51 protein-coding genes (2 of these 51 only partly in view) are annotated in these 56,016 nt (G+C 68.4%); 35 read left to right on the top strand and 16 right to left on the bottom strand.

Annotated elements, in window-relative coordinates; translation table 11 throughout:
- The 7 genes from AC3IS2_RS10425 to AC3IS2_RS10395 all read left to right on the top strand — a co-directional run.
- Positions 1 to 518, top strand: partial view of a UDP-N-acetylmuramoyl-L-alanyl-D-glutamate--2,6-diaminopimelate ligase gene (locus AC3IS2_RS10425; RefSeq protein ID WP_489197674.1) — the final stretch only. The gene continues 943 nt to the left of window position 1, outside the view; only the last 518 of its 1,461 coding nucleotides appear in the window; the start codon falls outside the window, past its left edge; its stop codon occupies positions 516 to 518.
- The gene (locus AC3IS2_RS10420) at positions 511 to 1,938 is read left to right on the top strand and encodes a UDP-N-acetylmuramoyl-tripeptide--D-alanyl-D-alanine ligase (protein ID WP_489197673.1); all 1,428 of its coding nucleotides are present in this window, start codon (positions 511 to 513) and stop codon (positions 1,936 to 1,938) included. Before AC3IS2_RS10425 ends, AC3IS2_RS10420 begins: the two co-directional genes overlap by 8 nt.
- Before the next feature lie 17 nt (positions 1,939 to 1,955).
- Complete coding sequence (gene mraY, locus AC3IS2_RS10415; RefSeq protein ID WP_489197671.1) at positions 1,956 to 3,065, top strand: phospho-N-acetylmuramoyl-pentapeptide-transferase; 1,110 nt, start codon at positions 1,956 to 1,958, stop codon at positions 3,063 to 3,065.
- Positions 3,066 to 3,069: 4 nt separating this feature from the next.
- Positions 3,070 to 4,554: a UDP-N-acetylmuramoyl-L-alanine--D-glutamate ligase gene (gene murD / locus AC3IS2_RS10410; protein WP_489197670.1), complete on the top strand. Its 1,485-nt coding sequence runs from the start codon at positions 3,070 to 3,072 to the stop codon at positions 4,552 to 4,554.
- Positions 4,551 to 5,732, top strand: a complete 1,182-nt coding sequence (locus tag AC3IS2_RS10405) for an FtsW/RodA/SpoVE family cell cycle protein (RefSeq protein WP_489197668.1) — start codon at positions 4,551 to 4,553, stop codon at positions 5,730 to 5,732. Before murD ends, AC3IS2_RS10405 begins: the two co-directional genes overlap by 4 nt.
- Positions 5,733 to 5,742: 10 nt before the next feature.
- A complete protein-coding gene (murG, locus tag AC3IS2_RS10400; RefSeq protein WP_489197666.1) occupies positions 5,743 to 6,825 on the top strand; it encodes an undecaprenyldiphospho-muramoylpentapeptide beta-N-acetylglucosaminyltransferase in 1,083 nt (360 codons plus the stop codon).
- 241 nt (positions 6,826 to 7,066) lie between these two features.
- Complete coding sequence (locus tag AC3IS2_RS10395; protein WP_489197664.1) at positions 7,067 to 8,182, top strand: mechanosensitive ion channel family protein; 1,116 nt, start codon at positions 7,067 to 7,069, stop codon at positions 8,180 to 8,182.
- A gap of 148 nt (positions 8,183 to 8,330) precedes the next feature.
- Here the strand turns inward: AC3IS2_RS10395 and AC3IS2_RS10390 are convergent, their stop codons facing one another.
- Complete coding sequence (locus AC3IS2_RS10390; protein WP_489197663.1) at positions 8,331 to 8,786, bottom strand: surface-adhesin E family protein; 456 nt, start codon at positions 8,784 to 8,786, stop codon at positions 8,331 to 8,333.
- Between the two features lie 69 nt (positions 8,787 to 8,855).
- On the opposite strand from AC3IS2_RS10390, the gene AC3IS2_RS10385 reads away from it, so the two are divergent.
- Positions 8,856 to 9,722: a WecB/TagA/CpsF family glycosyltransferase gene (locus AC3IS2_RS10385; protein ID WP_489197662.1), complete on the top strand. Its 867-nt coding sequence runs from the start codon at positions 8,856 to 8,858 to the stop codon at positions 9,720 to 9,722.
- Here the strand turns inward: AC3IS2_RS10385 and smc are convergent.
- The 5 genes from smc to AC3IS2_RS10360 form a co-directional block, all read right to left on the bottom strand.
- On the bottom strand, positions 9,719 to 13,159 hold the full coding sequence (gene smc, locus AC3IS2_RS10380) for a chromosome segregation protein SMC (protein ID WP_489197661.1): 3,441 nt from the start codon (positions 13,157 to 13,159) through the stop codon (positions 9,719 to 9,721). The genes AC3IS2_RS10385 and smc overlap by 4 nt on opposite strands.
- Positions 13,160 to 13,169: 10 nt before the next feature.
- Positions 13,170 to 13,811 carry a DsbA family protein gene (locus AC3IS2_RS10375; RefSeq protein ID WP_489197660.1) on the bottom strand — a complete coding sequence of 214 codons (642 nt, stop codon included), beginning with the start codon at positions 13,809 to 13,811 and terminating at the stop codon, positions 13,170 to 13,172.
- A gap of 5 nt (positions 13,812 to 13,816) precedes the next feature.
- Positions 13,817 to 14,437: a thioredoxin domain-containing protein gene (locus tag AC3IS2_RS10370; protein ID WP_489197659.1), complete on the bottom strand. Its 621-nt coding sequence runs from the start codon at positions 14,435 to 14,437 to the stop codon at positions 13,817 to 13,819.
- A 25-nt stretch (positions 14,438 to 14,462) separates the two neighbouring features.
- Positions 14,463 to 15,095, bottom strand: coding sequence for a DsbA family protein (locus AC3IS2_RS10365; protein WP_489197658.1), 633 nt, complete (start codon positions 15,093 to 15,095; stop codon positions 14,463 to 14,465).
- Between the two features lie 100 nt (positions 15,096 to 15,195).
- Positions 15,196 to 15,759: a DUF721 domain-containing protein gene (locus tag AC3IS2_RS10360; protein ID WP_489197656.1), complete on the bottom strand. Its 564-nt coding sequence runs from the start codon at positions 15,757 to 15,759 to the stop codon at positions 15,196 to 15,198.
- Positions 15,760 to 15,780: 21 nt separating this feature from the next.
- Here AC3IS2_RS10360 and mutY point away from each other — a divergent pair, with 21 nt between their 5' ends.
- The gene (mutY, locus tag AC3IS2_RS10355) at positions 15,781 to 16,800 is read left to right on the top strand and encodes an A/G-specific adenine glycosylase (protein WP_489197655.1); all 1,020 of its coding nucleotides are present in this window, start codon (positions 15,781 to 15,783) and stop codon (positions 16,798 to 16,800) included.
- Here the strand turns inward: mutY and AC3IS2_RS10350 are convergent.
- The 3 genes from AC3IS2_RS10350 to AC3IS2_RS10340 all read right to left on the bottom strand — a co-directional run bounded on the left by AC3IS2_RS10350 (position 16,797) and on the right by AC3IS2_RS10340 (position 21,386).
- Positions 16,797 to 18,944 (bottom strand): amylo-alpha-1,6-glucosidase, encoded by a 2,148-nt coding sequence (locus AC3IS2_RS10350; protein ID WP_489197653.1) that lies wholly within the window; start codon positions 18,942 to 18,944, stop codon positions 16,797 to 16,799. The genes mutY and AC3IS2_RS10350 overlap by 4 nt on opposite strands.
- 31 nt (positions 18,945 to 18,975) lie before the next feature.
- Entirely contained in the window at positions 18,976 to 20,085 is a 1,110-nt protein-coding gene (locus tag AC3IS2_RS10345; protein ID WP_489197651.1) for a glycosyltransferase family 4 protein, read from the bottom strand.
- 221 nt (positions 20,086 to 20,306) lie between these two features.
- Complete coding sequence (locus AC3IS2_RS10340; protein ID WP_489197649.1) at positions 20,307 to 21,386, bottom strand: site-specific DNA-methyltransferase; 1,080 nt, start codon at positions 21,384 to 21,386, stop codon at positions 20,307 to 20,309.
- A gap of 327 nt (positions 21,387 to 21,713) precedes the next feature.
- On the opposite strand from AC3IS2_RS10340, the gene murC reads away from it, so the two are divergent.
- The 8 genes from murC to lpxC all read left to right on the top strand — a co-directional run bounded on the left by murC (position 21,714) and on the right by lpxC (position 34,113).
- Positions 21,714 to 23,159 (top strand): UDP-N-acetylmuramate--L-alanine ligase, encoded by a 1,446-nt coding sequence (murC, locus tag AC3IS2_RS10335; protein WP_489197648.1) that lies wholly within the window; start codon positions 21,714 to 21,716, stop codon positions 23,157 to 23,159.
- A gap of 152 nt (positions 23,160 to 23,311) precedes the next feature.
- The gene (gene murB / locus AC3IS2_RS10330) at positions 23,312 to 24,220 is read left to right on the top strand and encodes a UDP-N-acetylmuramate dehydrogenase (RefSeq protein ID WP_489197646.1); all 909 of its coding nucleotides are present in this window, start codon (positions 23,312 to 23,314) and stop codon (positions 24,218 to 24,220) included.
- Positions 24,221 to 24,342: 122 nt separating this feature from the next.
- A complete protein-coding gene (locus AC3IS2_RS10325) occupies positions 24,343 to 25,281 on the top strand; it encodes a D-alanine--D-alanine ligase (protein WP_489197645.1) in 939 nt (312 codons plus the stop codon).
- Positions 25,269 to 26,129, top strand: a complete 861-nt coding sequence (locus AC3IS2_RS10320) for a cell division protein FtsQ/DivIB (RefSeq protein WP_489197644.1) — start codon at positions 25,269 to 25,271, stop codon at positions 26,127 to 26,129. The genes AC3IS2_RS10325 and AC3IS2_RS10320 overlap by 13 nt, the downstream gene beginning before the upstream one ends.
- Before the next feature lie 25 nt (positions 26,130 to 26,154).
- Positions 26,155 to 27,480, top strand: a complete 1,326-nt coding sequence (gene ftsA, locus AC3IS2_RS10315) for a cell division protein FtsA (RefSeq protein ID WP_489197643.1) — start codon at positions 26,155 to 26,157, stop codon at positions 27,478 to 27,480.
- Positions 27,481 to 27,827: 347 nt separating this feature from the next.
- Positions 27,828 to 31,172, top strand: coding sequence for a TonB-dependent receptor domain-containing protein (locus AC3IS2_RS10310; protein WP_489197641.1), 3,345 nt, complete (start codon positions 27,828 to 27,830; stop codon positions 31,170 to 31,172).
- A gap of 259 nt (positions 31,173 to 31,431) precedes the next feature.
- Positions 31,432 to 33,012: a cell division protein FtsZ gene (ftsZ, locus tag AC3IS2_RS10305; protein WP_489197639.1), complete on the top strand. Its 1,581-nt coding sequence runs from the start codon at positions 31,432 to 31,434 to the stop codon at positions 33,010 to 33,012.
- 201 nt (positions 33,013 to 33,213) lie between these two features.
- Positions 33,214 to 34,113, top strand: coding sequence for a UDP-3-O-acyl-N-acetylglucosamine deacetylase (gene lpxC / locus AC3IS2_RS10300; RefSeq protein ID WP_489197637.1), 900 nt, complete (start codon positions 33,214 to 33,216; stop codon positions 34,111 to 34,113).
- Between the two features lie 185 nt (positions 34,114 to 34,298).
- Here lpxC and pgeF read toward each other — a convergent pair whose 3' ends face one another.
- From pgeF to lgt, 3 genes are read right to left on the bottom strand one after another with little or no spacing between them, the layout of a single operon-like run.
- Positions 34,299 to 35,081, bottom strand: a complete 783-nt coding sequence (gene pgeF / locus AC3IS2_RS10295; protein WP_489197635.1) for a peptidoglycan editing factor PgeF — start codon at positions 35,079 to 35,081, stop codon at positions 34,299 to 34,301.
- Complete coding sequence (locus AC3IS2_RS10290) at positions 35,078 to 36,157, bottom strand: class I SAM-dependent methyltransferase (RefSeq protein WP_489197633.1); 1,080 nt, start codon at positions 36,155 to 36,157, stop codon at positions 35,078 to 35,080. The genes pgeF and AC3IS2_RS10290 overlap by 4 nt, the downstream gene beginning before the upstream one ends.
- Positions 36,158 to 36,163: 6 nt before the next feature.
- A complete protein-coding gene (gene lgt / locus AC3IS2_RS10285; RefSeq protein WP_489197631.1) occupies positions 36,164 to 37,036 on the bottom strand; it encodes a prolipoprotein diacylglyceryl transferase in 873 nt (290 codons plus the stop codon).
- Between the two features lie 174 nt (positions 37,037 to 37,210).
- Here lgt and AC3IS2_RS10280 point away from each other — a divergent pair, with 174 nt between their 5' ends.
- The 3 genes from AC3IS2_RS10280 to AC3IS2_RS10270 all read left to right on the top strand — a co-directional run bounded on the left by AC3IS2_RS10280 (position 37,211) and on the right by AC3IS2_RS10270 (position 38,872).
- Complete coding sequence (locus AC3IS2_RS10280) at positions 37,211 to 37,498, top strand: accessory factor UbiK family protein (protein ID WP_489197630.1); 288 nt, start codon at positions 37,211 to 37,213, stop codon at positions 37,496 to 37,498.
- 76 nt (positions 37,499 to 37,574) lie between these two features.
- On the top strand, positions 37,575 to 38,078 hold the full coding sequence (locus tag AC3IS2_RS10275) for a type III secretion system chaperone family protein (RefSeq protein WP_207822535.1): 504 nt from the start codon (positions 37,575 to 37,577) through the stop codon (positions 38,076 to 38,078).
- Positions 38,078 to 38,872 (top strand): pyrroline-5-carboxylate reductase family protein, encoded by a 795-nt coding sequence (locus tag AC3IS2_RS10270; protein ID WP_489197629.1) that lies wholly within the window; start codon positions 38,078 to 38,080, stop codon positions 38,870 to 38,872. The genes AC3IS2_RS10275 and AC3IS2_RS10270 overlap by 1 nt, the downstream gene beginning before the upstream one ends.
- 18 nt (positions 38,873 to 38,890) lie before the next feature.
- Here the strand turns inward: AC3IS2_RS10270 and AC3IS2_RS10265 are convergent, their stop codons facing one another.
- The 3 genes from AC3IS2_RS10265 to AC3IS2_RS10255 form a co-directional block, all read right to left on the bottom strand.
- Entirely contained in the window at positions 38,891 to 39,382 is a 492-nt protein-coding gene (locus AC3IS2_RS10265; protein WP_489197627.1) for a hypothetical protein, read from the bottom strand.
- 82 nt (positions 39,383 to 39,464) lie between these two features.
- Entirely contained in the window at positions 39,465 to 40,808 is a 1,344-nt protein-coding gene (locus AC3IS2_RS10260) for an ATP-binding protein (RefSeq protein WP_489197626.1), read from the bottom strand.
- Positions 40,809 to 40,815: 7 nt separating this feature from the next.
- The gene (locus AC3IS2_RS10255; protein ID WP_489197625.1) at positions 40,816 to 41,547 is read right to left on the bottom strand and encodes a response regulator; all 732 of its coding nucleotides are present in this window, start codon (positions 41,545 to 41,547) and stop codon (positions 40,816 to 40,818) included.
- 88 nt (positions 41,548 to 41,635) lie between these two features.
- Here AC3IS2_RS10255 and AC3IS2_RS10250 point away from each other — a divergent pair, with 88 nt between their 5' ends.
- The 4 genes from AC3IS2_RS10250 (at position 41,636) to AC3IS2_RS10235 (ending at position 44,895) form a co-directional block, all read left to right on the top strand.
- Complete coding sequence (locus AC3IS2_RS10250; protein WP_489197624.1) at positions 41,636 to 42,514, top strand: branched-chain amino acid aminotransferase; 879 nt, start codon at positions 41,636 to 41,638, stop codon at positions 42,512 to 42,514.
- Positions 42,515 to 42,654: 140 nt separating this feature from the next.
- Complete coding sequence (locus tag AC3IS2_RS10245; protein WP_489197622.1) at positions 42,655 to 43,926, top strand: NupC/NupG family nucleoside CNT transporter; 1,272 nt, start codon at positions 42,655 to 42,657, stop codon at positions 43,924 to 43,926.
- A 36-nt stretch (positions 43,927 to 43,962) separates the two neighbouring features.
- Positions 43,963 to 44,580, top strand: a complete 618-nt coding sequence (locus AC3IS2_RS10240) for a glutathione S-transferase family protein (protein ID WP_489197621.1) — start codon at positions 43,963 to 43,965, stop codon at positions 44,578 to 44,580.
- Positions 44,581 to 44,622: 42 nt separating this feature from the next.
- Positions 44,623 to 44,895: a hypothetical protein gene (locus AC3IS2_RS10235; protein ID WP_489197620.1), complete on the top strand. Its 273-nt coding sequence runs from the start codon at positions 44,623 to 44,625 to the stop codon at positions 44,893 to 44,895.
- A 5-nt stretch (positions 44,896 to 44,900) separates the two neighbouring features.
- On the opposite strand, the gene AC3IS2_RS10230 is transcribed toward AC3IS2_RS10235, so the two are convergent.
- A complete protein-coding gene (locus AC3IS2_RS10230) occupies positions 44,901 to 45,335 on the bottom strand; it encodes a PaaI family thioesterase (protein ID WP_489197619.1) in 435 nt (144 codons plus the stop codon).
- A 47-nt stretch (positions 45,336 to 45,382) separates the two neighbouring features.
- On the opposite strand from AC3IS2_RS10230, the gene AC3IS2_RS10225 reads away from it, so the two are divergent.
- The 11 genes from AC3IS2_RS10225 to flhA form a co-directional block, all read left to right on the top strand.
- Positions 45,383 to 45,703, top strand: coding sequence for a DUF3253 domain-containing protein (locus tag AC3IS2_RS10225; protein WP_105563909.1), 321 nt, complete (start codon positions 45,383 to 45,385; stop codon positions 45,701 to 45,703).
- Entirely contained in the window at positions 45,687 to 46,292 is a 606-nt protein-coding gene (locus tag AC3IS2_RS10220; RefSeq protein ID WP_489197617.1) for a uracil-DNA glycosylase family protein, read from the top strand. The genes AC3IS2_RS10225 and AC3IS2_RS10220 overlap by 17 nt, the downstream gene beginning before the upstream one ends.
- On the top strand, positions 46,289 to 47,332 hold the full coding sequence (locus tag AC3IS2_RS10215; RefSeq protein ID WP_489197616.1) for an alpha/beta fold hydrolase: 1,044 nt from the start codon (positions 46,289 to 46,291) through the stop codon (positions 47,330 to 47,332). Before AC3IS2_RS10220 ends, AC3IS2_RS10215 begins: the two co-directional genes overlap by 4 nt.
- A 104-nt stretch (positions 47,333 to 47,436) precedes the next feature.
- Complete coding sequence (locus AC3IS2_RS10210) at positions 47,437 to 48,534, top strand: Glu/Leu/Phe/Val family dehydrogenase (RefSeq protein ID WP_489197615.1); 1,098 nt, start codon at positions 47,437 to 47,439, stop codon at positions 48,532 to 48,534.
- A 308-nt stretch (positions 48,535 to 48,842) separates the two neighbouring features.
- The gene (gene fliF, locus AC3IS2_RS10205; RefSeq protein ID WP_489197613.1) at positions 48,843 to 50,480 is read left to right on the top strand and encodes a flagellar basal-body MS-ring/collar protein FliF; all 1,638 of its coding nucleotides are present in this window, start codon (positions 48,843 to 48,845) and stop codon (positions 50,478 to 50,480) included.
- Entirely contained in the window at positions 50,480 to 51,514 is a 1,035-nt protein-coding gene (fliG, locus tag AC3IS2_RS10200) for a flagellar motor switch protein FliG (protein WP_489197612.1), read from the top strand. The genes fliF and fliG overlap by 1 nt, the downstream gene beginning before the upstream one ends.
- A gap of 1 nt (position 51,515) precedes the next feature.
- A complete protein-coding gene (locus tag AC3IS2_RS10195) occupies positions 51,516 to 52,172 on the top strand; it encodes a FliH/SctL family protein (RefSeq protein WP_489197611.1) in 657 nt (218 codons plus the stop codon).
- Positions 52,172 to 52,504 carry a flagellar motor switch protein FliN gene (gene fliN, locus AC3IS2_RS10190; protein ID WP_489197610.1) on the top strand — a complete coding sequence of 111 codons (333 nt, stop codon included), beginning with the start codon at positions 52,172 to 52,174 and terminating at the stop codon, positions 52,502 to 52,504. The genes AC3IS2_RS10195 and fliN overlap by 1 nt, the downstream gene beginning before the upstream one ends.
- Before the next feature lie 43 nt (positions 52,505 to 52,547).
- Positions 52,548 to 53,960: a sigma-54-dependent transcriptional regulator FlbD gene (flbD, locus tag AC3IS2_RS10185; RefSeq protein ID WP_489197608.1), complete on the top strand. Its 1,413-nt coding sequence runs from the start codon at positions 52,548 to 52,550 to the stop codon at positions 53,958 to 53,960.
- Positions 53,961 to 53,962: 2 nt separating this feature from the next.
- Positions 53,963 to 54,859 carry a class A beta-lactamase gene (gene bla / locus AC3IS2_RS10180; RefSeq protein ID WP_489197606.1) on the top strand — a complete coding sequence of 299 codons (897 nt, stop codon included), beginning with the start codon at positions 53,963 to 53,965 and terminating at the stop codon, positions 54,857 to 54,859.
- Positions 54,860 to 54,939: 80 nt separating this feature from the next.
- A protein-coding gene (gene flhA, locus AC3IS2_RS10175; protein ID WP_489200141.1) for a flagellar biosynthesis protein FlhA crosses the window boundary here: on the top strand, positions 54,940 to 56,016 show its 5' portion. It continues 1,002 nt past the right edge of the window; the window shows 1,077 of its 2,079 coding nt (coding positions 1-1,077); it begins with the start codon at positions 54,940 to 54,942; its stop codon lies off the right edge, out of view.

Raw genomic sequence — 56,016 nt, 5'->3', positions numbered from 1 at the left:
GCGAGGACGCCGACCGTGTCATCCCGGCGATGGCGTTCATCCAGGGCGCTCAAGGTCGTCTGCAACGCATTCCCGGCGAGGGCGCGCGCGGCGGCGAGGTCTATGTCGATTACGCCCATACGCCGGACGGTCTGGAGACGGTGCTGAACGCGCTGCGTCCCCATGCGACCGGCCGCCTGATCGTCGTCTTCGGAGCCGGCGGCGATCGCGACCGCGCCAAGCGGCCGATGATGGGCGAGATCGCCGGCCGTCTGGCCGATGTGGCCATCGTCACCGACGACAACCCGCGCTCGGAAGACCCCGCCGCCATCCGCGCCCAGGTCCGTGTCGGTTGCCCTGATGCGCTCGAGATCGGCGACCGCCGCGAGGCCATCCGCCACGCCGTATCGCTGATGCGCGAAGGAGATGTGGTGGTGATCGCCGGAAAAGGGCATGAACAGGGACAGATCGTCGCTGGGGTGATCCATCCCTTCGACGACGCCACCGAAGCGACCGAAGCCCTGCGCGATCATGCCTGACACCCAAACGCCGCTCTGGACCGCCGAAGCCATCGCCTCGGCGACCGGGGGCAAACTTCACGGACCCGATGCTGATGTGTCGGGCCTGACCTACAACAGCCGCGAGATCGCGCCCGGGGACCTGTTCCTGGCCCTGCACGGCGCGCGCGACGGGCATGAGTTCGCCGCCGCCGCCTTCGCCGCCGGGGCCGCCGTCGCCCTGGTCGACCGTCCGGTCGAGGGCGGGCCCTACGTCCTAGTCCCCGATACGCAGAAGGGGCTGGAGGCTCTGGGCGTCGCCGCCCGCGAGCGCGCGCCCCTGCGCGGCGCCGTCACCGGCAGCGTCGGCAAGACCAGCGTGACCCAGGCGATCAAGGCGGGCCTCGATCTGGCCGGTCCGGCCCACGCCTCGATCAAGAGCTACAACAACCACATCGGCGTGCCGCTGACCCTGGCGCGGATGCCGCACGGCACTGAGCGCGCGGTGTTCGAGATCGGCATGAATGCGCCCGGCGAGATCGGGCCGCTGTCCAAGTTCGTTCGTCCGCACGCCGCCTGCGTCACCACGGTCGGCCCGGTCCATATCGAAGCCTTCGCCGACGGCGAGGCGGGCGTGGCGCGCGAGAAAGCCACCATCTTCGAGGGCCTGGTCCCCGGCGGCGTGGCTGTGGTCAACGCCGACAACGCCTATTCCGATCTGGTGCGTCAGGCGGCGGTCGCGGCGGGCGCCAAGGTGCAGACCTTCGGCTCGGGCGCGGGCGCCGACGCCCGCCTGCTGGGCTTCAAGGCCGACGCCGAGGGCGCGCGCGTCACCGCCGAGATCGACGGTCATCGCCTCGAATACCATCTGGCCCAGTCGGGCGTGCACTGGGGCCTGAACAGCCTGTGCGTCATCCTGATGCTGCGGGCGCTGGACGTGTCGCTGGATACGGCCTTGCAGGCCCTGGCCGGGTTCCAGCCTTTGGCGGGACGCGGCCAGATGAAGACGGTCGCCATCCCTGGCGGCGCCTTCACTCTGATCGACGAGAGCTACAACGCCAATCCGCTGTCGATGAAGGCGGGCTTCCTCAGCCTGGGAGCCAAGCCGGTTCCCGAGGGCGGGCGCCGCATCGTCGTCCTGACCGACATGCTGGAACTGGGCGAGCATTCGCGCGCGCTGCACGAAGGCCTGATCCAGCCCATCGCCGCCGCCGGTCTGGACCTGGTTCACGCCGCAGGGATGGAGATGCGCCGTCTGCATGACGCCCTGCCGCCGTCGCGGCGCGGCCTGTGGCGCGCCACCGCCGCCGAACTGGCCGCCGAGGCGGGCAAGCTGGTCGGCCCGGGCGACATCGTCATGGTCAAGGGCTCGAACGGGTCCAAGGCGTCGCTGGTCGCGGCGGCTCTGGCCAATCTGAATGTTGAACAGGACCCCTCAACCGCGCCGGGCGCGGGCCGATAGGGGACTAAGAGAAGCCGATGTTCTACCTGCTCTATCTTTACTACGCGGATATCGCTCAGGAATATCCGCTGCTGCACCTGATCCAGTATCAGACGGTGCGCGTGGCCCTGGCCATGGCCACGGCCATGATCGTCGCGGTCGCCATGGGCAGCCGCTTCATCAACTGGATTCGCGCCAAGCAGGGCCGAGGCCAGCCGATCCGCGACGACGGTCCGGTCAGCCACCTGTCCAAGGTCGGCACCCCCACCATGGGCGGCCTGATGATCCTGGCGGGCATCGGCGTCGCGGTCTTCCTTTGGGGCGACCTGACCAATCCCTATATCTGGATCGTTTCGGGCGTGACGGCGGCCTTTGGGGTGCTGGGCTTCATCGACGACTACGCCAAGGTGACGAAGCAGACCTCGGCGGGCCTGACCTCGAAGCAGAAGCTGGCGGCCCAGGCGGTCGTCGCGGTGATCGCGGGCGTTCTGACCGTCGTGTGGATGACCTATTCCCCGACCTCGCCGGGGCTTGAGACCTCGATCGCCTTCCCCTTCCTGAAGGCGGTGTTGCTGAACATCGGCTGGTTCTATGTGGCCTTTGCGGCCTTCACCATCATCGGCTTCTCCAACGCCGTGAACCTGACCGACGGTCTGGACGGCCTGGCCATTGTGCCGGTCATGATGGCGGCGGGCGCCTTTGGCATCATCAGCTATCTGGTCGGCAACTTTGTCTTCGCCGAATATCTGCAGGTCCACCACGTGCCCGGATCGGGCGAGCTGGCCATCTTCTGCGCCGCCATGATCGGCGGCGGCATGGGCTTCCTCTGGTACAACGCCCCCCCGGCCAAGATCTTCATGGGCGACACCGGCTCGCTGGCTCTGGGCGGCGCGCTGGGCTCCATCGCCGTGGCCACCAAGCACGAGCTGGTGCTGGGCATCGTCGGCGGCCTGTTCGTGGTCGAGGCCGCCTCGGTCATGATCCAGGTCGGCTATTTCAAAATGACCGGCAAGCGCATCTTCCTGATGGCCCCGATCCACCACCATTTCGAGAAGATGGGCTGGCCGGAATCGACCGTCGTCATCCGCTTCTGGATCGTCGCCGCCATGCTGGCGCTGCTCGGTCTGGCCACGCTGAAGCTGCGCTGATCCCATGATCCCGGTTCCCGGTTTCGAGGGCAGGCGGGTCGCGGTCTTCGGCCTCGGTCGGTCCGGGATCACGGCGGCGCGCGCGCTTCAGGCCGGCGGCGCCGTTCCGATCCTGTGGGACGACGGCGTCTCGGGCCGGATGCAGGCCGAGGCCGAGGGCTTTCTCGTCGAGGACCTGACCCGCGCCGACTGGTCGGGCTTCGCCGCCCTGGTCCTGTCGCCCGGCGCGCCCCTGACCCACCCCAAGCCGCACTGGACCGTCGAGCGGGCCCATCAGGCGGGCGTGCCGGTCATCGGCGACGTCGAGCTGTTCGCCCGCGCTCTGGACGCCCTGCCCAAGGATCAGCGCCCCCGCGTGGTCGCCATCACCGGCACCAACGGCAAGTCCACGACCACGGCCCTGATCGGCTGGGTGCTGAAGTCGGCGGGCCTGACCGTCCATATCGGCGGCAACATCGGCATCGGGGTTCTGGCCCTGCCGGCGCCCACGCCAGAGGCCGTCTATGTCATCGAGGTCTCGTCCTACCAACTGGACCTGACCACACGCTTCGCGCCCGACGTGGCCATCCTGACCAACATCAGCCCCGACCATCTGGACCGTCACGGCGGCATGGAAGGCTATGTCGCCGCCAAGCAACGCATCTTCCAGGCGCAGGGCGATGAAGCGCTGGCTCTGGTCGGGGTGGACGAAGCCTGGGGGCAGGGGATTGCGGCGGACCTGCGCAAACTCGGACACCGCGTTTGCGCCGTTTCCACCCTCTCCGTCATCCCGGGGCCGGACGCGCAGCGGCCGGAACCCGGGACCCAGGCGGTTGAGCTTGTCGCCGAGCCCTGGGTTCCGGGTTCGGCTGCGCCGCCCCGGAATGACGGAATTGAAGCGGCGCCCGGCCTGCTGACCATTAGCGATCAGCCCGTCGCCGACCTCTCCGCCGCCCGCTCGCTGCCCGGCCGCCACAACGCCCAGAACGCCGCCTTCGCCTATGCCGCCGCCCGCGCTCTGGGCGTGTCGCACGATGCGGCGGTCGAGGGGCTGATGACCTTCCCCGGCCTAGCGCACCGGATGGAGGCCGTGGGCCGTCTGGGCGGTGTGCGCTTCATCAACGACTCCAAAGGCACCAACGCCGACGCCGCGCGTCAGGCCCTGGCCTCCTACCCCTCTGTCTTCTGGATCGCGGGCGGCAAGGCCAAGGAGGGGGGCATCGACAGCCTGCGCGACCTCTTCCCCCACGTCGCCAAGGCCTATCTGATCGGCGAGGCCGCCGACGCCTTCGCCGTCACCCTGGCCGACACCCCCCACGTCGTGGCCCACACCATGGAGCGCGCCGTCGAATTGGCCGCCGCCGACGCCGCCAAGGCTGGGGGCGAGCAGGTCGTCCTGCTGTCCCCCGCCTGCGCCAGCTTCGATCAGTTCCTCGATTTCGAGGTGCGGGGCGAAGCTTTCCGCGCCGCCGTGCTGGCGCTGGGCGCCCAGCCTGAGCCCGCCGCATGAGCCAGAGCTACAGCCATCCGTTTTCGCGCAATGATCAGAGCCTGATCGCGCGCTGGTTCTGGACCGTGGATCGCGGCCTGCTGGGCGCGGCCCTGACGCTGGTGGCGCTGGGCGTGTCGCTCAGCTTCGCCTCCAGCCCCGCCGCCATTCTGGCCGACGAGTCGATCACCGATCCCTTCCACTATTCCTGGCGGATGATCGTCTGGGCGAGCATGGGCACGACGGTCATGCTGAGCGCGTCGCTGCTGTCGCCGCGCGGGGTGCGGCGGATCGCGGTCCTGGCCCTGTTCGGCGCCATCGTGGTCATGGCGGCTCTGCCCTTCATCGGCGACACGGTGAAGGGCGCCGCCCGCTGGGTGAACCTCGGCCCGTTCAGCCTGCAGCCGTCCGAGTTCGCCAAACCCGGCTTGATCGTCTTCGCCGCCTGGATGTTCGCCGAAGCCCAGAAAGGGCAGGGGGTTCCGGGCGTCAGCATCGCCTTTGGCCTGTGGGCCCTGACCGTCGGCCTGCTGCTGATCCAGCCTGACATCGGCCAGACGCTTCTGATCACCACCACCTTCATGGCCGTCTTCTTCATGGCCGGGGTGCCGCTGAAATGGGTGGCCGTCATCGCCGCCATGGGCGCGGGCGGGGTGGTGTCGTTGTATTTCACCTTCAGCCACATGCGCGACCGCCTCAGCCGCTTCCTGTCGCCCGAGACGACCGACACCCACCAGATCGACCGCGCCTCCGAGGCCATCCGCGCCGGGGGCCTTGTCGGACGCGGCATCGGCGAGGGCGTCATGAAGCGCCACGTTCCTGACCTGCACACCGACTTCATCTATTCGGTCGGCGCCGAGGAGTTCGGCCTGGTTCTCAGCCTGATCCTGATCGGCCTCTACGCCTTCATCGTCATCCGCGGGATGAAGAAGGCGATGAAGCTGAACGACCCGTTCGAGCAGACGGCTGCGGCTGGCCTGTTCATGCTGATCGGGCTGCAGGCCTGCATCAATGTGGCGGTGAACCTGAACCTGATCCCGACCAAGGGCATGACGCTGCCCTTCATCAGCTATGGCGGGTCGTCAATGATGGCCATGGGGCTGACCATGGGGTTTGCGCTGGCCCTGACGCGGCGCCGTCCGGGCGCCTATGAGCCGGGCTCCAACATTTCCCCGCCGCGCCGTCGCCTGCTGCCGTAAGAGAGTATCCATGACCAAGGTCTGCGTCGTCGCCGCCGGGGGCACCGGGGGCCACATGTTCCCCGCCGAGGCCCTGGCCCGCGAACTGGCCTCGCGCGGCTGGCGCGTGGTGCTGGCGACCGATGCGCGCGGCGAGCAGTACGCCCACGCCTTTCCCGCCGAGGAGCGGCTGGCGCTGGACGCCGCCACCGGCAGCGGCCCCATCGGCCTGCTGAAAGCCGGTCTGGCCATCATGCGCGGCGTGGGGCAGGCCAAGTCGGCCTTTGACCGCACCGGCGCGGACGTGGTGGTCGGCTTCGGCGGCTATCCGTCGGCCCCGGCTCTGGTCGCCGCCATCCTGCAGAAGCGACCGACCCTGATCCACGAACAGAACGCCGTCCTGGGCCGCACCAACCGGATGCTGGCCCCGCGCGTCGGCGGCGTGGCCTCGGCCTTCCCGACCCTGGGCCGCGCGCCCGAGGCGGTGAAGACGCGGGCGCAGGTGGTGGGCAACCCCGTCCGCCCCGACATCCGCGCCCTGTTCGACCGCGCCTACGTCGCCCCCGCCGCCGACGGCCCGATCCACGTCCTCGTGACCGGTGGCAGCCAGGGCGCCCGCATCCTGTCCGAGACCGCGCCCCGCGCTCTGGCGGCCCTGCCCGAGGCGATCCGCAGCCGCCTGAAGGTGCAGCAGCAGTCGCGGCCCGAGACGTTGGAGAGCGCACGCGAGATCTATCTGGAGGCCGGCATCGCCGCCGAGGTCGCCCCCTTCTTCCGCGACATGGCCGACCGTCTGTCCAAGGCGCATCTGGTCATCGGCCGCGCCGGGGCCTCGACCTGTTCGGAACTGGCCGTCGCGGCTCTGCCGTCGGTGCTGATCCCATTGAAGATCGCCATGGACGACCACCAGACCCTGAACGCCCGCGCCCTGTCCGACGCCGGCGCCGCCCGCGTCATCGCCGAGGACGACGTGACGGTGGCTGGGCTGACCGCTGTGCTGGGGGACATCCTGTCGGACACGGCCAAGCTGGCGGCCATGTCCGCCGCCGCGCGGTCGGTGGCCATTCCGGACGCGGCGGCGCGTCTGGCCGATCTGGTGGAAGCCGCGGTCTAGCGACCCTCTCCTGCTGGGAGAGGGCTTGAGCGCACGAGAGCGAAGCGAGCGTCCTTGCGCGAAAGGGTGAGGGTCCGACGGGCATTCGGCTCTAGCCGTCGCGCTGCGGCTTGCGCCGACTTTAGCCGCGAACCCTCACCCTTTCGCCTTGCCAATCGCTTCGCTCTTGGAGGCTCAAGCCCTCTCCCATCGGGAGAGGGAAGCGGGTGACGAGCTCATGCGCCCCGGCTAACCTTCACCCATGCCCCAGTTCGTGACCAATCTGACCAACACCATCTTCACCCTGTGGGCCCAGTTCCACTGGCTGCCCGAATGGGCCGTGGTGTCGATCATCACGGCGGTCTTCGTCTTCATCGGCTGGGCGGCCAATCAGGTGGTCTTCGCCCTGCTGAAGCTGCTGGTGCGCAACCGCGACGTCTTCTGGAGGGGCATGGTCGATCGCGCCCGGCTGAAGGTCCGCATCGCGGTGATGATCATCGCCCTGGCCCTGGCGGTGACGGTGTCGCCGCTGGACCCCGAGCCGTCGCTGTTCATCCGGCGCACCCTGCTGTTCGGCTTCATCCTGGTGTGCGGATGGATGCTGGCGGGGGCGGTGGACATGGGGGCCATCGTCCATCTGAAGAAGTTCAACATGGACACGGAGGACAACCTCCTGGCCCGCAAGCACGTCACTCAGACGCGCATCCTGCAGCGGGTGGCCGCCATCCTGATTGGCCTGATCACCCTGGGTCTGGCCCTGCTGACCATCCCCGGCGTGCGGCAATGGGGGCTGTCGCTGCTGGCCTCCGCGGGGGTGGTGGGCATCGTCGCCGGTCTGGCGCTGCAACCCTTCCTGACCAATCTGCTGGCCGGCATCCAGATCGCCACGGCCCAGCCGATCCGCCTGGACGACGCCGTCGTCGTGGAGGGCGAGTGGGGTCGGGTCGAGGAGATCACCTCCACCTACGTCGTGGTCAAGCTGTGGGACTGGCGGCGGATGATCCTGCCCCTGACCTATTTCATCCAGAAGCCGTTCCAGAACTGGACCCGCGACGACGCCAGCCTGATCGGCGTGGCCTTCCTCTATGTGGACTATGAGGCGCCGATCGACCGGCTGCGGATCAAGCTGGAAGCCATCGCCCACGCCTCGCCCCTGTGGGACGGCGACGTGGTGGTCTTGCAGGTGACGGACGTCACCGAGCGCGTGGCCCAGGTCCGCTGTCTGACCAGCGCCAAGAACGCCTCGCTCGCCTTCGACCTGCGCTGCGAGGTGCGCGAGAAGATGCTGGCCTTCATGCGCGATGAATGCCCGCAGGCCCTGCCGAGGGACCGGGTGGACCTGGATCGGAATGGTCGGCCGACGGGCGAGCTTCGCTAGCCCGTCTTATTTCCAGCCGTCATCCTCGGGCTTGACCCGAGGATCGAGCGGGGGCGCACGCTCGACCTTGCTGATGTCGCGCAGGCAGACAACCCGATCCTCGGGTCAAGCCCGAGGATGACGGCGTTGGGGGCAGGGAGGGAGAAGCTCAGTCCTTCATCCGTTCGCGCCCGATCCGCACGGCGTCGGCCGTGCTGACCGCATCGGTCGGCCGCGCCTGCGTCCCGCAAGCCACGTCCGCCAGTTCCGCCGCGTCGCCGCCGGGCGCGATGGCATAGGGTGGGGCGGTCTCGGGCGTGATCGGCCCCTCGGTTCCGTCAGCCTTCAGCGAGGCGAAGTCCAGCCGGTCCGCCGTCCGGGCCGCGCAGTCGAACCGCCACCAGGACCAGCCGCCGGAATAGGCGACGTCGCCGATGACCATGTCCTCTTCGCTGACCTGCAGCGACCGCATCCGCACGCCGTCACCGTCCGGCTTGATTGAGGCCGTGTCGGCGAAGATAGCGAAGCGCCCGACGCCGGTCAGGGTCAGGGCGCGGTCCTGAGCCGCCGCCGTCGTCGCCAGCAAGGCGGCGCCAATCGTCATCGCCGGCAGGGCTCGCTTCATCGCCTGATCCCGTGTTCATTAACCGCATCCGCAAACCGCCCGTTGAGGGGCCGCGTCTAGAAACAAGCCATGTATCAGGAGCCGCTCGGAGTCGATCTTGCTGCCGCCCCGCCCGACCGGCGGCGGCGCGAACGTCGTCCGTTCCGTCAGGTCCGCCGCCCCGAAGAACGCGTCCGCATCCTGGGCGAGACCGTCGATCTGATGCGGCCCGAGGAAGTGCTGCTGCACGTCGAACGCTGCGTCGAGGCGGGCCAGCGCAGCATCATCGCCAACCACAATCTGCACAGCCTCTATCTGCTGCCGCGCACGCCGGGGATGCGGCGCCTGTACGATCTGGCGGACGTGGTGGAGCTGGATTCCACGCCGCTGATCCATTTCACGCGGCTGCTGGGCCTGCACAGCCGGCCCTTCCATCGCTGCACCTATCTGGACTGGCGCGACCAGTTCTGGAGCATGGCCGACCGTAAGGGCTGGCGCGTCCTCTATGTCGGCGGGGCCGACGGCGTGGCGACGACGGCGGCGGAACGGCTGACCGCGCGCTATCCAGGGGCGGTGATCAGCGGCCTGTCGGGCTATTTCGACGCCACGCCGGGGTCGGCTGGCGCCGCCGCCGTCCTGGCCGCTATCGCCGAGTTCAAGCCTAATGTCCTGTTCGTCGGCATGGGCATGCCGCGTCAGGAGCTGTGGATCGCCGACAACATCGAGGCCCTGCCGGATGCCGTCATCCTGCCGGTTGGCGCAGCCTTCGACTATGAGGCCGGCGTGCAGAAAGCGGCGCCTCGCTGGATGGGGCGGCTGGGCGTCGAGTGGCTGTTCCGCCTGTTCGCCGATCCGAAACGGCTGTTCGCCCGCTACTGCGTCGAGCCCTGGTTCCTGATCAGGCCTGCCTTGGGCGACGTGCGCGAGGCGATGCGTCGCCGCAAGGCCAAGCCTTAAGCCGCCACGATCTGCTCGGCCTGGTTCAGGTTGACGCTGACCAGCTGGCTCATGCCGCGTTCGGGCATGGTGACGCCGTACAGGCGGTCCATGCGGCTCATAGTCACCGGGTTGTGGGTGATGACGATGAAGCGGGTGTCGGTGCGGCTACGCATTTCGTGCAGCATCCGGCAGAAGCGGTCGACGTTGGCGTCGTCCAGCGGCGCGTCCACCTCGTCCAGCACGCAGACGGGGGCCGGATTGGCCAGGAAGACGCCAAAGATCAGCGCCGCCGCCGTCAGGGCCTGCTCGCCGCCGCTCATCAGGCTCATGACCGACAGACGCTTGCCGGGCGGGCAGGCGTAGATCTCAAGTCCCGCTTCCAGCGGATCGTCGCTCTCGACCAGTTTCAGTTCAGCCTGACCGCCGCCGAACAGGGCCTCGAACAGGGCCTTGAAGTTGGCGTTGATGACGTCGAAGGCCGCCACAAGCCGCTCGCGGCCCTCGGCGTTCAGTTCGTCGATGCCGTCGCGCAGCTTGGCGATCGCCTGGGTCAGGTCGATGCGTTCCGACTTCATGGCGCCCAGACGTTCGCCGTATTCGTTGGCCTCGTCCTCGGCGCGCAGGTTGACGGCGCCCAGGGCCTCGCGCTCGCGCTCCAGCCCGGACAGCAGGCTCTCGGCGCCGGCGGTGTCCGGCGGGCGGGCGATGGCGTCGTCGACCAGCTTCTGGCCCAGTTCGTCCGGCGACATCTGCGCCGTCTCGCGGACGTTGGCCTCGGCCTCCGCCAGGCGTTCGGTCGCGGCCTCGGCGCGGGCGGCCAGACCGGCGCGGGCCTCGCGCGCGGCGCCGGCGGCGGCCTCGGCGGCGCGGCTGGCGCGGTCGCTATCGCCCGCCGTGGTCTCGGCCAGGCTGAGGGCCTCAGCCGATGCGGCCTTGCGCGTTTCGGCGGCGATCAGGGCGTCCATCAGGGCGCCGCGCTGTTCGGCGAAGCCCTGGGGCGCGATCTCGGCCTGTTTGAGCAGGGCGGCGGTCTTGTCGGCGTCCTTGCCCAGGGCGGTGACGCGGGCGGCGCTTTCCTTGGATCGACCGGCCCAGCCCTCGTGGGCGTGGCTCAGGCTGCCGAGGCGCTGTTCGCGCCCTGCGCGGTCGCGCGCTTCCTCGTCGCGGGTCGAGCGGGCGGTCTGCGCCGCTTGCCGCGCCGCATCGGCCGCCACGCGGGCGGCGGTCAGTTCGTCGCGCAGGCCGGCGATGGTTTCAGACGGGGCCTCGACCGACTGCGCGGCCTCCAAGGCGGCCTGGGCCTCGGCCACCTCGCCGTCCAGACGGGCCACGGTCTCGTCCAGGCCCTGGGCGCGGGCCTCGCGCCGGGTCTGGTCGCGCATCAGGCTCTCGGCCCGGTCGCGCGCGGCGACGACGGCCTTGTCGGCGGCGAAGGGCTTGAGGCGGGCGGTCTTCACCGCTTCCTCGGCGGCGCGGAAGGCTTCGGTCGCGGCCTTCTGGGCTGTCTGAGCAGCCTCCAGCGCGGGCTTGCCGGTGTCGATCTCGGCTTCCAGCTCGGCCAGCCGGGTGCGCTGGGCCAGTCGCACGGCGGCGGGGCGCGGGGCCTCGGCGCGGCTGACGAAGCCGTCCCAGCGATAGAGGTCGCCCTCCACCGTCACCAGACGCGCGCCTGGAGGCAACAGCTTGGCCAGGCGCGGCGCTTCGGACTGGCTGGCGACGACGCACAGGGCCAGACGGGCGGCCAGTTCGGCGGGGGCGGTCACATGGGCGGCCAGCGGGGCCACGCCCTGCGGCCAGACCGGCGAGGGGGCGTCAGCGCCGGCCCAGTGGGCGGCGGCGCGGGCGTCCAGCGCGGCGTCCAGATCGTCGCCGAGGGCAGCGGCCAGAGCGGCCTCATAGCCCTTGGCCGCCGACACCTTGTCCAGCGCGGGCGGGTGGTCGCGCTTGCCGCTGACCAGCAGTTGCGCCAGGCCGCGCGCCTCGGTCTGAAGGCGGCCCAGACGGTCCTCGGCGGCGCGAGCAATGGTGCGGGCCTCGGCCTCGACGCGGGCCAGATCGCCGCGCGCGGTCTCGGCGGCTTCGACGGCTTCGCGGGCGGCGGTCAGGTCGGCCTGGGCCGTCTCCAGCGCCGTGCGGGCGAGGGCCAGCTCCGGCGTCTCGATGGGGCCTAGGGCCTCGCGTTCGCGTTTGGCCTGCTCGAACTGGCCGACGACGCGGGCCAGACGGGCCTCAGCGTCGCGCTTCCTCGCGCTTTCGGCGTTGGCGCGGGCCTCGACGGCGGCCAAGGTTCCGGCCAGTCGTTCGACCTCGCCGTCGGCGGCCTTGCGGGCGTCCTCAGTCGCCAACAGGGCCTTTTCCAGCTCAGGTCCGCGCTCGGGGGCGGCGGCGATCTCGGCCTTCAGCTTCGTCAGTTCCTGGTCCAGCCGGTCCAGTTCGCGCTGGGCGTCGGCGGCCATGCGCTCCTCGCGCTCGACGTCAGCGGCGATGCGGGCCGCCTCGGCCTTCAGCCGGTCGACCTCGGCGCGGGCGGCCTGTTCGGCCATGTCGAGGCGGTCGCGTTCCAGCGTGGCGCGGTGCAGCAGGGCGCCGGCGACGGCGTCCTCTTCGCGTGCGGGCTTCATGGCCTCTTGCGCCTTCAGGGCGTCGGCCTCGGCCTTAACGGCGGCGGCGGTGGCCTCGGCCACGGCGCGGTCGGCGTCACGCAGTTCCTGGGCCGCGACCTCGGCCGCCGCCTTGGCGTCGTTCCAGCGCACGTAGAGCAGGGCGGCCTGCAGGGCGCGGATCTCGGCCGAGATCTTCTTGTACTTCTCGGCCTGACGCGCCTCGCGCTTCAGTCGGTTCAGCGCCGTTTCCAGCTCGCGGCCGATGTCGTCCAGCCGGTCGAGGTTGGTCTCGGCCGCCTTCAGCCGCAGCTCGGCCTCATGCCTGCGGGTGTGCAGACCGGCCACGCCGCCGGCCTCTTCCAGAATCCGCCGACGGTTCTGCGGCTTGGCGGCGATCAGTTCGGAGATCTGGCCCTGACGCACCAGGGCCGGGCTGTTGGCCCCGGTCGAGGCGTCGGCGAACAGCAGTTGGACGTCGCGGGCGCGGACCTCCTTGCCGTTGATGCGATAGGTCGAGCCCTGACCCCGGTCGATGCGGCGCGACACCTCCAGCACCGGGGCGTCGGTGAAGGGCTGGGGCGCGCGCTTCTGGGCGTTGTCGATGGTCAGGACGACTTCGGCGTGGCTGCGCGGCGGACGGCCCGCAGCCCCGGCGAAGATGACGTCGTCCATGCCCTGGCCGCGCATGGCCTTGGCCGAGTTGGCGCCCATGACCCAGCGCAGGCTTTCCAGCACGTTGGACTTGCCGCAGCCGTTCGGCCCGACCACGCCGGTCAGGCCGGATTCAATCTGAACTTCCGCCGCGTCGACGAAGGATTTGAAGCCGACGAGCTTCAGTCGCTGGAACTGCATGGGCGGGGGATTAGCGTCCCTTGATCAGCGGGTCGATGGCCGCCGACAGGGTTTCGAGCGAATGGTCCATGGCGCGGCGGCCATTGACGAAGAAAGTCGGGGTGCCGTTCACCCCGGCGGCGACGGCGGCCTCGACCTCCTGCTGCAGGGACGCTTGCGTCGCCGGGTCGGCCAGGCAGGTCTCGATCTGCGGCAGGGTGCGGCCGCTGACGGCGATGGCGCCCATGTACCAGTCGCGGGCGTCGCCGCTGGCGAAGGCGGCGGCCTGGCCGGCCATGAAGTGATGGGCCACGTCGAAGAACTTGCCGGGCGCGGCGCAGCGGCCGATGGCGGCGGCGGTGGCGGCGACCTGGGCCGGTTGGGTCGGCAGGTCGCGGAAGACCAGCTTCACCTTGCCGGTGTCGATATAGCGGGCCTTGAACGTCGGCAGGACCTCATTGGTCCAGGCGGCGCAATGGCTGCAGGTGAAGGAGGCGTATTCGATCACCGTCACCGGGGCGTCGGCGCGGCCCAGGACGCGGTCGGCGGCGGTCACGGTCGGCACGGCGGCCGGCGCAGGGGCCGGTGCGGATTCCGCAGCCAGGGCGGGCGCGGCGGCCGTCAACACGGCGGCGGCGGTTGCAATGCTCAGGATGCGGGTGATGGAGGCCATGCTGTTCATTTCGCTAGGGCAGCGTCAATCGCCGTCGACAGGTCGGCGAGGCTGGCGCCGGCGCTGCCGGGCGTCTGCACGACCTGATCGTTGACGAAGAAGGCGGGGGTGCCGGTCACGCCGGCCTTGGAGGCCGACTGGATGCGTGTCTCGAACGCCGCGATGGCGGCCTTGTCACTGACGCAGGCCTGGAACTGCGAAGCGTTGAGGCCTGCGGCATTGGCGGTCCGCAGCAGCCAGTCGCGAGGGGGCGTGGCGCCGCTGATCAGGCTCTCCTGATCGGCCATGTATTGGTGCACCACGTCGAAATACTTGTCCGGCCCGGCGCAGCGCGCCACCAGGAAACCGGCGACGGAGACATCCTGCGGCGGCGTAGGCAGTTCGCGGAAGACGAAACGGACCTTCTTGGTGTCCACGTACTTGGCCTTGAACGCGGGCCAGGTTTCCTTTTGCCAAGCCGCGCAGACCCCGCAGGTGACAGAGGCGTATTCGACCACCGTCACCTTGGCCCCTTCGGGGGCGCCCAGAGCCATGTCGCCCTCGGCGGGGGCCGCGTTCTTGCCGCTACAGCCAGCCAGCGTCAGCACGACGCTCAGGGCCGCAGCCCCCGCCAGTTTCCTCAACATGTCCACGCCCCCCGCTTGATTGAAATTATTTCTTGGCCAGTTCCGCGTCGATGGCTTGCGACAGGCCCGACAGGCTGCTGTCGACGACCTTGGCGCCGTTGACGATGAAGGTCGGCGTGCCGGTCACGCCCGCGTCGATGCCGGCCTTGATGCGGTTGCTCATCTCTTCGATGGCGGCCTTGTCGCGGATGCAGGCTTCGGTCTGTTCCTGGCTCAGGCCGGCGGCGGCGGCGGCGCGGAACAGGGTGGTGCGCGGCGCGACGCCCGCCGCCCATTCCTTCTGGCTGGCCATGATGTCGTGGACAACGTCGAAATACTTGTCCTCGCCGGCGCAGCGGGCGATCAGGAAGCCGGCCACGGCGATGTCCTGCGGCGGGGTCGGGAACTCGCGGAAGACGAAGCGGACCTTCTTGGTGTCGACGTACTTGGTCTTGAATTCCGGCCAGACTTCCTCGTTCCAGACCGCGCAGTGGCCGCAGGTGACGGAGGCGTATTCCACGACCGTGACCTTGGCGTCTTCGGCTGCGCCCAGGCCCATGTCGCCCTGAGCGGCGCCGCCGGTCTTGGCGGTGCAGCCGGCGACGGTGGCCATGGCGGCCAGGGCGGCGGCGGTCAGGGCCGCGCGGCGGCTCATCGAAGCGTAACGGAACGTAGCCATGGGTCGTCCTTGGGCGAGAATGTGACTCTGAAGGATGGCGCGATTCCCGAAAGCGCGCGCAATCCGATCCTTTGTCGAGAACAGGTGCGGCGAAGGTTTGTCAACGGCGCTCGTTTTCGGGGGGCTGCGACAGGACGGCTCGGCCCAGCTTGCGCAGGGCGGCTTTCAGCGCGTCCGGCGCGTCCTCGACGGCGGCGGCCAGGTCGGCCTCGACCGAGGCGGGCAGGGGCGGCAGGACCACCTTGCCGCGGGCGCGCGGCTTGGCGCCGGCGACGGGCAGGGGCTTCACCGGCCCCTGGGCGATGCGCAGTTTTTCCACCGCTCCGGCGCCGAGAAACAGGTTCACCCGCTGGATGATGTCCTCGGACTGATGCTGCACCAGCAGGGCGGCGGGGCCGGCCACGCGCAGTTCCAGGGTCCCGCCGGCGCCGCCGCGGCCCTTGGTCAGCTTCTGCGGGCGGGTGACGCGGGCCAGCCGCTCGCCGACGATCTCGACCCAGCGCGGCTCCAGCGCGCCGGCGCCGCGCCCGAACTGGGCGTCCAGCTTCTTGATCAGCGGGGCCAGCGAGCGACCGGCCGGGGGCGGCGGGCGCAACTGCGGGCGCGTCCGGCGTCGAGCCAGGATTTCGCGGGCTTCGCTTTCGGTGGGCAGAGGACGACGCATTCGTCCTATATAGCCCGACCCATGCCCGACGTCCCCTCTCTCCGCGCCGCCCTGCTTGATTGGTACGACGCCCATGCGCGGACCCTGCCGTGGCGCGCGCCGCCGGGGTCGGGGAGCCGCACCGACCCCTACCAGGTCTGGCTGTCCGAGGTCATGCTGCAGCAGACCACGGTGCCGCACGCCGCCCCCTATTTCGAGCGCTTCACCACGCGATGGCCGACGGTCAGCGACCTGGCCGCCGCCCCGGACGCCGACCTGATGGCCGCCTGGGCGGGGCTGGGCTACTACGCCCGCGCCCGCAACCTGCTGGCCTGCGCCCGCGCCGTGGCCAGCGATCACGGCGGCGTCTTTCCTGACAGCGAAGCCGCCTTGCTGGCCCTGCCGGGGGTGGGCGCCTATACCGCCGCCGCCGTGGCCGCCATCGCCTTCGACCGCCCCGCCAATGTCGTGGACGGCAATGTCGAGCGGGTGATGAGCCGGCTGTTTGCCGTGGAGACGCCTCTGCCCGCCGCCCGGCCCGAGCTGAAGCGTCTGGCCGCCCTGTTCGTCAGCGACGACCGCCCCGGCGACTGGCCCCAGGCCCTGATGGACCTCGGCTCCGGCGTCTGTCGGCCCAAGTCGCCGTCGTGCGACCTCTGCCCCCTGGCCTTCGGCTGCGAAGGGCTGAAGACCGGCGAGCCGGCACGCTATCCGCTGAAGACCAGGAAGGCCGAGCGGCCGCACCGGCTGGGCCACGCCTTCGTCCTGCGTGACGGCGACGGCCGGATCGGTCTGGTGCGCCGTCCGGACAAGGGGCTGCTGGGCGGGATGGTCGGCCTGCCGACTTCGGATTGGAGCGCGACGCCCGTGTTTCAGGCCCCCACTGCCGCCGACTGGACCGAGGCGGGCGCGGTCGAACACGTCTTCACCCACTTCAGCCTGACCCTGACCGTGCATGTCGGCGCAGGCGAAGGCGACTTCCTGTGGACCCACGCGGACGACGCGCTGGCCTCCCTGCCCACGGTGTTCAGGAAGGCGCTGGAGCGGGGGTTGGCGACCTAACCCGTCACCCGCACGCTGACCACGCCGCTGCGTTCGCGCGGCATGACGACGACGCGGCCGTCCAGCCGCTGGAAATTCAGGTCGATGACGCCGTCGCCGACCTCCAGATCGGTCACGGTCAGCCGGTCCAGACCGATCGGCAGGGCGGGTTTTGTGACCTCGACCAGACTTTCGGCGGCGTTGATCGACACGCCGAGCACGGCTTGCAGCATCAGGAAGACCGACCCCGCCGCCCAGGCCTGCGGCAGGCAGGCGACCGGATAGGCGATGGGCGGCTCGCCTGTCTCGCGGATGAAGCCGCAGAACAGTTCGGGCAGGCGAAGCTGGAAATGCGCCGCCGCGCCGAAGACTTCGCCCAGCAGCATGGCCACCGCCCGTCGCTCGCCGTAGCGGGCCATGCCGGCCGCCGCCATCGCCGTGTCATGCGGCCAGACCGAGCCGTTATGATAGCTCATCGGATTGAAGCGGGTCTGGCCCTTGCCCAGGGTGCGCAGGCCCCAGCCCGAGCGGAACTCGGCCGTCAGCATCCGCCGCGTCACCAGATGCGCCCGCTCATGCGAGGGCAGGCCGCTGAACAGCAGGTGGCCGGCGTTCGAGCCGATGGCGCGACATTGTACGCCGTCGCCGTCCAGGGCGATGGCGTAGAAGCCCTCGTCCTCTATCCAGAACTTTTCCTCGACCAAGGCCCGCACCGTCTCGGCCCGCGCCCGCCACAGTTCGACGCGATCATCGCCCAGATGGACGCCCATTTCGGCCAGAGCCATCCAGGCTGCATAGGCGTAGCCCTGGACCTCCAGCAGGGCGATCGGCCCCTTGGGGAAGCGGCCGTCGCTGTAGAAGATCGAGTCCTCGGAGTCCTTCCAGCCCTGGTTCGACAGGCCGGTGTCGGCCGCCCGCGCGTAGTCGATCAGGTCGTCGCCGTTCGAGTCGCCATAGTCGGTCATCCAGCCCGCCGCCGCGATCAGGTGGGGCCACAGGGCGCGAATGGTCTCCAGATCGCCGGTCCGCTTGGCGTAGGCGCCGGCCAGGGCGATGAACAGGCAGGTGGTGTCGACCCCGCCGTAGTAGAGGCCGAACGGCACCTCGCCGAGGGCGCTCATCTCGCCGCCGCGCGTCTCGTGCATGATCTTGCCGGGGGCGGAGTCCATGAAGGCGTTGACCTCGGTCGCCTGACGCGAGGCCAGATAGGTCAGCACCCCCTTGGCCAGGCTGGGGTCGATCCACAGCATCTGCCAGGCGGTGATGATGCCGTCGCGCCCGAACGGGGTCGAGAACCACGGCACCCCGGCGTAAGGGTAGGGGCCGGTCGGCAGGTCGGTGGTCAGCAGCGCAACATCGGTCCGGGACTGGGTCAGCCAGTCGTTGACGCGCGGATTGCGCGGCGCCTGCACGCTGCCCCCCCGCCGCAGCCGTCGACGCATGGCCAGACGGGCCTGGATCGAGTTCCAGCGCCACCGTTCCTTGTCCGGCGCGTCGCAGGCGTCCAGCCCGCACTCGACATAGAGGTCCAGCCGCTTGCCCTTGGGCAGGCTGAACATGAACTCGGCCCGGTTGGGGCTCAGGCGCGCCGGCGGCTCAGAAAAGGCCAGGCAACTGGTCCGCACCACGCTGTCCAGGCCGGTGTAGGCGAAGCTCACCCTGCGGCCGTCCATGACCGGGGCGTGGATCTCGCCGGCGGCCGCCCGCTGGGTGCCCCGGACCTGAAAGATGTCGGCGAAGTCGGCCCCGAATTCGAAGGCCAGCGGCAGCAGGATGTCCTCGATGCCGTGGTTGGCCATCCGCACCCGTTCGAACAGCCGCTTGTCCCAGAGGAAGCGCCGCCGCTCCAGATGCAGCACCCCCGCCGGGGCCGAGCGCCCGCCCATCGGCGGCAGGGGGCGGTTGGTCGAATGGCAGGTGAAGAAGACGTTGTCCTCGGTCACGCCGGAACTGAGGCGCGAGGGCCGCGCGCGCCCGACCGTCAGGACGAAATGCGACAGCAGCCGCGTGTCCCGGTCGAACAGGCCGTCGGCGCCGCTCTTCACATCGCCCCAGTGATCCGCGACCAGGAAGGTGTCGCAGTCCTTCAGCGCCATCAGGGTTTCCAACCCGTTCTGATCGCTGTTGTCGGCGGCGGTGGTCTGGACCGAATAGGCGTCGTCCATGCTCTACCTAATGGTCGAGGGGGCTAAGGGTTCAGGCGCGGATGGCGAAACTGCGCGCCTCGTGCAGCGGACGGATCGGGGCGTCGTCCAGGACCTGGGCCGCGAACGGCCGTCGGGCCAGCAGGTCGCCGTAGACGTCGAGATAGCGCCGGGCCATGGCCGTGGCCGAGAAGCGCAGGTCGAACCGCGCCCGGATCGCCTCGCGGTCCAGCCGATGCGCCTGACCGGCGGCGACGACCGCCTGTTCCAGCGTGTCCACCAGGAAGCCGGTGGCCCCGTCCTCGATGATCTCGGGCGTCGAGCCGCAGGCGAAGGCCACGACCGGCGTGCCGCAGGCCATGGCCTCGATCATCACCAGGCCGAACGGCTCGGGCCAGTCGATGGGGAACAGCAGGGCCTCGGCCCCGCCAAGGAAGGCCGACTTCTGATCGTCGCCGATCTCGCCGACGAATTCGATCAGGGGGTTGCCCTCGACCAGGGGCTTGATGACCGTCTCCCAATAGGCCTTGTCCGCCGCATCCACCTTGGCGGCGATCTTCAGCGGCTTGCCGAGGCGCGCAGCGATCTCGATGGCGCGGTCGGGGCGCTTCTCGGGCGAGATGCGGCCGAGGAAGGCCAGATAGCCCTGCGACTTCGGGGAGAAGCGATAGAGGTCGCCCGGCATGCCGTGATGCACCGTCGCCTTCCAATTGGCCTGGGGCAGGGGGCGGCGCTGGTCGTCGGAGATGGACACCAGGCCGAACTCGGGCCAGCGGTCATAGACCTCGGGCAGGTCCTTCAGATCCAGCCGCCCGTGCAGGGTGGTGACGGTCTTGTCCGCCAGACCCCGGAAGAAGGGGAAATGCACCATGTCGGTATGGAAATGGATCACGTCGAAATCGTCGGCGCGATCCATCACCTCGGCCAGCATGGTTATGTGGGCGGCCAGGTCGGACTTCAGCGGTTCCGGGTCCAGCCGGATGGCCTGATCCCGCACCGGGATCAGCCGCGCCCGCGTCTCGGCGTCGGCGCTGGCGAACAGGGTGACGTCGTGGCCCAGATCGACCAGGGCGTCGGTCAGGTGGGCCACGACCCGTTCCGTGCCGCCGTAGAGACGCGGCGGCACTGCCTCATAAAGGGGCGTGACCTGCGCAATCTTCATCATCCGACTCCCGCGCCCCCGCTGGCGTACTGGAGTCGTCAACACGGGTCGGTGAGCGGGGTTCCAGCTTGGCTGGACTTCTTTCCTCCCCACTGGTGGGGAGGGGGACCACGAAGTGGTGGAGGGGGCGACGCAGACGTCTGCGGGGGAGTCGCCCCCTCCGTCACGCCGGCTGCGCCGCCGCGCCACCTCCCCATGAAATGGGGAGGAAAGCGTTTGCCCTACTGCATCCCGGCGCGGATTTCGGCGCGCAGGGCGTCGATGGGGCGCAGGCCCGTGTCGGTCTTGAAGCGCCAATAGGTCCAGCCGTTGCAGGCCGGGGCGTTTTCCAGCAGGGCGCCCAGCTTGTGGATCGAGCCGCTCATGGAGCCGGACACCAGCGAACCGTCGGCGCGGACGCGGGCTTCATGGTCGCCCTTGGGGCAGTAGAGCTTGTCGCCGGGGGCCAGCAGGCCCGCCTCGACCAGGGCGCCGAACGGCACCTTGACCTCGGCCCGCTTCGAGCCGGTGACGACCAGATCCTCGGGCGCGGTCGGGATGACGGCCTTGATCCGCTTCTCGGCGACCTTGGCGTAGCCCTCGTCGCGTTCGATGCCGATGAAATGACGGCCTAGGCGCTTGGCTGCGGCCCCGGTGGTGCCTGTGCCGAAGAAGGGGTCCAGGATGACGTCGCCGACGCGGCTGGCCGACAGGATGACCCGGTGCAGCAGGGCCTCGGGCTTCTGGGTCGGGTGGGCCTTGTCGCCGTTCTCGTCTTTCAGGCGCTCGGCGCCGGTGCACAGGGCCAGGGTCCAGTCCGAGCGCATCTGGGTGTCTTCGTTGAAGACCTTCAGCGCGTCGTAGTTGAAGGTGTAGCGCTTCTGCTCGCGCGACTTGGCGGCCCAGATCAGGGTCTCATGGGCATTGGTGAAGCGGGTGCCCTTGAAGTTCGGCATCGGGTTGGACTTGCGCCAGATGATGTCGTTCAGCACCCAGAAGCCCAGGTCCTGCATCGCCGAGCCCAGGCGGAAGATGTTGTGATAGCTGCCGATGACCCAGAGGCTGCCCTCGTCCTTCAGCACCCGGCGGCACTCGCTCAGCCAGGCGCGGGTGAAGGCGTCATAGGCGGCGAAGCTGTCGAACTTGTCCCAGTCGTCGTCGACCGCATCGACCTTGGAGTTGTCGGGACGCAGCAGATCGCCGCCCAGCTGCAGATTATAGGGCGGGTCGGCGAAGACCATGTCCACCGACTTGTCCGGCAGGCCCTTCAGCACCTCGATGCAGTCGCCACGCAGGATGACGTCAGTCTTCAACTCGGACATGGAAAAGCGGCCCCGGACAGATGAGAGGCTTATGGTGAATCCTTACGGTTAAGGCGGAGTAACCAAACTTAAGATCCCGACAGATCGAGAGAATCCCTGGAGGCGCGTCGCCCCCAAAATCCGCTCATCCCGGCGAAGGCCGTGATCCAGATCATATGACGGAGCGCTCGCCTCATCTGGCTTTGCGCGTCCTGTCTGGACATCTGAGCGCCTTACAATCTGGATCCCGGCCTTCGCCGGGATGAGCGACGAGAGCCGCCTTCTCCCGCTAGGGGAGAAGGAAAGAAGGGTATGCAAATCGCATCCCGTCTGAGCTATGAGGCGAGGATGATCGCACGCCTTCGCCCCGTCCCGTTCGCCCTTGGGCCTGTCCACTTCGTCGGCATCGGCGGCATCGGCATGAGCGGCATCGCCGAGATCATGCTGAAGATTGGCTACCAGGTGTCGGGCTCGGACGCCAAGGCCAGCGCCAACACCGAGCGGCTGGAGCGTCTGGGCGCCCGCATCTACATCGGCCACGACGCCGCCCATGTGACCGAGGGCGTCTCGGCGGTGGTCTATTCCACGGCGGTCAAGGCCGCGAACCCCGAACTGGTCGTCGCGCGCGAGCGCCGCATTCCCCTGGTCCGCCGGGCCGAGATGCTGGCCGAGCTGATGCGCCTGCAATTCTCGATCGGCGTCGGCGGCACCCACGGCAAGACCACCACGACCTCGATGGTCGCCTGCCTGCTGGACGCGGCGGGCCTGGACCCAACCGTGGTCAACGGCGGCATCATCAACGCCTACGGCACCAACGCCAAGGTGGGCGAGGGCGACTGGATCGTGGTCGAGGCCGACGAGAGCGACGGCAGCTTCCTGCGCCTGAAATGCACCGTGGCGATCATCACCAACATCGACCCGGAACACCTGGACCACTACGGCGACTTCGACGCGGTCAAGAAGGCGTTTTGCGACTTCATCGAGGACATTCCCTTCTACGGCTTCGGCGTCGTCTGCCTGGACCACCCGGAAGTGCAGAAGCTGGCGGCCCAGATCGATAACCGCCGCCTGGTCACCTACGGCCTGAACCCGCAGGCCATGGTCCGCGCCGAGAACGTGCAGATGTCGCCCGACGGCGCCCGCTTCGACGTGGTGGTGCAGGGCCAGGGTCTGGCCGCGCTGGAAGAGCCGACCCGCATCGAGGGCCTCTATCTGCCCATGGCCGGCTGGCACAATGTCTCCAACTCGCTGGCCGCCATCGCCGTGGCGCGCGAATTGGGCGTGGACGACGACGCCCTGCGCGCCGGTCTGGCCGGCTTTGGCGGGGTCAAGCGTCGCTTCACCACCACGGGCGTGGTCGGCGGCGTGCGCGTCATCGACGACTACGGCCACCACCCGGTCGAGATCGCCGCCGTGCTGAAGGCCGCCCGTCAGGTGGTCCAGTCGGCCGAGAACCCGGGCCGCGTCATCGCCGTGGTCCAACCGCACCGCTACACCCGCCTGCGCGACCTGATGGAGGACTTCTCCACCTGCTTCGCCGACGCCGACAGCGTTCTGGTCGCCGACGTCTATCCGGCGGGCGAACAGCCCATCGAGGGCGTCGACAAGCACGCCCTGGCCGACGGCATCCGCCGCTATGGCCACCGCAATGTCGCGGCGCTGGAAAACGCCGCCGTCCTGCCGCGCGTCATCAAGGATGAAGCCAAGCCGGGCGATCTGGTCGTCCTGCTGGGCGCCGGCGACATCACCAGTTGGGCCTACGCCCTGCCGGCGCAACTCGAAGCCCTCGCTTAAGGTTTTCCTTTATCCGCTCATCCCCGCGGAGGCGGGGACCCAGGGCTTTGGCTGCTGAGCGCGACGCTATGGGTCTTGCGTGGATTTTCCCAACCGGGCATCGCATGGCTCTTACTGGGTCCCCGCCTCCGCGGGGATGAGCGGAAATTTGCATGTCCTGGTCCGATAATCTCCCCACCGTGCGCGGCAAGCTGCTGCTGAACGAGCCGCTGGGGCCCTACACCTGGTTCCGCGTGGGCGGGGCGGCGGATGCCCTGTTCATTCCGGCGGACGCTGACGATCTGGCCGACTTCCTGAAGGCTCTGCCCGCAGCCGTGCCTGTCACCATCATCGGCGTCGGCTCCAACCTGATCGTGCGCGACGGCGGGGTCGAGGGCGTGGTGATCCGTCTGGCGGGCCGGGCCTTCGCCGCCATCACGACCGAGGGCGACACCGTCACCACGGGCGCGGGCGCGCTGGACTCGATGGTGGCCAAGGCTTCGGCCAAGGCGGGAATCGCCGGGCTGGAGTTCTATGCCGGCATTCCCGGCACCATCGGCGGCGCCCTGACCATGAACGCGGGCTGCTACGGCGCCGAGACCAAGGACGTTCTGGTCTCCGCCTGGGGCCTGACCCGCCAGGGCGAGCGGGTCGAGCTGGGCCTGGCCGACTTCGGCTACACCTACCGCCATTCCAACGCCCCGGCCGACATCATCTGGATGGAGGCGACCTATCGCGGCACGCCCGACGCGCCCGAGGCTGTCGCCGCCCGCATCAACGAGATCACCAGCCGCCGCGAAACGACCCAGCCGATCCGCGAAAAGACCGGTGGCTCGACCTTCAAGAACCCCGAAGGCCATTCCTCGTGGAAGCTGGTCGATGAAGCAGGCTGGCGCGGCAAGCTGCGCGCCGAGACCGGGGGAGGGGCCAAGTTCAGCGAACTGCACTCCAACTTCATGATCAACCCGGGCGAGGCCACGGCCGCCGACATCGAAGGTCTGGGCGAGGCGGTTCGCGCCGACGTTCTGAAAAAGACCGGCGTTCAGCTGGACTGGGAAATCAAGCGGATCGGCCGGAAGTAGCGTCCTTCTCCTTCAAGGTGGAGAAGGAAAAGACGCGACGAATTCCGCTTCGGCCCCGCTATCGTTTCCAACCGGTTAACCGTATTCAGGGCATAGGGGCGGGCTAGTAGTCGGATCGTCCCATGCGCGCGCCCCTGAACACCCTCCACGTCGCTGTCCTGATGGGCGGCCTGTCGTCGGAACGCGAGGTTTCGCTGTCGTCCGGCCGCGGCTGCGCCGACGCCCTGGAAGGGCAGGTCGCCAAGGTCACGCGCGTCGACGCCGGCCGCGATCTGGCCCAGGTGCTGACGGCGCTGAAGCCCGACGTCGTCTTCAACGCCCTGCACGGAAAATGGGGCGAGGACGGCTGCGTCCAGGGCATCCTCGAGACGCTGAACATTCCCTACACCCACTCCGGCGTCCTGGCCTCGGCCCTGGCGATGGACAAGGACAAGTCCAAGGCCGTGCTGAGCGCGGCGGGCGTGATCGTGCCTGGCGGCGGCCTGTTCGACCGGCATGAGGTCGCGCGCGGCCACGTCATCCCGCCGCCCTACGTCATCAAGCCGAACGCCGAAGGGTCCTCGGTCGGCGTCTATGTGGTGCATGAGAGCGCGGAGTCTCCTCCGGTCGAGGTGGGCGCTCCGGAATGGAAGTACGGCGACTTGGTCATGGTCGAGCCCTTCATTCGCGGCAAGGAACTGGCCGTCACCGTCGTGGGCGAGGCCTCTGGCCCGCGCGCCCTGACCATCACCGACATCACCCCGGCCAAGGGCTTCTACGACTACGAGGCCAAGTACGCCGAGGGCGGGTCCAAGCACGTCCTGCCCGCCGAACTGCCCGCCCACGTCTTCGAGGCGGCTCTGCGCCAGTCCGAGCTGGCTCACACCGCCATGGGCTGCCGCGGCGTGTCGCGATCCGACTTCCGTTATGACGATGTTAACGACGTTCTCGTTCTTCTGGAGGTCAACACCCAACCCGGCATGACGCCGACCTCGCTCAGTCCCGAGCAGGCGGCCTATGTCGGGATGGCGTATCGTGATCTGGTTCGGTGGATGGTGGAGGACGCCTCATGCCCGCGGTAGTGCGCGGCGGTCGGCGACAGGGCGCGACGAAGGGCAGAGGGCCGCAAAAAGGGTCCCGCAACGCACCGGCTGTGCCGGGCAAGGTCGCCGCCATCGGTCGGCTGGACCTGTCGCCGCGCGCCGTCCTGATCTCCATCGTGGCGGGCGTCGTGGTGCTGGGCGGGGTCCTGGCCACCGGGGCGCGGGCCGAGCGCATCTCCAACTCGGTCTCCAATCGTTTCGACAGCGTCACCTCCGGCATGGGCCTGAAGGTGAAGAAGGTCCACGTCACCGGCGCCTCGCCCGAGGCCAGGGCGGCCATCCAGCAGGCCGTCGGCGTCAGCGCCGACCAGCCCATCGTCAGTCTGGACCTGAACGCCGTGCGCGACCGGGTGCAGGCCGTGGGCTGGGTCAAGGAGGCGCGCGTGGTGCGCCTGCTGCCCGACACCCTGATCGTGGACGTCAAGGAACATGACCGTCTGGCCGTCTGGCAGACCGCCGGCCACGCCTATGTCATCGATAGCCGGGGTCAGGTGATCCAGGGCGCCGACGCCGGCCGCTATCCCAAGCTGCCGCTGGTCGTCGGCAAGGGCGCCGATCAGACCGCCGCCGAGATCCTGCCGTTGCTGGCCCAGCGGCCGCGCCTGATGGCGCGCATCGACGCCCTGGTCCGGGTGGACGAGCGCCGCTGGGACCTGCGCCTCAAGGACGGCGCCCTGATCCAACTGCCCGCCGTCGATCAGGACTCCGCCCTGATCCGCCTCGACGCGCTGGACCAGCGCGAACGCCTTCTCGACCTGGGCTTCGCCCGGGTTGATCTCCGCACGCCCGAGGAGGTCGCCGTCCGGCCCTCCGAAGGCGCTGTCTGAACCGAATACCCAGGACACGAGCATCATGGCCGGACGCAGCCGAGACACGAACACGGATCAAGCCAAGGGCACCCCGCGCGCTCCGGCCGTGGCCGCGCTCGACCTGGGCCAGTCCAAGGTCGCCTGCTTCATCATGAAGCCCGAGGGCGTGCGTCACGCCGACCGCACCATCCGCGTCGCGGGGGCCAGCCACGTCCAGTCGCGCGGCGTGCGCGGCGGGGCCATCGTCAACATGGACGAGGCCGCCCAGGCCATCGGTCACGCCGTCGAGCGGGCCGAGCGCGCCGCCGGCTCGCCCGTCTCCGGCGTCATCGTCACCACGGCCATCGGCCAGATGGCCAGCCACCGGGTCCAGGCCCGCGTCTCGCTGGGCGCTCATCCGATCAGCGACGGCGACCTGGCCCGCGCCATCGGCATGGCCCTGGCCCAGATCCGTCTGCCCAACCGTCGCCCGATCCACGTCCTGCCCATCGCCTGGTCGGTGGACGGGGCGCGCGGCGTCCACGATCCGCGTTCGATGCGCGGCGGCTCGCTGGGGCTGGACCTGCTGGTCGTCTCCATGGCCGAAGGCGCCTTCGGCGCCCTCAGCCACTGCCTCGAACTGGCCCATCTGGACCTGCAGGGCGTCGCCGCCGCTCCCGTCGTCTCCTCGCTCGCCGCGCTGGAAGAGGACGAGATGGAGCTGGGCAGCGTCTGCATCGACATGGGCGGCGGCTCGACCTCGGCGGCCGTCTGGGGCGGACGCAGCCTGCTGCATATCGAAAGCCTGAACGTCGGCGGCGATCACGTCACCGCCGACATCGCGCGCGGCCTGTCGACCTCCAAGGTCGGCGCCGAACGCCTGAAGACCCTGCATGGCTCGGCCATGGCTTCGGCGAATGAGGACCGCGAGATGCTGGAGGCCCCGCCGCGCGGCGAGGACGCCGCCGCCGGTCCCGTCATCGTCCCGCGCGCCATGCTGAAGACCGTCATCGCCCCGCGCGTCGAGGAGACGCTCGAACTGCTGCGCGACCGGCTGAAGCACGCCGGCGTCGGCATGGACCCGGGCGCGGGCATCGTCCTGACCGGCGGCGCCAGCCAGCTGAACGGCGTGCGCGAACTGGCCGTGCGCGTGTTCGACCGCCCGGTCCGACTGGGCAAGCCGCAACGCGCCCCCCACCTGGCCGACGCCGCCTCGGGCCCCGCCTTCTGCTCGGCCTCCGGAGTCCTGCTGCGCGCCGCCTACGGCCCGCGTGAGGCCGTCTCGGCCCGCAAGCTGATGTCCCGTCAGATCACCGCCGCCGACGCCCCCAAGGTGCACCGCGGCGGCATGGTGGCCCGCGCCGCCGGCTGGCTGCGCGACAACCTGTAGGTTGTACGGGCGCGCGATCGCGCGCCGAATTAAGCCTCACTCTGGCCGCCTTTGGACGCACGTCGTGTGATGACGGGCGTGCTTCGGCGTACGAAATCGGATGAAAACGGGTAGTTTTTTCCGGCAAGGTGCCGCGCGTCGGAATGATTTTCGTTCACGGAGCGACAGTCTGTCATCTATGACCGGACTGTGTCCTGATTGTTACATGTTTGACGCTGGATGGCCCGATTTGGGTCACAAAGCTTGTCCGTGCGTCATTTTCGATTAGACGGGACCATCTGACAGGTGGAGCGCCTTGCGCGATTCCGCCCGTGCTGCAGTTCACTCAAGGTTGGGGCCAAATCCAAATGCATCTGAAGCGCAAGTATCTATTCGGGACGACCGTCCTGGCCGGCGTCATCGCCGTTTCGGCTCCGGCCTTCGCTCAAGAGCGTCCGACGCCGGTCGCTCCGGTTCCCGTGGACGGTCAGGCGACCGATGTGGGCGAGATCGTCGTCACGGGTTCGCGTATTCGCCGCGACCCGGTGAACGCGCCGACGCCGCTGATCCAGGTCAACCGTGAACAGCTGATGGACACGGGTCTGACCAGCGTCATCGACTATCTGGCGACCATTCCGGCCCTGTCCAACTCGCTGGTTCCCTCGGACACCACGGGTTCGCTGAACATCGCCGGCGTTTCGGCCGCCAACCTGCGCACCCTCGGCACCGACCGCGTTCTGACCCTGATCGACGGCCGTCGTCAGGTCGGCGCCCAGGTCGGCCGCCTGCTGGTCGACGTCGACACCATTCCGCGCCTGCTGATCGAGAACATCGAGATCATCACCGGCGGCGCCTCGTCGGTCTATGGTGCTGACGCCGTCTCGGGCGTTCTGAACTACAACCTGCGCAAGGACTTCGAAGGCCTCGAGATCGACGCCAACATGGGTCAGATCGCAGGCGACGACCTGGACGGCCCGATGACGCGCCGTATCTCGGGCCTGATCGGTAAGAACCTCTTCGACGACCGCCTGAACGTCTACGCCTTCGCCGAGTACGAGAAGGTCGACCACGTCCAGGGTGAAGACCTCGCCTGGCTGCGCGACGGCCGCACGGTCGTCTCCGTGGATGCCGATCCGTCCAACCCGCTGATCGGCCCGGCCACTGACGGCAACTACGACAGCGCCCTGTTCTACGACGTTCGCTATGTCGGCCGTCCGCGCTGGGGCGTCACCAACGTCGCCAACAGCCAGCAGCCTTCGGCGACCACCAATCCGCTGATCCCGCTGGCCAACTGCACCGGCCTGACGACCGCCGCCTGCTACGCCATCGATCCGGCCAAGTCCTTCTGGTACGAAAACGGTCAGGCGCGCCTGATCAACATGGGCACGCGCATTGGCGCGGTCGGCACCAACCGTCCGTTCAACATCGGCGGCGACGGCGTCAACTCCAACACCACCTTCGGCGGCTTCTCGCGGACGCCCCAGTCGGAATCGTCCCGCTTCCAGGTCGGCGCCAACTTCAAGGTGACCGACAGCATCACCGCCTACGTCGAAGCCAAGTACGTCGACGAGGAAAGCTATATCCTCACCCAGCCCAGCTTCTTCGACGTCTATATCTCGAACAGCTTCGCTGCCACGGCGGTTCAGCCGCTGCTGGGTTCGTCGGCCTTCACGACGCGCATCGACGACAACGCCTTCCTGCCGGCCATCGTGCGTGCGGCCCTGCAGAACAACGTCGTGAACAACTATGGGGCGCCGACGACCACCACGCCGGGCGCTGTCACCAGCTCCGCGGTGCGCAACTTCGCGCGTCACCAACTGTTCGGCGTCGACCGCAGCCAGGAAAACTCGCGTCAGGTCCAGCGCTACGTCGCGGCCCTGAACGGCAACTACGAGCAAGTCGGCTTCATCCGTAACTTCGGATGGGACCTGTCCTACACCTTCGGGCAGATGGACAATTACAACAAAGAAACCGGCATGGACATTCTGCGGACGTCGCTCGCGCTCGACGCCGTGGTCGACACCGCCGGCATCGTCGCCGGCAAGCCGGGCCAGATCGTCTGCCGCGCCCAACTGCTGGCCGCCCAAGGCCGTCCGGTTGACAACTACAGCGGCAACCTGGACGACAAACGTGACTTCCTGTCCAAGACCGACCCGGAAGTCGCCCAGTGCGCCCCGCTGAACGTCTTCGGCGCCGGCAACCAGTCCGCGGAAGCCATCGCCTACACCACCGGGTCGATCTTCCTGGACGAGCGTAACCGTCAGCAGAACTTCATCGCTTCGCAGTCGGGTCAGCTGTGGGACTTCTGGGGCGCCGGTCCGCTGGGCTACGCCGTGGGCGTCGAATGGCGCAAGGAAGAGGCTCAAGGCCTCGGCCGCACCAACTCGACCGCTGGTCGCTACCTGCAGCTGAACACGGGCGGCGACTTCCTGCCGGCCTCGTACGACAGCAACGAAGCCTTTGCTGAAATCGCGATCCCGCTGCTGCGCGACAGCTGGCTGGGCGAGTTCGCCGAACTCAGCGGTTCGTACCGTGCCTTCGACTACTCGCAGTCCGGTTCGGGCGACGTCTACGGCGTGAACCTGATCTATCGTCCGATCCAGGACATCACGTTCAAGACCAGCTTCAACACCTCGTTCCGCTCGCCGAACCTGGCTGAAACCAATGCGCCGCTGACCCAGACGTTCGCCAACGGCTTCGTCGATCCCTGCGACACGCGCCAGATCACCTCGTCCGCTCGTACGGCCGAAGAGCGCACCAACCGCATCGCCAACTGCCAGGCGCTGGCGGCGGCCAAGGGTCTGACCTTCAACTGGACCGACGTGACGGCGGCCAACGCCTACCTGCCGGTCTACTCGTCGGGCATCGCCGGCGTGAACGGCGGCAACCCCGAACTGCAGCCGGAAACCTCGGAATCCTTCACCTTCTCGACGGTTCTGCAGCCGCGCTTCATCCCGAACTTCTCGATGGTTCTCGACTACTACGAGATCAAGATCGACAGCGTGATCCAGTCGGTTTCGGCTCAGATCCTCGCAAACCAGTGCGTGGACGGTCCGGCTCTCGACACCTTCTCGTGCGCTCGCATCTTCCGTGAAACGGGCGCCGCGGATTCGATCGGCAGCTTCCAGGTCGGTCGCCCGAGCGGTCACCCGGTCGGCGGCTTCGTCCAGGTTCCGCTGAACTACGCCCGTCGTGAAGTCCGCGGTCTGGACTTCAAGGCGCGCTACGGCTTCGAAACGGCTGACATGATCGGCCGGGACTGGGGTTCGATCACCTGGGATCTGGGTGGTTCGTGGCTCATCACGCAGAAGAACTACAACAGCTTCACCTCGCCTGACTTCTTCACGGAATCGGCGTCGACGCCCTTCTATCCGCGCGTTCGTCTGACGAACCGGATCACCTGGCAGCCGAACCCGGACCTGTCGATGACCTGGACCACGGACTGGCAGACGGCCCAGAACATCACCTTCATGCGTGATTTCGTCGCTGGCGGTAACACGGACTCGCGTCCGGTCAGCAAGCTGCACACCGGCAACTTCGCGCGCAACGACTTCTCGGTTCGCTACTCCGTGAACGAAGAAGTCACGGTGCGCGCCGGTGTGACCAACGTCTTCAACAAGTCGCAAAACCCCTGGTTGGGCGACACGCTCTACTCGAACTTCGACCCCTACGGTCGTCGCTTCTACATCGGCCTGAACTTCCGTCCCTGGTAAGTTCGGTTCGATCCGAAACGGAAAGGGCGGCTCGCAAGAGCCGCCCTTTTTGCATCCGCCGTCGATCATCGGAGGAAAAATGAAGGAAATCTGCGGTCAAGCTGCGGGTTCCCGCTTTCAAACCGTCCGACTCATATTACCGAGGTAACTCTCCGTTAACGTAAAAGGGGTTTTCCTTAACGCGCTCATAACCAATGCGATTCGGCGGGGATTTCGCACTGGGGTTAACGGGCAGGGTCGGAAAGTCGGAACAACAATCATGTCTCTCTCGCTGGTGAAGCCGCAACACACGGAACTGAAGCCCCGGATCGTCGTCTTCGGCGTCGGCGGCGCGGGCGGAAACGCCGTGAACAACATGATCGACGCCGGCCTTGAAGGGGTCGAGTTCGTCGTCGCCAACACCGACGCCCAGCACCTGAGCTTCGCCAAGACCGACCGCCGCATCCAACTGGGCGAGACCATCACCCAGGGCCTCGGCGCCGGCGCCCACCCCGAAGTCGGCATGAACGCCGCCGAGGAGAGCGCTGACGAGATCCACGCGCACCTGGACGGCGCGCACATGGTCTTCATCACCTGCGGCATGGGCGGCGGCACCGGCACCGGCGCGGCCCCCGTCATCGCCAAATGCGCGCGCGATCGCGGCATCCTGACCGTCGGCGTCGTGACCAAGCCCTTCACCTTCGAAGGCCGTCACCGCATGCGTCTGGCCGACTCGGGCGTCGCCGAGCTGCAGCGGTACGTCGACACCCTGATCGTCATCCCGAACCAGAACCTGTTCCGCGTCGCCAACGAGCGCACGACCTTCGCCGACGCCTTCGGCATGGCCGACCAGGTGCTGCACTCGGGCGTGCGCTCGATCACCGACCTGATGATCCTGCCGGGTCTGATCAACCTCGACTTCGCCGACGTCCGCGCCGTCATGTCCGAAATGGGCAAGGCGATGATGGGCACGGGCGAGGCCACGGGCGACGACCGCGCCCTGCTGGCGGCTCAGAACGCCATCGCCAACCCGCTGCTGGACGAAACCAGCCTCAAGGGCGCCAAGGCCGTGCTGGTCAACATCACCGGCGGTCTGGACATGACCCTGCTGGAAGTCGACGAGGCCGCCAACGCCATCGCCGCCGAAGTGGACGGCGACGCCAACATCATCTTCGGCGCCGCCTTCGACCCGGCCCTGGACGGCAAGATCCGCGTCTCGGTCGTCGCCACCGGCATGGACGAGGCCGTCATCCAGAAGATCGAACCGCAGGGTTCGGCCTTCTCGGATCGTCGCCCGACCACGATGGCGCCGCGTCAGCCGGAAGTCCGCATCGACCCGGTTCGTGAACCGGTCCGCGCGCCCGAGCCCGCCCCGGTCTATGAGGCCCCTGCCGCCCGCGCCGCGCCCGAGCCGCGTCCGGAACCCGTCATCCATGACGCGCCGCGCAACCTGGAGCCGATCGTCGATCCCTGGGTCGAGGAATACGAATCCGGCGCCGTCCGCGCCGAACCGGCCGCCGCCTCGCAGGGCGATCTCTATTTCGACCGCGGCCAGCCGCAACAGCAACAGCAACAGCAACAGCCGCAGGCCCGTCCGGCCCCGCGCCGCGAAGAGCCGGTCGCTGAAGAGGAATACTACGACGACCGCGATCACCGTCGCAGCGGTTGGAGCCTGTTCGGCAAGAAGCGCCAGCAGCCGCAACAGCAGCAGCCGTCCTATGCGCCGCAGCCGTCGTCGAACCGCACGACCCAGCAACTGCGTCAGTCCCAGTCGGTCCAGCCGACCCAGGACTTCCAGGCTGGACACGCCGAAGACGACGACCTGGAGATCCCGTCCTTTCTTCGCCGCCTCGCGAACTGATCGGACCAGACCCTGATTGAAACGCCCCGGAGCCAGGCTCCGGGGCGTTTTGCTTTGCTACGGCCATGGTCGTCTGTGGGCGTCAGACCGAAACAATCCGAAACCCATCTTTCATTTCTTGCTTGAGCGGTCGTGGCTAAACGACAGGCGAGGCGAACTCCGCACCCCTGGCGCGGAGCCGCGCAACAGAGAGTTTTGAGCTTGCCGGTCCGTCACGACCATCACGAACAGACCATCGTCGCCCCGGCCATCTGCGCCGGCGTGGGCGTCCACACCGGCCAGCGCGTCAAGCTGGTCGTGCGTCCGGCCGCGCCGGGCGCGGGCATCGTCTTCGTGCGCACCGACGTGACCGACCGCGACAACCGCATCCCCGTCTCGGGCGAGGCCGTCGTCGACGCCCGCCTGAACACCATGATCGAGAATGCGGCGGGCGTGCGCCTGTCGACCATCGAGCACCTGATGGCCGCCCTGTGCGCGCTCGGCGTCTCCAACGCCGTGATCGAGGTCGATGGCCCGGAACTGCCGATCCTGGACGGCTCGGCGCTGCAGTTCGTGCAACTGCTGGACCGCGCCGGCTTCCGCCGTCAGGAAGCCCCGGTCCGCTATATCGAGATCCTGAAACCGATCCGGGTGGAGGAGGGCGACAAGTCCGCCGTCCTGCTGCCCTGCGACCGTTACGAGATGCGCTTCGAGATCGACTTCCCGACGCCGGTCATCGGCAATCAGGTGGTGGACTTCGTCGTGGACGAGGCGACCTTCCGCTCGGACATCATGGCCGCCCGCACCTTCGGCTTCGCCCATGAGGTCGAGGCCCTGCGCCAGGCCGGTCTGGCCCGCGGCGGTTCGCTGGAAAACGCCGTGGTGATCGACGGCGACGAGATCCTGAACCCCGGCGGCCTGCGCATGGAACGCGAGTTCGTGCGCCACAAGGCCCTGGACGCCATCGGCGACCTCTATGTCCTCGGCGCGCCCCTGCTGGGCCGCTACGAAGGCGTCAAGGCGGGCCACGCCCTGAACAACAAGCTGGTCCGCGCCCTGCTGGCCCAGCCCGACGCCTGGCGCGAAACGACCCGCGTCCCCGACATGGCGATGGCGGGCTGATTTGCTGACCCTTCTCCCGATGGGAGAAGGTGGCAGGCGTAGCCTGACGGATGAGGGGCGGCGGCTGCCGTCGGCGTAAGCCGTCGCGCTACGGCTAGCGCCGACGGCCTCCTAGAACCCTCACCCTTTCGCCTTGCCGATCGCTTCGCTCTCGGAGGCTCAAGCCCTCTCCCATCGGGAGGGGGTTAATCGAGCGCGATCGTCGAGATCAACCGCCCGAAGTCCGGCTCTCCCGCCAGAAACGCCCGCCGGTTCGAATAGAACCGCGTCGCGTCCGCGCGCGTGTCGTCGCCGGTCCAGGCGGCGTCGCCGACGCCGGACTGCTCCAGTCGCCACAGGACAAAGCCGGGCAGGTCGAACAGGCGTTTGTCCTCGGCCGCGCCGGGGGCGAAGAAGCGTTCGCTGCCGGGATCGTGGTGGGCGAACCGCTCCTGATAGTCGGCGTCGACCTCATAGGAGCCTTGCGCGATGCAGGGGCCGATCACGGCGACCATGCGTTCCGGGCGGGCGCCCAGGGCCTCCATCGCTGCGACGGTCGAGTGGAGGATTCCGCCGAGCGCGCCCTTCCAGCCCGCATGGGCCGCGCCGACCACGCCGGCCTCGGCGTCGGCGAACAGGACCGGCGCGCAGTCGGCGGTCAGGACGGCGCAGATGGGGCCGCGCACGGCGCTGACCACGGCGTCGCCCTCGGGCCGTTCGCCCTTCCAGCCGCTGTCGGCCACGCGGGCCACGGCGGAATGGACCTGATAGCAGCCGCACAGGTCGTCAGCTCCGCCGCCCATCCATTCGGCCACGCGCCGACGGTTCTCGGCCACCAGCGCGGGATCATCGCTGGATCCCACGCCCGTGTTCAGTCCGGCGTAGATGCCCTCGGACACGCCGCCCTCGCGGGTGAAGAAGCCGTGGCGCACCCCGGCCTTGTCCAGCAGGGGGTGGGTGATGGGCCCAAGATGCAGGTTGAGGCTCATGCTTCAAATCCCGGCAGGGCCAGCGAGCGGGGCGAGAAGATCGCCGCCGCCTTGAACAGGTCGCCCATCTGGTCCGGCGCGGTCAGGCGGTCCAGCTGACGCTGGATGACCGGGGCGGCGTCGGGGCGGGCCTGCATCAACCGCTGGGCGCGGGCTTCGATCCCCAGGGCCTTGAGGAAGGCGCCCTGACCGACGCAGCCGGTCACGTCGGCGCCGGTCCGCACGGCGGCCTCCAGCACCAGGGGATAGTCGGCCCATTGCGTCAGGTCGGCCTCGCCCGGCGTCGCCAGCGGATCGACCTTCTGATGGCGTCGCAGGCCCTGCAGGGTGTCGCCCGCGCCGGGCTTGGCGCGGCCGTAGTCGATCAGCAGGGCCGCGCCCGAAGCCGCCTTGACCAGGGTCGCCAGATCGCGCGCGAAGGCGGCCTGCTGCTCTGAAATCTCGACCACCTGACCCGGTTCGACATCATACTCGGGCCGGTCGAAGCCGCCTGAGATGGCGACCAGGCCGAAGGTCAGTTCATTGTCGTCGGTGACGCCGATGCGGCGCTCGGCCCAGCCGCCTTCGGTCTTCATGAACTGGCGCGCGGGCAGGCAGTCCAGCACCTCGTTGGCGATCAGGATGACGGGGGCGTCGGTCTCGATCTGATGCAGGGCGCTGAGCCAGCGGGGGTGGACGTCGGCGTCGGCCAGTCGTCGCGCCTGTTCGGCCCGCAGCGGCGCGCTGGGTTCGATCAGGATCAGGTCCACGGCCTCCAGGAAGCCCGGGACCAGCCGCGCGGCGCGCAGGGCGTCCGAGATCAGGGTGCCGTCGCCCGGCCCGACCTCGACCAGCCGCACCCGCTCGGGCGCGCCCAGGCGGCTCCAGACCTCGATGGCCCACAGGCCGATCAGTTCGCCGAACATCTGGCTGACCAAAGGCGCGGTTATGAAGTCGCCGCCTTCACCCAGCGCCGGACGCGTCGAATAATAGCCGTCCTTGGGGTCGTGCAGGCAGCGGGTGACATAGTCCGCCACCGTCATCGGCCCGGTCAGCACGATCTCGCGGACCAGCCGGTCCTTGAGGGTCTCGGTCATGGCTTCTTACGCCTCCGCGACGACCGGCGTCTTCAGCGCCCGCCAGATCAGCCAGGCGCCGGCCAGCATCATCGGGATCGACAGGATCATGCCCATGGTCAGGCCCAGCGGCAGGTTCTCCAGTCCGGCGTCAGGCTGACGCACGTTTTCCAGGGCGGCGCGGCAGACGCCGTAGCCCATCAGGAACAGGCCGGTGACGAAGCCCGGACGCTTCAGCATCCGCCACTTCCAGATGGCCAGCGACAGGATGACGAGCAGCAGCAGACCCTCGAGGCCCGCCTCATACAGCTGGCTGGGGTGGCGCGGTTCGTTGCCGGCGGGGCAGAAGCCGTACATCTGTTCGATGCGGGCGTTGCAGAAGCGGATGGCCCAGGGAACCGTCGTCTCGCGGCCCCACAACTCGCCGTTGATGAAGTTGGCGATACGGCCGAATAGCAGGCCGATGGGCGCGACCGGCGCGATCAGGTCGCCCAGGCTGAGCGGATTGATCTTCTGGCGGTTGGCGTAAAGCATGATGGCGACGACGACGCCCAGGAAACCGCCGTGGAAGGACATGCCGCCGGTCCACAGTTGCAGCAGCTCCAGCCGCTCGCCCCAGTTCTGACCCGTGAACACCTGGGCGAACATCGACGGCTGGTAGAAGAGGGCGTAGCCGAAGCGACCGCCCAGGATGACGCCGAGCGTGATCCACAGCACCAGGTCGTCCAGTTGCGGTCCCGTCACCGGCGGTTTGCCCGGCGCCCACAGCCGTTCCGTCTTGGCCAGACGCGAGGCGTACCACCAGCCCAGCACGATCCCGGCGACATAGGCCAGGGCGTACCAGCGGATGGGCAGGGGGCCGAGGTGGATCAGGACAGGGTCGAATTCGGGGAAGGGCACAGGGCCTCCGTCAGCGCCGTTTTGAACCCTTCGTCGTCTAGCAAGCGAGACTGCATTCGTCGCGCGCTTTTCCAGCGAAGCAGTTTATAGCCGGTTCGGACGGAAAGGTTTCGTTCACCCAATTTACGACGCCATTAACCATATACTGGTGCGGCAAAGACGCGAGAGTTCATCATGCAGACGCGCAATCCGATCCTCGACGAGTTCGCCAAGCTGACGACCGGCGCCATGGGTCTGGCCCAGGCGGCGGGCGACGAGGCCAAGGCCGCCTGGCGCGCCCAGACCGATCGTTTCGTCGCCGAGATGGATCTGGTGCGCCGTGACGAGTTCGACGTGCTGAAGGACGAGATCGCCGCCCTGCGCGCCGAGATCGCCGAGCTTAAGGCTCAGAAATCGCCCGCGAAAAAGGCCTCGGCCGGAACGTCCACAGCTGCGAAGCCCGACGCCGACGCAGCCGGTTGAGCCGAATCTCCGAACACGTTTACCGTTCGTTTGCAGGTCGTGAGTCGCGGCCCTCGAGTAAGAATGTGAATCCCTGATGGATGCAGCCCGACCCGAAGAGGTCGACGTTCCCTACGACCCCCTGGATGTCGTGGAGCATGTCCTCAACGCGGAGAACCTGCCGTTCGACCGCACGGACGACGGCGACCTCGCCTTCGCCCTGGCCGGCGACTGGAAGGACTATGAGCTGTGGTTCGCCTGGCGGCCCGAGGGCGACTGCCTTCAGCTGTGCTGCGCGCTGGACCTGCGGGTCATGAAGACGCGCCGCGCCGCCGCCTATGAACTGGTGTCGATGATCAATCAGCGCACCTGGCTGGGCCATTTCGAGATCTGGCCTGACGAGGGCGAGATCGTCTTCCGCCATTCGCTGGCCCTGCCGCACAGCGAGCGGCCGACTTTGGCCCAGGCCGCGTCCATGATCGACGCCGCCATCGAGGCCGCCGACCGTTATTACCCCGCCTTCGACTTCATGGTGCGCGGCTCCAAGAAGGCGCAGGAGGCGATCGACGCCTGCCTGTTCGAAACCGTGGGCACGGCCTGATGCGCCGCCCAGTCGTCCTGCAAGGCGTAGGGCGGCTGGGCTCGGCCATCCTGGAGGGCTGGCTGAAGACCGGCGCGGTCGATCCCGCCGATCTCATCATCCTGACCCCGTCCGAAAAGCCCGCCGCCGAAGCGGCGCGGGCCCTGGGCGCACGCATCAATCCGCCGCTGGAGGCCCTGGCCGACGCCCGCGCCTTCGTCATCGGCGTCAAGCCGGCCAACTGGTTCGAGGCCTCGCGCCCGATCCTGCCGCATCTGGCCCCCGACGCGGTGATCGTCTCGGTCATGGCCGGAGTGAAGGGCGAGACGATTTCCGCGGGCTTCGACGGCCGTTCCGTCGTGCGCATCATGCCGACGACCGGCGTGGCCCAAGCCCAGGGCGTGGCGACCATCTGGGCGGCCGAGGGCGCGGCCCGCGTCGTGGGCGAAGCCCTGTTCGCGCCCATCGCCGAGACCGTCCATCTGGACGACGAACCGACCATGCATGCCGCGACCGCCGTGTCCGGCTGCGGTCCCGCCTATTTCTTCGCCTTCACCCGCGCCCTGGCTCAGGCCGGGATCGAGGAAGGCCTGTCGCCCGAGGCCGCCGTGCGGCTGGCGCGCGCCACGCTTCGTTCGGCTGCTGCGGGCGTGGAAGGGACCGAGGCGCTGGACGCCCTGATCGACCGCGTGGCCTCGCCCGGCGGCGTGACCCAGGCTGGACTTGTGGCCCTGAACGCAGACGGCGCCCTCGACCGGGCGGTCGAGAGCGCCGTTCAGGCGGCTGTGGCCAAGTCCAGCGAACTCAGCGACTGACCTTTAGCGCCCGGTCATTCAGCGTTTGACGTAGCGGCCTTCGGCCAGGTTGCGCGCCAGCCGGTTGTAGGCGGTGCTGGCGTCCTGCCAGGTGGTGAAGCCCTGAACGTCCGCCAAGGTATTGGAATAATAGTCGAACTTGACCGGCTGAACCTCGCCGTTCGCCATCGTGATCGAGCCTTCGACAGCGGCGCCGCCGATCGAGATGCTGCGGATGGGGTCCAGACCCGGCTTGTCGCCGATTTGCTGCATGGTCGGGCGGTTCGGCTTCAGGTCGGTGATGACCAGCTCGATCCGGGCGCCGTCCAGGGCGTGACGCGCGGTCAGGGTGCGCTGGACGGTGCGGGTCAGGTCCTCGACCTGTTGGCGGACGTCGCGCTGGCCGAGTTCTTCGGCGGTCTTGGCGAAGTCAGGACTGACGGTGACGACGACGGCGGAGGGTTGGGCGGCTGCAGCGCCGGCGAGCGCCAGGGCGGCGGTGAGCGGTGCGAGGAATGCGAAATAGCGCATCATACGAACTCCTGATCCAGGCCCCCCTGGAACGGGCTCAAGATGGCGATGATTTTACGGTGACGCTAGGGGGCGCGGCAATTTATCCCGGCAGGCGGATCAGCGCCTTCAGCCCGCCCATGTCGCTGCGGTCCAGGGTGATGTCGCCGCCGTGGCCGCGCGCCACGTCGCGGGCGATGGCCAGGCCCAGGCCCACGCCCTTGCGGTTCTGGTTGCGCGAGGCGTCCAGTCGGGAAAAGGGGCGGAAGGCTTCTTCGTGCATATCCTCGGGGATGCCGGGGCCGTCGTCCTCGACCGCGATCTCCAGACCGCCGGAGGGCAGGGGGCGGGCCGACAGGCGCACGTGCTCGCCGTGCGAGGCGGCGTTGCCGGCCAGATTGTTCAGCGCGCGGCGGAAGGCCAGGGGGCGGATCTGGGCGTCCAACTCGTCGGGCGCCTCGACCGTGACCTCGGCGCCGGCGCGGCGGGCGTCCTCGGCGGCGCGGCGCAGCATCTCTGGCACCGAGACGGCCTGGATCGCCTCGCCCGCCTCGCCGCGCGCGAAGGCCAGATACTCGTCGATCATGTGCTCCATCTCGTCCAGGTCGCCCTTCATCGCCTCGGCGCGCTTGAACGGCGGGGCCAGGGCCAGTTCGAGCCGCAGACGGGTCAGGGGCGTGCGCAGGTCGTGGCTGACCGAGGCCAGCAGGGCAGTGCGCTGGTCGATATGGCGCTGGATGCGGCCGCGCATGTCGAGGAAGGCGGTGGCGGCCGCCCGCACCTCGCGCGCGCCATGCGGCTTGAAGCGCGGCACGCTCTCGCCCCGGCCGAAGGCTTCGGCGGCGTCGGCCAGACGTTCGATGGCCCGCACCTGATTGCGGATGAACAGGACGGCTACCCCTAGCAGCAGAACCGTCGCGATCATCAGCCACAGGACGAAGATATGGGCCTGGGTCGCCACGGCCCGCTCGCGCGGGGCGATGATCCGCAACACGCCGTCGGGTTCCTGCACCCGGATGTCGACATAGGCGGGGTAGCGGGTGGTGTCGAACCAGAAGGGCTGGTCCAGGCGCGAGACTAGCGCCTTCTCCATCGTTCGGTCGACCACGCCGATCGCTCCGCGTCTTTGCTCGTCGGGCAGCTTGGCCCCGTCCTGGAAGGCGACCGACAACTGCATGGACCGTTCAGCCCGGTCGGCGATGACGCTCAGGTTCTGGGGCGTCGGATCGTCGCGATAGCTTTCGGCGGCCCAGGCGACGTCGCCGGCCAGGCCCTCGGACAGGCGTGCCGTCACAGCCTGCCAGTGGGCGTCGAAGAAGGCCCAGGTCACCGCCCCCTGCATGATCAGCACCGGCAGGACGATGATCAGCAGCGACCGCCCCCACAGCGAGGTCGGCAGGCGGCGCTTGATCATCCGCGCCCAGACGTTGAAGGGCAGCAGCCTCATCCTCGGATCAGTCCGGCGCCAGCATGTAGCCGACGCCGCGCACGGTCTGCAGATAGCGCGGGTTCTTGGGGTCGGCTTCCAGCTTGCGGCGCAGGCGCGTCACCTGCACGTCCACGGCGCGGCCGGTGATGTCGGCCGTGTCGGGCGACAGGTTCATCCGCTCGACCGGCGAATGGGCGTGGACAGCCAGGGTCTTGAGCAGTTGCGCCTCGGCCTCGGTCAGGCGTTGCAGCGTCCCGTCGCGGGTCAGCTCCAGTCGTTCCATGTCGAACACCGCCGGGCCCATGCGGATCTCGCGCGGCGTCAGCGGCTTGCCGCCGGTGCGGCGCAGGATGGCCTCGATCCGCAGCGCCAGTTCGCGCGGGTCGAAGGGCTTGGACATGTAGTCGTCGGCGCCGCGCGACAGGCCCTCGATCCGGTCGTCGGGGTCGCCCTTGGCGGTCAGCAGCAGGACGGGGGTCTTGGACAGCGAAGCCTGGCTGCGGATCCAGGTCGTCAGGTCAAAGCCGCTCTCGCCCGGCATCATGACGTCCAGCACGATCAGATCGAACTCGATCAGTTCGACCAGGCGCCGCGCCGCGCCCGCGTGGGCGGCGCCGGTGACGCGATAGCCTTCGCGCGCCAGGAACTCTTTCAGCAGTTCGCGGATTCTGTCGTCGTCATCGACGATCAGCAGATGACGGCCCGTGCCGGGTGATGCGACAGGGCCGGAACGGCCGTTGGAACGCGTATCGGTCATGCTTTGGGCGATCCTGCCGAACGCAAGGCGTTGACGGCGGCGGGAGAGAGGAGTGTAACCCGATCATATCCGCGGGAGACGTTATTCAATGGCCTTCGTTCCTTTCGACGATCGTGACGGCTGGATCTGGTTTGACGGGGAATTCGTTCCCTGGCGGGAAGCGAAAACGCACGTTCTGACCCATGGCCTTCACTACGGCTCGTCGGTGTTCGAGGGTGAGCGTATGTACGGCGGCGAAATCTTCAAGCTGACGGCGCACAGCCAACGGCTGAAGCGCTCGGCGGAACTGCTGGACTTCGACATTCCCTATAGCGTGGCCGAGATCGACGCCGCCTGCAAGGAAACCTGCGAAAAGAACGGCCTGACGGAATGCTACATCCGTCCGGTGGCCTATCTTGGCGCCGAACAGCTCAGCGTCTCGTCGCTGAACAGCAAGGTCCACCTGGCCATCGCCGCCTGGGAATGGCCCAGCTATTTCGACCCCGAGGTCAAGAAGAAGGGCATCCGTCTGGAGTGGGCCAAGTGGCGCCGCCCCGACCCGGCCACCGCCCCGTCGACGGCCAAGGCCGGCGGCCTCTACATGATCTGCACCATGTCCAAGACGGCGGCCGAGAAGCGCGGCTTCGCCGACGCCATGATGCTGGACTGGCGCGGCTATGTCGCCGAGGCGACCGGCGCCAACGTCTTCTTCGTCCAGAACGGCGTCCTGCACACCCCGCGCGTCGATCACATCCTGGACGGCATCACGCGCCAGACCGTGATCGAGATGGCCCAGGCCAAGGGCATCGAGGTCGTGGTTCGCGACATCCTGCCGGAAGAGCTGTCGAACTTCTCGGAATGCTTCCTCACCGGCTCGGCCGCCGAAGTCACGCCGGTCAGCGAGATCGGCGATTATCGCTTCACGCCGGGCGACCTGTCGCTGAGCCTGATGGACGACTACGGCAAGCTGGTCCGCGGCCAGCTCTGATCGCCGTCTGATACTGAACCGAAGGCGGAGGATTCATCCTCCGCCTTTTTCTTGCGCCTCTTGCCAGCCGCGCGCGGCTGTCGTTCATGCGCAGATGAGAAACCGGCTCCCGTAGCGCCGGTCGCGGAGCCGCCTTTCCCATGTTCAGCCTTCTGAACCTCCAGAGCCTGTTCGGCCTGGTCGTCATCATCGCCGTCTGCTGGGCGGTGTCCGAGAACCGCAAGGTCTTCCCGTGGCGGCTGGCGCTGGGCGCGGTGGCGGTGCAGGCGGCGCTGGTGCTGGCGACCTTCGCCATTCCAGGTTCGCAGGTGGTGCTGGACGGCATCAACAATGCGGTGAAGGGGCTGGAGCTGGCCACGGAAGAGGGGACCAAGTTCGTCTTCGGCTATCTGGCGGGCGGGGATCAGCCCTACGCCGTGGCCAACGAAGGCGCCCTGTTCACCTTCGCCTTCAAGGTGCTGCCGCTGATCCTGGTGATCTCGGCCCTGTCGGCCCTGCTGTGGCACTGGCGGATCCTGAAGTGGATCACGCTCGGCTTCGGCTTCCTGTTCCAGCGGACCATGGGCCTGGGCGGGGCCTCGGCCCTGGCGGTGGCGGCCAACGTCTTCCTGGGCATGATCGAAAGCCCCATCGTCATCCGCGCCTATCTGGACAAGCTGACCCGCTCGGAGGTGTTCCTGATGATGGTGGTCGGCCTGGCCACCGTCGCCGGTTCGACCATGGTGGCCTATGCGACCATCCTCGGCCCGGTCCTGACCAATGCGGCGGGCCACGTCCTGGTCGCCTCCATCGTCTCGGCCCCGGCCGGCGTCCTGCTGGCCCGCGTCATCATCCCCGAGAAGCCGGGCGAGGGCGGGGCGGTCGCCGACTACAACTCGGCGCTGAAGTACGACAGCTCCATCGACGCCATCGTCAAGGGCACCTCTGACGGCCTGATGGTGGTGCTGAACATCTCGGCCGTTCTGATCGTCTTCGTGGCCCTGGTGGCCCTGGCCAATGTCATGCTGGGCGCCTTCTGGATCGGCGGCGAGGCCTTGAGCGTCGAGCGCATTCTGGGCGTGGTCTTCTCGCCGCTGGCCTGGCTGATCGGGGTGGACTGGGCCGATGCGCAGAAGGCCGGCTGGCTGCTGGGCGTCAAGCTGACCCTGACCGAGTTCGTCGCCTTCATCAAACTGGGCGAGGTCCCGGCCGGCGACATGAGCGAGCGTACCCGGATGCTGATGACCTATGCCCTGTGCGGCTTCGCCAACATCGGCTCGGTCGGCATCACCGTCACCGGCCTGTCGGTGCTGATGCCGGAGCGCCGTGAGGAGGTCCTGGGCCTGGTGTGGAAGGCCCTGTTCGCGGGCTTCCTGGCCACGCTGATGACCGCCTGCATCGTCGGGGCCATGCCGGCCTCGGTGTTCGCCTGATCGTGTCCCTCGGGGACCGCTGAGAGGATCCTCCGGATGAAGCTCTACACCTCGCGTCGCGCGCCCAATCCGCGCCGGGTCCGCTGGGTCATGGCCGAGAAGGGCATCGAGAATGTCGACTTCGTCGAGGTCGATCTGCTGTCCGGTCAGCACCGCGCGGCGGAATACCGCGCCAAGGTGGGCGTGCCGCACGTCCCGGCGCTGGAGCTGGACGACGGCACCTGCATTTCTGAATCCATCGCCATCTGCCGCTATCTTGAGGCGCTGAACCCGGAGCCGAACCTGTTCGGCCATGATCCGAAGGAGCAGGCGCTGATCGAGATGTGGACGCGCCGCTGCGAGATCTATCTGGCCAATCCGATGATGCTGAACGTGCGCTTCAGCCACCCGGCGCTCGCTGCGCTAGAGGCGCCTCAGCCGCAGGTGGCGGAATACAGCCGTGTCGGCGCCGAGAAGTTCATGCGCACGCTGGACCGGCAGCTGGCCGAGCACGAATTCATCGCCGCCGACCGCTTCACCATCGCCGACATCGTCGCGGCGGTCGGGCTCGACTTCGCCCGACTGGTCAAATACCGCCCGCCCGAGGAGTTGGTCCACCTGGCCCGCTGGCTCGAGGCCTGCCACGCCCGTCCGGCCGCGAAGGCCGGGGTCTAAGACGTCTTTTCGGACCCGATCCGTCGTGCCAAGCTGGGCGGTATGAACAGAGCCTTCACGATCACACTCGCCCTGGGTCTCGCCGTGTCCGCCGCCGCCTGCACGGACAGCCGGCGCGCGCGCAACGACGCCACCTGGAGCGACCGCCCCGCCGACATCACCTGCTGGACCTATGGCGTCGAGACCTTCAAGGGCCGCTCGACCGGCAAGGTCGAGTACAACGACGGCGGCCGGATCGCCTTCGTGGACGCCGCGAACAACCGCTACACCACGGTCGATGGCGAGTGCCGGGTGGTTTACGCCCCGGCGAAGTAGGGCTTTCAGTCCCGCGGCGTGAACTTCCGGATCACGCCCGAGAAGGTCAGCAGCAGCCGGTCGCCTGTGTTGATCTGGCCGCGCACGAAGATCAGGCTCTTGCCCGCCTTCGTCACCTGGCCGGTCGCCTCGATCAGTTCGCCGACATAGGCGCCGTCGATGAAGGTGGAATCCAACTGCACGGTCACGCCGGACGCGCCCTCCATCTCCTGATAGGCGATCTGGAACATGGCGATGTCGGCGAAGGTCATCAGGCAGCCGCCGTGCATCCGGCCGCCGGCGTTCATGTGCTTTTGCTCGGCGCGGAAGGCGCAGCGCATATGGCCGTCGGGGTCCAGCTTGCCGTAGAAGGGGCCCACCACCACGTCGAAGGTGTCGTGCAGGTCATAGGTCTGCCAGCCGGCGAACTCGCCTTCGGCGACGGTGATTTTCGCAACCATGTCGGTTTCGCCTTCTTTCCGGTCTTGCAGTGCAGCATATAGGCGCAATGAGCGATCCAATCGAAGCGGCCATTTTCGAAAAACTGGCCAAGGCCGACCCCAAGAACGTCGGCGGCAAGAGCATTGAACCCTCGGACGTGGCCAAAGAGCTGCAGCCCGAGCAGTGGCAGCGAATGCTGCCCAAGGTGCGTGCTGTGGCTTTGGGCCTGATGCGTCAGGGCAAGCTGACCATCACCAAGAAGGGCAAGGCGGTCGATCCGAACGCCTTCAAGGGCGTGATCCGTCTGCGCCTGCCGACCGAGGCCGAGACGGCCGCGGCCCTGGCGGCCCTGCCGCCGGTCGAAGCTTCGGATGACGATTTCGACTGAACCGGATACAGGCCTGGAGGATCTCCTGGCCGACATCCGCGCCTGCCGGGCGTGCCTGGGGCAGTTGCCCCATACGCCGCGCCCGGTGGTCATGGTCGCACCCGAAACCCGCCTGCTGATCTGCGGCCAGGCGCCGGGACGAAGGGTGCATGAAAGCGGTCTGCCCTTCACCGATCCGTCCGGCGACCGCCTGCGCGACTGGCTGGGCGTGGACGAGGCGACCTTCTACGGCGATCCGCGCCTGGGCGTCGCGGCCCAGGCCTTCTGCTTTCCCGGGACAGACCCCAAGGGCGGGGACTATCCGCCGCCGGGCTGCTGCGCCGAGCTTTGGCGGCCCCGGCTGCTGGCCGAACTGCCGAATGTCGAGCTGACCTTGCTGGTCGGCGGCTACGCCCAGGCGTGGGCCTTGGGCGACCGCGCCCGGTCCACCATGACCGAAACGGTCCGCGCCTGGCGCGACTACGCCCCCGCCGTCCTGCCGTTGCCGCACCCGTCATGGCGCAATACCGCCTGGCTTCGGAAAAACCCGTGGTTCGAGGCCGAGGTTCTGCCCTACCTTCGCGAACGGATTGTGGAGATTCTGGCGTGAGCATCGGGCGAAGCGGACTGACAGCGGGCCTTCTGGCGCTCACGCTCGCCCTGTCCGCCTGCGCCACGCCGCATCTGCAGGCGCCGCAGACCCCGCCGGTCGGCTTCAACGGGCCGCGCATCGAGGCGGGGACCGAAGGGCGCGGGGCCTTCGTGGTTCAGGACGGCGCGCATCTGCCCTATCTGCGCTGGACCCCGGAGGGGCAGCCGCCATGGGCCGTCATCGTCGCCCTGCACGGGTTCAACGACCACTACGCCTCCTTCCGGCTGGCGGGGCCGTGGTGGGCGACGCGGGGCATTGAGACATGGGCCTATGATCAGCGCGGTTTCGGCCTGGCACCCCATCGCGGCGAGTTCGCGCCGGAAAGCCTGACCAGCCAGGACCTGCGCACCATCGTCGCCCTGGTTCGCGCCGAGCGGCCTGACGCCATGATCGTGGTGGCGGGCGAAAGCATGGGCGGAGCCTCGACCATCGCCGCCTTCGGGTCCGAGGCGCCGCCCGACGCCGACCGCGTGGTTCTGCTGGCGCCCGGCGTCTGGGGCTGGTCCAGCCAGAGCGCGTTCAACGGCGCCGGCCTGTGGGCCGCCGCCCGGCTGATGGGCGACAGGGCGGTCGAGCCGCCGTCCTTCGCCGTTCGTCGCATCCGCGCTTCGGACAATACGCTGGAACTGGTCCGCAACGGCCGCGATCCCCTCAGCATCATCTCCACTCGGTTCGATTCCCTGCACGGCCTGGTCGATCTGATGGAGACGGCGACGGTGCGTCTGGGCAAGATCGAGAAGCCGACCCTGCTGCTCTACGGCGCGCACGACCAGATCATCGAGAAGCGTCCCATGCGCCGGGCGCTGGAGCAGGCGGGCGAGCGGCCGAACCTGCGGACGGCCTATTACCGCGACGGCTGGCACATCCTGAACCGGGACTTTCAGGGCGAGGTCGTCTATCGCGACATCGAGGCCTGGCTGCGCGACGAGGCCGCGCCCCTTCCATCGGGCGCCGCGCCGGTGCTGCCGGCGCTGAGGGCTGATCCCCATTCCCAGTGATCTAGGGCGCGCTGAACTTCCTGACGCGAAACCGTCATGCTTGCCGTTTAGGCGAGCGCGGCGTATCTCCACGCGCATAAAAAATACCCCAGGAAAGGCCTGTCATGGGCAAGACGCTGTTTGATTCCCCTTCTTTCGCGAACCATGAAGGCGTCCACGCCTTCCATGACGAGAAAACCGGCCTGAAAGCCATCGTCGCGGTTCACTCCACCGCGCGCGGCCCCGCTGTCGGCGGCACCCGCATGTGGAACTACGCTTCGGCCGCCGAAGCCCTGGAAGACGTGCTGCGCCTGTCCAAGGGCATGAGCTACAAGAACGCCGTGGCGGACCTGGAAATGGGCGGCGGCAAGTCGGTCATCATCGGCGACAGCCGCACCCAGAAGTCGCCTGAACTGTTCCGCGCCTTCGGCCGCGCCCTGAACGGCCTGGGCGGCAACTATTACGCCGCTGAAGACGTCGGCACCTCGGTCGAGGATATCGCCGAGGCCCGCAAGGTCACGGAATACGTCCTGGGCCTGAAGGACGGTCCGGAAGCCTCGGGCGACCCCAGCCCCGTCACCGCCGAGGGCGTGTTCCGCTCGAACCTGGTCGTGGCCCGCCGCCTGTTCAATCAGGACGACATGACCGGCCTGACCGTCGCCATTCAGGGCGTCGGCCACGTCGGCGCCTATCTGGCCGAGAAGCTGCACAAGGCCGGCGCCAAGCTGATCATCACCGACGTCAACCAGGCCAACCTGGAAGCTGTCGCCGCCGCGACCGGCGCCGAGATCGTCGCCCCCGACGCCATCTATGACGTCGCCGCCGACATCTATGCGCCCTGCGCCCTGGGCGCGACGCTGAACCTGCAGACCCTGGACCGTCTGAAGGTCAAGGCTGTCTGCGGCGCCGCCAACAACCAGCTGGCCACCGCCGACATCGGCGACGAGCTGTTCCGTCGCGGCGTGCTCTACGCCCCCGACTACGTCGTCAACGGCGGCGGCATCATCAACGTCGCCTCGGAAATGAACGCCCGTCAGTCGGGCGGCGCTTATGACCCGTCGTGGGTCGAGGGCAAGCTGTCGCGCCTGATGGACACCTTCGAGGAAATCCTCGAGCGTTCGGCCTCCGAGAACAAGCCGACCCACCTGATCGCCGACGCCATCGCCGAGGCCCGCATCAATGCGGCTGCGGACAAGAAGGCGGAGCTGCTGAAGGCGGCGTAAGCTCCAAGTCTCTCAAGGCTACGAAAGGCGGCGTGTCGAAAGACGCGCCGCCTTTTTCTTTTCCTACCCATTTTATGGGGAGGGGGACCGCGTAGCGGTGGAGGGGGCGGCGCAGACGTCAGCCGTGGAGTCGCCCCCTCCGTCTCGTCGGCTTCGCCGCCGATCCACCTCCCCATGGAATGGGGAGGAAAGGCGAGGCCCGGATTCTCCCAATCTTTAACGCCTCTTAACGCCGCGTTTACCATCCACGCGGCACTTTCTGCCTAGCGGGGCGGTGTGGTCCTCCCGCCAGTATGAGGCGGGGACGCGTGGGCGGCTTCACGGCGGCGTTGCAGAAGTTCGGTATCGGCCGCCTGGCCGCGGTGCTTGGCGTCGCCGCGGGCGTGGCCGCGGTGCTGGTCGCCGTCATGCTGCGTGTGGGCCAGGCGCCCGACGCGCTGCTCTATTCCAACCTCGACCTGCGCGAAGCTTCCGAGATCAGCGCCGCGCTGGATCAGGCGGGCATCAAATATTCGTCCAAGGGCGACGGCTCGACCATCTTCGTCAGCCGCGACGAGGTCGGCACGGCGCGCCTGATGCTGGCGGGCAAGGGACTCGTGACCTCGGGCAGCGTCGGCTACGAGATCTTCGACAACCAGTCGGTGCTGGGCCAGACCGAGTTCCAGCAGAACCTGAACGAGCAGCGCGCCCTGCAGGGCGAGCTGTCGCGCACCATCATGTCGATGCGCGGCATCACCTCGGCCCGCGTCCACATCACCATGCCGCGCCGGGAAATGTTCCAGGCTGCTTCCGTCGACCCGACCGCCGCCGTGGTCGTGGGCCTGGGCGGGCGCGATCTCAGCGCCGATCAGGTCCGCGCCATCCGCAACGTCGTCGCCTCGTCGGTGCCGAACCTGAAGCCGGACAAGGTCACGGTGACGGACCAGTCCAACCGCACCCTGGCTGCGGGTTCGGAAGACACGGGCTTCACCTCGGCCAACGCCGAGGCCGCCAAGGCCACGACCGAGGCTCAACTGCAGACCCGGATCCAGGACATCGTCGAGGGCGTCGTCGGCGCTGGGGCTGCAAGGGTCCAGGTCACGGCCGACATCGACCACAGCCGCTCGACCACCCAGGAACAGAAGTTCGATCCCGACGGCCAGGTCGTCCGCTCGACCTCGACCAACGGCTCGCAGTCGCAGGACACGACGGGTCAGGCCGACGGCGGCGCGACCGCCACGAACAATATCCCCGGCGGTCAGGCCCCGAACACCACGCCTATCGGCTCGACCAACTCGGAAAACACCGAGACCACCAACTACGAAATCTCCAACACCACCACCACGACGGTGAAGGAGCCGGGCGAGGTCAAGAAGCTGTCGGTTTCGGTGGCCGTGGACGGCAAGTACACCCCCGCCGCCGGCGGCAAGGGCGAGCCGACCTACGCCCCGCGCAGCGCCGAGGAAGTGCAGCAGATCAAGACCCTGGTCGCCGCCGCTGTCGGCATAGACGAGACGCGCGGCGACAAGATTGAGGTGATCAACGTCCGCTTCAACCGCGAGCCCTCGGCGGCGCCGGGCGCGGACGAAGGGTCGTCGATGTTCAACTTCGACAAGAACGACATCATGCGGGGCGTCGAACTGCTGGTCCTGCTGGTGACGGGCCTGCTGCTGATCTTCTTCGTCGTGCGGCCCCTGCTGAAGACCGCCTCGGGCGGCGGCGGCGCGCCCGCCCTGGTCGGCGCCAACGGCATGCCGGTGACGGCGCTGGACACCCAGATCGTCGGCGGTGTCCTGCCGGGCCAGCCCCAGATGCTGGCCGGCCCCAGCGAGATGGACCAGCGCCTGGACATCGCCCGCATCGAGGGACAGGTGAAGGCCTCCTCGATCAAGAAGGTCTCCGACTTCGTGGACTCCCACCCGGAGGAATCAACCGCGATCCTTCGGTCGTGGGTGCATGAGAGCTAATGACCCGCCTCGTGAGCAAGAAAGCCGCAGTTGATGACGCCCGCAAGCTGACGGGCCCCGAAAAGGCCGCCGTGGTCCTCTTGTCGCTGGGCGAGGAACACACGGTCCTGTGGCAGCAGCTCGACGACGAAGAGATCAAGGAGGTCTCCCAGGCCATGGCCGGCCTCGGCGCCGTGACGGCCAACGTCGTGGAAGAGGTGCTGGTCGAGTTCGTCTCCGGCATCGGCGGCTCCGGCTCGCTGATGGGCAGTTATGAGCAGACCCAGCGCCTGCTGGCCTCCTTCATGCCGGGCGAGCGCGTCGACGCCCTGATGGAGGAAATCCGCGGTCCCGCCGGGCGGACCATGTGGGACAAGCTCGGCAACGTGAACGAGGCCGTCCTCGCCAACTATCTGAAGAACGAATACCCGCAGACGGTCGCGGTGGTCCTGTCCAAGATCAAGCCGGACCACGCCTCGCGCGTCCTGACGGCCCTGCCCGAGGACTTCGCCCTGGAATGCGTGCAGCGGATGCTGCGCATGGAGCCGGTGCAGCGCGACATCCTCGACAAGATCGAGCAAACCCTGCGCACCGAGTTCATGTCCAACCTGGCGCGCACCTCCAAGCGCGACAGCCACGAACTGATGGCCGACATCTTCAACAGCTTCGACCGCCAGACCGAGGCCCGCTTCATCGGCGCCCTGGAGGAACGCAGCCGCGATTCCGCCGAGCGCATCCGCGCCCTGATGTTCGTGTTCGAGGACCTGTCGCGCCTCGATCCGGGCGGGGTCCAGACCCTGCTGCGGGCGGTCGAGAAGGACCAGCTGGGCCTCGCGCTGAAGGGGGCCTCTGACGCCCTGCGCGAAATGTTCTTCTCCAACATGTCCGAGCGCGCCTCGAAGATCATGCGCGAGGACATGGATTCGATGGGGCCTGTGCGCCTGAAGGACGTCGACACCGCCCAGATGACCATGGTCCAGGTGGCCAAGGATCTGGCGGCGCGCGGCGAAATCATGCTGGCCGGCCAGGGCGGCGACGACGAGTTGATCTACTGACATGACCGCCATTCCCGCAAACGCCCGCCCCTTCATCTTCGACACCGAGTTCGACGCGGCCGGCGACGTCGTGCGTCCTTCCGCCTGGCAGCCGACCAAGCGCTCCTTCGCGCCCGCCGAGGTCGAGGCCCTGGTCGCTCAGGCGCGGCTGGAGGCCCGCCAGCAGGCCCTGGCCGAGGTCGAGGCCTTGCGCGCCGACGCCCTGTCGACCCTGGCCCAGTCGGTGGCCCATTCGGCGGGTGCTCTGAGCACGGTGGCCGAGGCGCATCGCCGCCAGTCGGCTGAACTGTCGGTGGCCGCCGCCCGCATCCTGGCCTCAGCCGCCTTCGACCGCTTCCCGCGCCGCCCGCTGGAAGCCGCCATCGAGCAGTTGGGTCAGGAGATCGACGCCTCGCCCCGTCTGCTGGTTCGCGCCGCCGGCCTGGATGAGACGGCCCGCGCCCACGTGGAGGCCCTGTGCGCCGACGCCGGCTTCAGCGGCCTGATCGCTTTCCGCGAGGATGCGGGCGCGCCTGCCGCCGCCTTCGCTCTGGAATGGGCCGACGGCCGCGCCGAGTTCGATCCCGAGGGCGTCGCCGCCCGCGTTTCCGCCGCGCTGGAGGCCGCGCTCGCGGCCGAGGCCGGCCATGCTGAATCCCTCGACAGGAGCGCCTTCTGATGGCCACCGACGATCTCGCCCTGGAAGAGTTCGGCGACTCCACCGCCCTGAACATCGCCGACGAGGGCGGCGACAAGTCCGCCGCTGACCTGGCCACCGTCTTCGACGTGCCGGTCAACATCTCGGCTGTGCTGGGCAAGGCCCATATGTCCGTCGCCCAGTTGCTGAAGCTGAACCGCGGCAGCGTGCTGGAGCTGGACCGCAAGGTCGGCGAGGCCATCGACATCTTCGTCAACAACCGCCTGGTGGCGCGCGGGGAGGTCGTCGTCGTCGAGGACCGCCTGGGCGTGACCATGACGGAAATCATCAAGACCGAGGACAAGGGCGCCTGATCGGCCGCCCTGTTTCGGAATAGCGTTCTAGAGGAGAAGACCCATGCGGCTTCTGGTGGTTGGCAGGCTCAGCGGACAGCTGGCGACGGCGGTGAAGATGGCCATGGCGCACGGCGCCAAGGTCCAGCATGTCGAACGCGCCGATCAGGCGACCGAGCAACTGCGACGCGGGCAGGGAGCCGACCTGATGATGGTCGACTACCGCATCGACATCGCCGCCCTGATCGCCGCCAACGACGCCGAACGGATCCACGTCCCGGTCGTGGCCTGCGGGGTCGACGCCGACGCTCGTGAAGCCGCCGACGCCATCCGCGCCGGGGCCAAGGAGTTCATCCCCCTGCCGCCCGAGGCGGACCTGATCGCCGCTGTCCTGTCGGCCGTGGCCGATGACGAGCGCCCGATGATCTCGGCCGATCCGGCGATGAAGGCCGTCATCGGCCTGGCCGACCAGGTGGCGCGCTCGGAAGCCTCCATCCTGATCACCGGGGAAAGCGGCGTCGGCAAGGAGGTGATGGCCCGTCACCTGCACACGGCGTCCAAGCGCGCCGACAAGCCCTTCATCAGCGTCAACTGCGCCGCCATTCCCGACAACCTGCTGGAATCCGAGCTGTTCGGTCACGAGAAGGGCGCCTTCACCGGCGCCGTGGCTCGCCGCATCGGCAAGTTCGAGGAAGCTGACGGCGGCACGCTGCTGCTGGACGAAATCTCGGAGATGGACGCCCGCCTGCAGGCCAAGCTGCTGCGCGCCATTCAGGAGCGGGTCATCGACCGCGTCGGCGGGGCCAAGCCCGTGCCGGTCAATATTCGCATCATCGCCACCTCGAACCGCGACCTGGCCAAGGCCGTAGCCGAGGGCACGTTCCGCGAAGACCTGCTGTATCGCCTGAACGTGGTGAACCTGCGCCTGCCGTCCCTGCGCGAGCGGCCGGGCGACATCGGCGTGCTGTGCGATCACTTCGTCAAGAAATACGCCGCCGCCAACGGCGTGCCGCCGCGCGCCATTTCCGCCGAGGCCCGCTGCGCCCTGGTCGGCCATCGCTGGCCCGGCAACGTGCGCGAGCTGGAAAACGCCATGCACCGCGCTGTCCTGCTGGCGACGGGGGCCGAGATCGACGTCGACGCCATCCGCCTGCCGGACGGCCGGCCTCTGCTGGAAGGCGGCTCGACCGCGCCGTCGCCGACTGCCTCGACCTATGACGCCGGGGTCGCCGGCCATGCGGCCCAGATGGCCGACGCCATGACCCGCAGCTTCGTCGGTCAGACCGTGGCCGAGATGGAAAAGACCCTGATCCTCGACACCCTGAACCACTGCCTGGGCAACCGCACCCATGCGGCGACCATCCTGGGCATCTCGATCCGCACCCTGCGCAACAAGCTGAACGAATACGCCGACGAGGGCACGCCGATCCCGGCCCCGCAGTCGGGCGTGGCCGCCGCCTACGGCGCCGTGGGCTGATCATGGGCGCCGACCGCAGGACCGTGCTGCTGGGCGCGGGCGCGCTGGCGCTTGCGGCCTGCGCCCGCAAGGCCGAGCCGGCCGAGGCCGCCGTCACGACGCTGGCCCTCGACCTGTCGGCGCTGGAGGCCCGCCACGGCGGCCGCCTGGGCGTGGCGATCGCCTCGGACGGGGTGAAGGCGGCGTGGCGCGGCGACGAACGCTTCGTCTATTGCTCGACCTTCAAGATGTATCTGGCCGCCGCGACTCTGTTGCGCGTCCAGGCGGGGCAGGAGCGTCTGGATCGCGCCGTCCCGATCACCGCCGCCGACATGGTCAATCACGCCCCGACCACGGAAAAGGCCGTCGGCGCGACCCTGACCATCGAGCAGTTGATGAAGGCCACGGTCGAGCTGAGCGACAACCCCGCGGCCAATATCCTGATCCGCGAGATGGGCGGGCTGGAGCCTCTGCGCGCCTTCTATCGCGGCATCGGCGACGACAGCACCCGCGTGGATCGTCTCGAGCCGGAGATGAACCGCCTGGACGGCGACAAGGACACCATCACTCCGATCCAGTCGGTGCAGAACATCAGCCGCCTTCTGGTCGCGCCCGACACCCCGCTTGATGAGGCGTCCAAGGCCCTGCTGATGCGCTGGATGATGGATACGCCCACCGGGCAGGGACGGATCAAGGCGGGCGTCCCCGCCGGCTGGGCCGTGGCGCACAAGACGGGGACCGGCGGCTACGGCCCGACCAACGACATCGGCCTGATCCAGCCCCCCAAAGGCGCAATGGCCGGCGCCCCCGTGGTCATCGCCGTCTATTTCCATGCGACCGACGCTTCGACCAACGCCCAGCGCGAAGCCGTCATCGCCGATGCGACCCGTCTGGCGCTCAAGGCGCTGGGGCATGGCTGAGAATCCGCGAATCCTGTCATCTGGCGGGATGATCTCGATTACCCCGTGTGGCGTTCGCCATGGTTGATGCGCCGATCCTGATGAAGGACGGCTATGCGCGCCCCACCGGGCGCGACGCGCTCGGCTGGCTGATGCGCGGCGAGGTGCTGATGGCGGTCGGCGTGATCGGCGTGATCATGCTGCTGATCGTGCCCATCCCCAAGATGCTGCTGGACCTGCTGCTGGCGATCTCGATCGTCTCCAGCGTGCTGATCCTGATGACGGCCCTGATGATGAAGCGGCCGCTGGACTTCGCCATCTTCCCGACGGTGCTGCTGGTCTCGACCCTGTTCCGACTGGGCCTCAACCTGGCCTCGACCCGCCTGATCCTGACCCACGGTCAAGAGGGCCACGACGCCGCCGGCCAGGTCATCAACGCCTTCGGCGAACTGATGATGGGCGGCAACTTCATCATCGGGGTGATCATCTTCGCCATCGTCCTGGTGGTGAACTTCGTCGTCATCACCAAGGGTTCGACCCGCATCGCCGAGGTCTCGGCCCGCTTCACCCTGGACTCCATGCCGGGCAAGCAGATGGCCATCGACGCCGACCTGTCGTCGGGCCTGATCACCGAGGACCAGGCCAAGCTGCGCCGCAAGGAGCTGGAGCAGGAATCGACCTTCTTCGGGGCCATGGACGGTGCGTCCAAATTCGTGCGCGGCGACGCCGTGGCCGGCCTGATCATCACCTTCATCAACGCCATCGGCGGCCTGTTGATCGGCGTGCTGCAGCACAAGATGCCGGTGGGCGAGGCGGCCAACACCTATGTTCAGCTGACCATCGGCGACGGCCTGGTGACGCAGGTTCCGGCCATCATCGTCTCCATCGCCGCCGGCTTCCTGGTGTCCAAGGCGGGCGTCGAGGGCACGGCGGACAAGGCCCTGGTGGCGCAACTGGCCACCAACCCGGTCAGCCTGGGCGTGGTGTCGGGCGCTGCGGGCCTGATCGGCCTGATCCCCGGGATGCCGCTGATCCCCTTCGCGGCCCTGGCCATCGGTTCGGGCTTCATGGCCTGGCGGCTGGGCCGCAACCGGCTGAAGCCGGCGCCGGTCGAAACGGTCGAGCTGAAGCCCAAGGAGGACGTCGAGGAGCCGATCGCCACGGCCCTGACCATCGAC

The organism is Brevundimonas sp. KH_025, assembly GCF_057839885.1.
The sequence above is the reverse complement of the archived record's forward strand: the minus strand, read 5'-3'. Positions and strand labels throughout refer to the sequence as shown.

Excerpts from the sequence above, each read along its gene's own strand:
- AC3IS2_RS10420 (WP_489197673.1), top strand. The coding sequence starts at position 511 with ATGCCTGACACCCAAACGCCGCTCTGGACCGCCGAAGCCATCGCCTCG.
- mraY (WP_489197671.1), top strand. The coding sequence starts at position 1,956 with ATGTTCTACCTGCTCTATCTTTACTACGCGGATATCGCTCAGGAATAT.
- murD (WP_489197670.1), top strand. The coding sequence starts at position 3,070 with ATGATCCCGGTTCCCGGTTTCGAGGGCAGGCGGGTCGCGGTCTTCGGC.
- AC3IS2_RS10405 (WP_489197668.1), top strand. The coding sequence starts at position 4,551 with ATGAGCCAGAGCTACAGCCATCCGTTTTCGCGCAATGATCAGAGCCTG.
- murG (WP_489197666.1), top strand. The coding sequence starts at position 5,743 with ATGACCAAGGTCTGCGTCGTCGCCGCCGGGGGCACCGGGGGCCACATG.
- AC3IS2_RS10395 (WP_489197664.1), top strand. The coding sequence starts at position 7,067 with ATGCCCCAGTTCGTGACCAATCTGACCAACACCATCTTCACCCTGTGG.
- AC3IS2_RS10390 (WP_489197663.1), bottom strand. The coding sequence starts at position 8,786 with ATGAAGCGAGCCCTGCCGGCGATGACGATTGGCGCCGCCTTGCTGGCG.
- AC3IS2_RS10385 (WP_489197662.1), top strand. The coding sequence starts at position 8,856 with ATGTATCAGGAGCCGCTCGGAGTCGATCTTGCTGCCGCCCCGCCCGAC.
- smc (WP_489197661.1), bottom strand. The coding sequence starts at position 13,159 with ATGCAGTTCCAGCGACTGAAGCTCGTCGGCTTCAAATCCTTCGTCGAC.
- AC3IS2_RS10375 (WP_489197660.1), bottom strand. The coding sequence starts at position 13,811 with ATGGCCTCCATCACCCGCATCCTGAGCATTGCAACCGCCGCCGCCGTG.
- AC3IS2_RS10370 (WP_489197659.1), bottom strand. The coding sequence starts at position 14,437 with ATGTTGAGGAAACTGGCGGGGGCTGCGGCCCTGAGCGTCGTGCTGACG.
- AC3IS2_RS10365 (WP_489197658.1), bottom strand. The coding sequence starts at position 15,095 with ATGGCTACGTTCCGTTACGCTTCGATGAGCCGCCGCGCGGCCCTGACC.
- AC3IS2_RS10360 (WP_489197656.1), bottom strand. The coding sequence starts at position 15,759 with ATGCGTCGTCCTCTGCCCACCGAAAGCGAAGCCCGCGAAATCCTGGCT.
- mutY (WP_489197655.1), top strand. The coding sequence starts at position 15,781 with ATGCCCGACGTCCCCTCTCTCCGCGCCGCCCTGCTTGATTGGTACGAC.
- AC3IS2_RS10350 (WP_489197653.1), bottom strand. The coding sequence starts at position 18,944 with ATGGACGACGCCTATTCGGTCCAGACCACCGCCGCCGACAACAGCGAT.
- AC3IS2_RS10345 (WP_489197651.1), bottom strand. The coding sequence starts at position 20,085 with ATGAAGATTGCGCAGGTCACGCCCCTTTATGAGGCAGTGCCGCCGCGT.
- AC3IS2_RS10340 (WP_489197649.1), bottom strand. The coding sequence starts at position 21,386 with ATGTCCGAGTTGAAGACTGACGTCATCCTGCGTGGCGACTGCATCGAG.
- murC (WP_489197648.1), top strand. The coding sequence starts at position 21,714 with ATGATCGCACGCCTTCGCCCCGTCCCGTTCGCCCTTGGGCCTGTCCAC.
- murB (WP_489197646.1), top strand. The coding sequence starts at position 23,312 with ATGTCCTGGTCCGATAATCTCCCCACCGTGCGCGGCAAGCTGCTGCTG.
- AC3IS2_RS10325 (WP_489197645.1), top strand. The coding sequence starts at position 24,343 with ATGCGCGCGCCCCTGAACACCCTCCACGTCGCTGTCCTGATGGGCGGC.
- AC3IS2_RS10320 (WP_489197644.1), top strand. The coding sequence starts at position 25,269 with ATGCCCGCGGTAGTGCGCGGCGGTCGGCGACAGGGCGCGACGAAGGGC.
- ftsA (WP_489197643.1), top strand. The coding sequence starts at position 26,155 with ATGGCCGGACGCAGCCGAGACACGAACACGGATCAAGCCAAGGGCACC.
- AC3IS2_RS10310 (WP_489197641.1), top strand. The coding sequence starts at position 27,828 with ATGCATCTGAAGCGCAAGTATCTATTCGGGACGACCGTCCTGGCCGGC.
- ftsZ (WP_489197639.1), top strand. The coding sequence starts at position 31,432 with ATGTCTCTCTCGCTGGTGAAGCCGCAACACACGGAACTGAAGCCCCGG.
- pgeF (WP_489197635.1), bottom strand. The coding sequence starts at position 35,081 with ATGAGCCTCAACCTGCATCTTGGGCCCATCACCCACCCCCTGCTGGAC.
- AC3IS2_RS10290 (WP_489197633.1), bottom strand. The coding sequence starts at position 36,157 with ATGACCGAGACCCTCAAGGACCGGCTGGTCCGCGAGATCGTGCTGACC.
- AC3IS2_RS10280 (WP_489197630.1), top strand. The coding sequence starts at position 37,211 with ATGCAGACGCGCAATCCGATCCTCGACGAGTTCGCCAAGCTGACGACC.
- AC3IS2_RS10275 (WP_207822535.1), top strand. The coding sequence starts at position 37,575 with ATGGATGCAGCCCGACCCGAAGAGGTCGACGTTCCCTACGACCCCCTG.
- AC3IS2_RS10270 (WP_489197629.1), top strand. The coding sequence starts at position 38,078 with ATGCGCCGCCCAGTCGTCCTGCAAGGCGTAGGGCGGCTGGGCTCGGCC.
- AC3IS2_RS10265 (WP_489197627.1), bottom strand. The coding sequence starts at position 39,382 with ATGCGCTATTTCGCATTCCTCGCACCGCTCACCGCCGCCCTGGCGCTC.
- AC3IS2_RS10260 (WP_489197626.1), bottom strand. The coding sequence starts at position 40,808 with ATGAGGCTGCTGCCCTTCAACGTCTGGGCGCGGATGATCAAGCGCCGC.
- AC3IS2_RS10255 (WP_489197625.1), bottom strand. The coding sequence starts at position 41,547 with ATGACCGATACGCGTTCCAACGGCCGTTCCGGCCCTGTCGCATCACCC.
- AC3IS2_RS10250 (WP_489197624.1), top strand. The coding sequence starts at position 41,636 with ATGGCCTTCGTTCCTTTCGACGATCGTGACGGCTGGATCTGGTTTGAC.
- AC3IS2_RS10245 (WP_489197622.1), top strand. The coding sequence starts at position 42,655 with ATGTTCAGCCTTCTGAACCTCCAGAGCCTGTTCGGCCTGGTCGTCATC.
- AC3IS2_RS10240 (WP_489197621.1), top strand. The coding sequence starts at position 43,963 with ATGAAGCTCTACACCTCGCGTCGCGCGCCCAATCCGCGCCGGGTCCGC.
- AC3IS2_RS10235 (WP_489197620.1), top strand. The coding sequence starts at position 44,623 with ATGAACAGAGCCTTCACGATCACACTCGCCCTGGGTCTCGCCGTGTCC.
- AC3IS2_RS10230 (WP_489197619.1), bottom strand. The coding sequence starts at position 45,335 with ATGGTTGCGAAAATCACCGTCGCCGAAGGCGAGTTCGCCGGCTGGCAG.
- AC3IS2_RS10225 (WP_105563909.1), top strand. The coding sequence starts at position 45,383 with ATGAGCGATCCAATCGAAGCGGCCATTTTCGAAAAACTGGCCAAGGCC.
- AC3IS2_RS10220 (WP_489197617.1), top strand. The coding sequence starts at position 45,687 with ATGACGATTTCGACTGAACCGGATACAGGCCTGGAGGATCTCCTGGCC.
- AC3IS2_RS10210 (WP_489197615.1), top strand. The coding sequence starts at position 47,437 with ATGGGCAAGACGCTGTTTGATTCCCCTTCTTTCGCGAACCATGAAGGC.
- fliG (WP_489197612.1), top strand. The coding sequence starts at position 50,480 with ATGACCCGCCTCGTGAGCAAGAAAGCCGCAGTTGATGACGCCCGCAAG.
- AC3IS2_RS10195 (WP_489197611.1), top strand. The coding sequence starts at position 51,516 with ATGACCGCCATTCCCGCAAACGCCCGCCCCTTCATCTTCGACACCGAG.
- fliN (WP_489197610.1), top strand. The coding sequence starts at position 52,172 with ATGGCCACCGACGATCTCGCCCTGGAAGAGTTCGGCGACTCCACCGCC.
- flbD (WP_489197608.1), top strand. The coding sequence starts at position 52,548 with ATGCGGCTTCTGGTGGTTGGCAGGCTCAGCGGACAGCTGGCGACGGCG.
- bla (WP_489197606.1), top strand. The coding sequence starts at position 53,963 with ATGGGCGCCGACCGCAGGACCGTGCTGCTGGGCGCGGGCGCGCTGGCG.